Consider the following 57,671-nt stretch of genomic DNA (forward strand, 5'->3'; position numbering starts at 1 on the left):
GTTACTTTAGGTCTTGATTTCGACAAATTAGGTCAAAAAGCTAAGGAAACTGGAGAAATGCCAAATCCGCCGCAGCTCGATGCAAAAGAAACAGATCAATTAGCGAAGTCCAAGTATGTAAAAGATTATAATTACATAGCTAACACTTTCGGTATTTCTGAAGGGCTTAAACAAGTAGGAGCTTCAGAAGGAGAAGAAGAAGGAAAAGGTAAAGTGGGAATGGCGGCTGCGCGAGGCGGTTCAAGCTCTGGTACAGAAATAGATATGAATGCTTCTTTTATGATTGAGGGAGTTCGCAAGACTGCATTACAAGAAAGCTTTAAAAACGGAAAAAGTAAAATCATTGATGGAAAACCAATAACAGAGCAAATGAAGGATCAGAATGTAGCTTTAATGGAAAAACGATTAGCGGAATTAAACAATTTGAAAGTAGGAGACAAAGTTAAAGTGCAATCAGGGGATAAGAAGGAAACCCTTGAGGTTGAAATTATTGGTATTTACGAAACAAATGAGCAAGCAATGGGTCAACAGGCTCCTCCTATTATGGATCCAGCTAATAAACTATATATGCCGCATTCAACTATGAAAAAATTAGAAGTAGACCAAGGTATAAGTAGTGTTCAAGTCGTGTATTTCTTGAATGATCCACAATATATTGATGCATTTAAAAAAGAAGCAAAAAAATCTAATATTGATTTTAATTATTATAAATTAGATGCGCATGATTCATTGTACAAGCAAATGATTGGTCCTATCGAAAATATCTCTTCGACTTCTCAAATGATTATTTATATTGTATCGATTGCAGGTGCGATTATTTTAGGATTAATCATTATGCTATCAATTAAAGGGCGTCGTAAAGAAATGGGAATTCTATTGTCTATTGGAGAGAAAAAGTGGAAACTGATGGCGCAATTCGTAGTAGAAGTAGTGTGTATCGCTATTTTAGCATTTGGATTATCCATAACAACAGGAGCTAAAGTTTCTCAATATATCGGGGATAATTTACTTTCGAATGAAATTGCTACTGCAAGCGAAGAAACAGATACCTCGCAACATGGTACTGTAATGATGGCTGGACCCGGTGGTACTCTACAAAATCAAAAAGAAGATCCAATTGATAAAATTGATGTAAGTGTAACAGGAGAAGATGTAGGAAAAATGGGTGGAATTGGACTAGCTATTGCTATAATAGCAACGCTTCTTCCAGCATTATCTATTCTACGTTTAAACCCAAAACAAATTCTTTTAAAAGATGAATGAGGAGGCTCGATATGGAGACGATTTTACAGTTTAAAAATTTGGATTATTATTATGAAAGTAACGGAAAAAATGTAGCGATACTAGATAATGTTAACTTTTCTTTTCAAAAAGGACATTTCTACACGATTTTAGGACCATCTGGATCTGGTAAAACTACAACTCTAAGCTTAGGTTGTGGACTAGATGTCCCTAAAAATGGTTATGTACTGTATAATGGCAAAGATATTAGAAAAATTGGCTTGGATCGATACCGTAATCAAAATGTATCTGTAATTTTCCAATCTTATAACTTAATTACCTATATGACCGCTCTTCAAAACGTCTTAACAGCAATGGAAATTACAGGTGTTAAAGTGCAAAATAAAACAGCAAGAGCATTAGAATTATTAGAGAGGGTAGGACTCTCAGAAGCTGAAGCGAAACGAAACGTCCTGCAACTAAGTGGCGGGCAACAACAGCGTGTAGCAATCGCTCGAGCACTATCTTGTAATGTTGATTTACTAATTGCAGATGAGCCGACAGGAAACCTCGACGAGGAAACCGCAATGGATATAATAGAACTGTTTCAAGAACTTGCACATAAAGAGAATAAATGCATTATTGTTGTGACGCACTCACAGGAGGTTGCTAAAAAATCAGATCGTGCAGTGTATTTAAGTAAGAAGAAGTTAATCATAAATGAAATCTAATATAAACATCGTAGCTGTTTAATTCACATATTTTTCAAAAACTAGACCTTTCAAAAGCTTATATTTGATTTATAATAAAATCAAGCCATAATCAAAATGGTCTCCCTGTACTGAATGTTAAAATAGTCTGTTATTCCCGTTTTAATAATATTTTTAAAAGAACTTGTAGTATATTCTACAAGTTCTTTTTATTATAATTGGTTACCTATATCATGGGATAATCACACATAGTTATTGCAGAATTAAACCTACAATCATAATTAAACTAAATACTATTATCCAATCAAACGTACAATAGCCAAAAATTCTAATCCATTTAGGTAATTGATTCATGTTAATTTTATTTGAGGGAACTCCCTGCATAAAAAACATCATTTTTTGATCTCTATCTCTATTATTTTGTTGTTCATACATAATATCATCACCTTTCCAGATATATTGAGTTTGTAGTATATCAACCTAAAGAAAATTATGTACAGAATAAGAGGGGATAGCATATATATTATGTGGTGGACTTTATAAATAAATGCATTTAATTGCCATAGTTCTAAGCACTAATCCGTTATAAATACTGAAAAAGAGCACTACATAAATAGGACTCATTTTCTTCAAATGTTAAGTTGCTGGATATAAATCAGAACCAAGGTAATGTTCTTTTATAATTTGAAGATGATGAAGCTCATGACCAGCAATGATGTATGCTAATGCACGAACTGTAACTTCAGAATTATTCGCATTTCCTCTTTGTGACCAAGCTTCTTTATCTAAGCTTCTAAGTAAATACAGGGTAGATTGGCGAACAACTATTAAATTCTCAAGAAGATCTTGCATAGATTGCTTATCAAAAGCAGCTCTAAGAACATACATATCATCATTATAGCCTGGAAGTTCTGCTGTCTCGCCTCGAGCGATAGATAGCAATCGATACGCCATAATCCGTTCTGTATCTGCTATATGACCGATTACTTCTTTTATACTCCATTTAGTAGGAGCATACCGGAAAAGTCCCTCACTATTAGAAATTCCCTTTAATAAAAGATTCGTTTCCTTCATTTGTTGTTCTAGAATATGTATGATATTTCCGTCTGATACTAAGTTGGTATACGTTGCATAATAGGAGTTATATTCACTTACCTTTGGTCTTATTTGCATACGAATCATCCTTTATCTTTAATCTTTACATATAGCTTATTATAAAAGAATTCCAAATTAATCTGAAAAGTAGAAGATAAATATGTAAATTGAATACAGTTTGTCACTACTTATGATAATCGCCATTTAAGAAGCAGCATTTGTCCATTAAGTGAAAAACCTGTTAATAAGTTTATACTTACTACAAAAACAAACAAACTCGTCCTATTTAAAGGAGAGTTTGTTTGTTTTTATGTTTAGATAATGGAATACTCATGTAAAATTGCACACTATGTTCCATATTTTTTATTGAATACTTTATATCTAGCGTTTCAAGAATTTGCTTAACAATATATAGCCCTAAACCATTTCCTCCAGTATTTCGATTTCTTGATTTTTCAATTCGATAAAATGGTTTGAAAATTTGTTGTAAATCTTCATCTTTAATATTGACACCTGTATTTATAATTTGCATTTCGATTTGACCTTGTTTCGAATCCTCACTTAACTTTATATAGACTTTTTCATTATGTGGTGAATACATAACCGCATTGTGAATAATATTTTTACATGCTTTTTCTAAAAGGGCACAATCGGTATAAATAGAAAGGTCAGAATCAATTTCTTTTATTATTTCGATGCTTTTTTGAGAAGCAAAAAATTCGAGATCTTTTGTGATTGCACCTATTAACTTTGAAGGATTAACTTCCTCTACTTTTAGTTTGAAGGTGTGTTGTTCTAATTTCGATACGCTTAAAATTTCACGAACTAATTGTTCCATACTTTCAATAATTTGATGATTTTTCTTTAAATATTGATCGCGATTTTGATAAGGGCCAATATTGTATATCATTCCTTCTAAGTATCCTTTCATTACAGTAAGAGGGGACTTTAATTCATGTGCTACAATCGCAAAAAACTCTCTGCGTTTTGTTTCTATTTCTCTTTCTTTTTCAATATCATTTTTTAATTGTTCATTTGCTTTTTTCAAATCAAACATAGCTTGTTGCAAGTTAATAGACATGTCATTTAAACTATTAGATAATTCTCCTAACTCATCTGTAGAGCGAACCTCAATTTTTTCGGAGAAATCTAAATTTGCCATCTTTTGTGCACCTTCATTAATATAAATAAGTGGCTTTGTAATAAACCTGGAATAAAAATAAGCACTTCCTATACCAATAACGAGCACAATGATACTAATATAGGGGAGAAAGCGTACTAAAACCTGTGAAGCTTCATCAATCGGTTGAAATGTAGCAAACACTATAAGCGTTAAACTACCATCTTGAAATTGAATTGGTTTCGTAACGTTATATGAATTGCTAAGGGTACTTGCATTCTCGAATCGTGTTGCTTTAGTAACTACTGTTTTTTGCGTACCACTTTGAATAAAAGAAAATGAAGGAGAGTAAATAATTACTCCTTCTTTATTTTGGAGATAAAGCATCGCATTATTTTTTTTGGCGTATTCATCAAAAAGTGGTATCGCATCTTGAAACGTAAGATTTTTAGATTTATCAATGATTTCGTTTATCCCTGTTTGAAGTTGATCTGTTTTATATTGCTCATAAAACGTCGGAAGAAAGAAGTATAAAGTTAAATAAATCAATACTGCAAAGGATAATAAAATGAGAGATGTAGTCATAAAGAGTTTATAAGTAATTTGCTTCATTTTCATGAGTTTCACAATACTATTCATCAATTTTATATCCAATACCCTTTATTGTTTTAATATAAGGGATAGCTAATTTTTTGCGTAGGTTTTTAATATGTGTATCAATTATTCGTGTTTCTCCAAAATAATCGTAACCCCAAACCTTTTCAACGATATTTTCTCTTGGGAGTACTTTTCTCTCATTTTGAAATAGTAGTTGTAGAATTTCAAACTCTTTTGTCGTTAATATAATTTCAACGTCATTTACATATACTCTATATGCATCCACATCAATACGCACTTCTTTAAATATCAAATGATTATTTACATTTTTATCATAACTTCTTCTTAGTACAGCTTCGACTCGTCTAATCAAAACATGAAATGAAAAGGGCTTTGTTATATAGTCATCGATCCCAAGGTCGAATCCTTTCATTTGATCTTCCTCTTCTTCCAACGCAGTTAGCATAATAATTGGTACGTTTGACTGACTTCGAATCATTTTAGAAACTTCAAATCCATTAAGATTGGGCATCATGACATCTAGAAGAATTAAATCAAATGATTGCTTATTAAATTGTGTCATACCCTCTAGTCCATCTGAAGCGACTACCACTGTATAATGCTGTGTCATTAAAAATTGTTTAATTAATTCCTGAATTTCTTGATCGTCCTCAACCACGAGGATATGATAATTTTTCATAATATCACCTCTGGTAGTCATTATAGCCGTACAATCTGGAGTTTATGTGGAGATACAGTAGTAAACTTCATAGGACGTTTACTACCAAAAAGTATTATTAGCTATATTCCTTTTTTATGGAGAAATAATTGCTTAAAAAAACTTATCGTATGAATTGATGTACGATTAATATTTACGAAAAACTAATGTATAATAACGTGAATTGTATGTAGTTTCTTAAAATTCTCGAAAATATACTTTTGCTTCTTTACCAAAAGAGGAAAAGGAATTTCAATATAGAAGAAGCTACTGTAATACTAGAGTGTGTGCCAAGAACTATGAATTTCTTTCATCTAGTTTTTATTTAATCGTTAATCACTACATAACAATGTTCTTGCTAAACCAAAAGTTTAAAGGTACAAACTTGGAGAGATTTATATAATGCTAGAAAGGTTGTGAAATGATTTGATGGGTTATAAAGCGATGCTGTTTGATTTAGATGATACATTACTTGATAGGGATAAAGCAGTAGAGGCATTATTTTTAATTGTTTTAGAAAAGTGTTATGAAAATGTAGATGGTGCGGCTAAAAGCAACATGTTACAGAAATTCAAAGAATACGATAAAAGAGAATATGGCATAAGTAATAAAACGACAGTTTTAGAATCATTGTTTGATGAATTCAGGCCGAAGTATAGATTGCCACGCAATTACATCCAAGATTTTTGGAATAATAATTTCCCTAGATGTTTTTCAATAGACCAAAATACTATTCATTTCTTAAATCAAATAAAGAAGCACTTTAAAGTTGGAATTATAACAAATGGCTCAACTCAGAGGCAAAAAGCTAAAATATTTAACACGAATTTAAATAAGTATTTTGAAACAATCATTATTTCTGAAGAAGTGGGATTTAGTAAACCTGATAAACGTATATTCGAACTAGCATTAAATAAGCTAAATTTACAGCCGGAAAATACTTTATTTGTTGGAGATGACTTAGAAAAGGATATTGCTGGTCCTCAAAATGTAAATATAAAAGGTGTGTGGTTTAACCCTCAGAAGATCAAGAATACTACCAAAATACAACCGTATGCCGAGATTAACACTTTGGATAGTTTGTTAAGTTATGTTACTCCACAATATTTTTATAACAAGTAAAAGTAATCTCATATGTATTCAAAAATATAAAAAAGAGAAACTATCATTAATTTCATTGACCGTATTAGCAATAAAAAATAGGGGCGATTTTAATAGCTTTGGCTAATTTAATCTATGATTAATACAAAGTTTTGTAAAACAATTTTACTCATACTGTGTAAATTATAAAGGGGTGGGACTATGGAAATAAAGAAAGTAGTAATCGATGGAATCAATATTGCGGTCATTAGAAACGATAAGGTATTAATATCGGATGTTCAGTCTGCATTAGATACTATGGCAACAGTTCAATATGAGGTAGATGCGAAACATATTATTATCCATAAATCTTTAATAAGTGAAGATTTCTTTGGCCTAAAAACACGGCTTGCGGGTGATATCCTTCAAAAGTTTATAAACTACAAGGTAAAGATTGCTATTGTTGGAGATTTCTCTATGTATACTAGTAAAAGCTTAAAGGATTTTATTTATGAATGTAATAAAGGGAATGACATTTTTTACTTAGCAACTGAACAACAAGCAATTGAAAAACTAAGTACATTAAAGTAATAATTATATCCTGCTAAATTCCCCCATTTCTCTTAGTTCATAATTATATACGATATAGAAGAACTGATGTTTGTGGTAAACTAAGAGATGAATAAAGGGGGAGTTTTTTTGAACAATTTGAACAATTTTAATAATATAATCCAAAATTTAAATAATATAGTTTACAAACCTAACAACTTAATTATTACGAATCTAAAAGAAGAAAAGCAAAACGCAGAATATGCCGGATGTTTATTCCACTTAAATAACAAAACCATTCGTTTTAGAAAATCAAAAGTTACTCCTAATAAAATTGGGCAATTTGTTTCTTTTTGGGAGAAAGATGAAAATATGCGAAATAGAGCTTTCTCTTATGAAGCTGCTCCTGATTTATTAGTAATCACTTGTATTGCTGATAATAAACTAGGGCAATTTATTTTTCCTAAAGAGATTCTTCTTAAAGAAAAAATATTGAGAACACCAAGTCAAACAGGGAAAATGGCAATGAGAATTTATCCTGTTTGGGATACCACTGTTAGCAATCAAGCTAAAAAGAGCCAAACGTGGCAACTTCAATATTTTGTTGATTTAAGTGATATTATTAATTTGCCTATAGATAAACTATTAAATTTATATTCGTAGCTTTTGATTTGCCCCAAAAAGAAGTAATTACAGAAAAGACATTTGTAATGACGCCTTCTATTAATTTACCTCGTGAATCGTAATTTTTGTACCGGTACAGTTAAATGAAATGTACATTGTTACAGTGCCCCTTAAAATTTACAATCAGCATATATTATTTTAACTTATAAATTTTTAAGGGGTGCTAAATATGACAAGTTTACAAGATCAGCTTTTCACAAGATTAAATCTTAAAAAACGTAATGATGTAACGTTTGAAGAATTACCTACCATACTCTTTTCGTTTGCGCATACTATACCATTTGAGAATTTAGATGTTATAGCACGAAATACGAATCAAATCTCTCCGGAAAACTTGCGAGAGAAAATTTTAACTAGTTCCCGTGGTGGACTTTGCTACGAATTAAACACTCTTTTTTACTATTTTTTAAGAGACTGTGGCTATGATGTACAACTGGCATTAGGTACGGTTTATAAAAACGATATAAATGCATGGGCACTTGAGGATGGCCATATAACAATTATTTTAACTTATAATAATGTACAGTATTTAATTGATGTAGGTATAGCTTCGTTAGTACCTCTTGTTCCTGTACCTTTTACTGGTGAATCTGTTTCTTCAAAAAATGGTTCGTACCGGGTGAGACAAAAAGCTACGAGTAGAGGAAATTATGTTTTAGAAAGAAAAGATGCTGCTGGAGAATGGAAAGTTTGTCATGCTTTTTATAAACATATTATTGATGAGATAGTAGTAAATGATGTTCAAAGAAGAGTGATAGAAGATGAGAAGTCTATTTTTAATAAGGGACCAATTGCAGTAAAGTTGACGAACTCTGGCCATATTTCATTAACGAATACAAGTTTAACCGAAATTATTCATGGGGAAAAAACTAAGCGTGAAATTACAGAAGATCAATATAAAGAGTTTTTATATACTTTATTTGCTATTAAGTTATGAATAATAAAGATAGCCGGTTCTTATTCAGAAGCGGCTATCTTTATTATTTTTGGTGTAAATGGTTTTCTTCTAATATGTTTCGGAAACTGCGGTATAGTTAATGTTTTTAATGTTTCCTCAGCTTCTTCATATGTATGAAAAATTGGTTCTTTTCAATCATCCCCTTGTAAAACTAGCCCTTCATCTCGGATTACATATGGCATAAAACCACCCCATCTAGTAAAGAATTATGTTCTTTTGCAGCAGAATAATACGATTTAAAGTTTGATTTTCTTAATACATATAATACACTAGAACAGTACGAAAAAGTATGTACAATGAACTTTGAATGTAAAGGAAGATTATTATGTCAGTTATTGATAAATTGAAACTTAATAAGTATACAAATATGGTCGTTATTAACGAACCAAGCGATTATGACATTTTTACAGGTAAAGAAACTGCATTCTCAAAAGAACACGATGCTATCTTTATATTTGTAGAAACGCTTGATGAAATGGTGAAACAAACGAATTTTATTATTAGTAATGAAGAATTACTAATTGAAAAAGGTTACGTATTCTTCGCATATCCGAAAAAAGGTAATGCTCGTTATAGTACGTTTATTCACCGTGATGAGATGTTTCCGGCATTAAACGTTGGAGAAGATGGTTATGTGGGAGAAAGCGATATTAAATTTGCACGAATGGTAAGTATGGATGAAGTCTTTACTGTTGTAGGTTTAAAACGTGAAAAGAAAAAAACAACGAAAACATCTGCTATGAGTCAATGTGTTGCCGATTATGCAGATCGAATTAAAGATGTTGAAGCATTATTAACAAATCACCCGAATGAACTTAAGTTTTATCAAAGTTTAACGCCTGGATATCAGAAAGATTGGGCACGTAATCTTTTTTCTGTAAAACAAGAAAAAACACGTGAAAAACGTCTAGAGAAAATGATAGAAATCCTTTCACAAGGCTATAAAACAATTGAATTATTCCGTAAGAAGAAAAAATAATGATTAAGAAAGTCACAATGCTGCAACAATTAATTGTGATGAGTACATTGAAAAAAGCATTCCTTCCATTATACTAAGGAATGTTCTTATATTTATATAATTAGCAAAAGAGAAAAGGTGTTTGAAATGAAATCGTATATTGTAGTTGGATCTGGAATTTTAGGAGCGTCTACTGCTTATCATCTTGCTAAGGCAGGTGCGAATGTTACTATCGTGGATCGCCAACAATTAGGGCAAGCAACTGATGCAGGAGCAGGTATTGTATGTCCATGGCTATCACAGCGTCGTAATAAAGCATGGTATAAAATCGTTAAAGGCGGTGCACGTTACTATTCTTCGTTAATTCAGCAATTAGAAGAAGACGGTGAAACTGACACAGGATATAATCGTGTAGGTGCAATTAGTTTACATACTGACGAGAAAAAGTTAGATCAAATGGAAGAGCGAGCTTATAAACGACGTGAAGATGCCCCAGAGATTGGTGAAATAACTCGCTTATCAGCTGAAGAAACAAAAAAATTATTCCCAGCATTATCAGACGAATATAGTTCTGTTCATATTAGTGGTGCTGCACGAGTAAATGGAAGATTATTACGCAATGCATTAATCAGTGCTGCGAAAAAACATGGTGCAACTTTTATAAAAGGCGATGCCATATTAGTCCGTGAAGGAAATCATATTACTGGAGTTACAGTAAACGATGAAACAATTTTAGCAGAAAAGGTTATTGTAACTGCAGGCGCATGGGCGAATGAAATCTTGAACCCATTAGGAGTTAATTTCTTAGTTACATTCCAAAAAGGACAAATTGTTCATCTGCAAATTGAAAATACAGCAACAGAAAATATGCCAGTTGTTATGCCACCGAACGATCAATATATTTTAACGTTTGACAATGGTCATGTCGTAATTGGTGCAACACATGAGAATGATACTGGTTTCGATCATCGTGTAACAGCAGGTGGTTTACATGAAGTATTCCATAAGGCATTAGCAGTTGCACCTGGCTTAGAAAATGCTACAATGCTTGAAACGAGAGTTGGATTCAGACCATTCACACCAGGATTCTTACCTGTTATCGGGCCACTACCTAACTTTGAAGGAATTCTCGTTGCGAATGGATTAGGGGCTTCGGGTTTAACAGCTGGTCCATACTTAGGAGCGGAACTTGCTAAACTAGCGCTCGGACAACCGATTGAATTAGATTTAAATGATTATGACGTTGCTGGCGCAATTGAATAATATGGAGTACTGCTAACATTTATGAAAAACCATGCTAAACAAATTCGACAGAGAATAAGTAGTTTTTCCTCTGTTAAGAGTAAGCCTGTTTATGAAAAATAAAATTATTTAAAAATAGAGGGCCGACATTATAAACCTGCATTAATAATGTAGAATTGTGATGTCGGCTCTTTATTCATATTGATTTAAAACTTATTTTCGAGAGGAGGTTAAGTAATGAGAGCGCCATATCAAGTATTGATATTTCCTTATATAAAAACTGCCGATTCTATTCAATATGCCATTTTTAACCGAAGTGATTATGGTTATTGGCAAGGAATAGCTGGTGGCGGAGAAGACGGCGAGATTCCTATTGAATCAGCAAAACGGGAAGCATTTGAAGAGGCTGGTATTACAAGAGAATGTCCATATATACAATTAGATTCTGTGTCTTCACTATCAGTAGAAGATGTAGTTGGAGGATTCCTTTGGGGAGAAGAGGTTTATGTAATAAAAGAATTTTCTTTTGGAGTTAAAGTCCCTACAAAAAACATATCATTATCTAAAGAACACTTCAATTATAAATGGTTATGCTTTGAGGAAGCAGTAACGTTTTTGAAATGGGATAGCAACAAAACAGCATTGTGGGAATTAAACAAAAGACTATTAAAACAATAAAAGTGTTAGCTAACAAGGATAGTATTGGAACAAGAATTGAACCATTAACAAACCTTTGCTACACTTCTAAACAATGTTTTAGATTATAAAATAGAGTAATATAGATTTTGTATAGGTAATTTACTAAGAGAACTTGTACTAAGAAAAGCCCTATACAGTTGACTCTGAAAAAATGAAAATAGTTAGAAATATTTTTATATCGTACGGTTTTTGGCTATGAATAACGGAATAAATATTAAGTATTCAACAGTTTAAATAAAATGAGTTAGCTTTTTATTTTAAGAAGAAAGATGACTCGTTTTATGCTAAAATTCGCTTAGTGTATATTTTCGTTAAAATGTGGGTGGGCCCCCTTTTAGCAAAACCGGAGTGGAAATGATGAGTATAAATAGTTTTGTGGGATTGATAAAGGACGAATTATTAAAAGAGGTAAGTATAAGAAGTGAGGATGAATTCGAGCCTGTAGTAGTTAAAGATATTCCTAGACTTTGGAAGTGTTTAGGAACAGGTAATTATGCCGCAGTATTCATGCACAAAGAATACAAAGATTGGGTAGTGAAAGTTTACGTGCGAGAAGGAGAAGGAATTGAAAAAGAGTCAGAAGTATACCGAAGAATTGGAGATCATCCTTCTTATTCAAAGCTTATATATAAAGGAGAAAATTTCATAGTATTGAAACGTTTAAAAGAAATTACCTTATACGATGCTATTCATAAGGGAATTAAAATTCCTAAGCAAGTAATACTTGATATCAATGAGGCTTTAGAGTATGCGAGGGAACAAGGGTTAACTCCTTGTGATGTTCACGGGAAAAATGTGATGATGGAAAAAGGAAGGGGATATGTAGTCGATGTATCTGATTTCTTAAAAACAAAAGAAGATAGTAAGTGGAGAGACCTAGAAAAGGCATATTTCACCTTTTATTTTCCTTTCATTTATAAATTGCCTTTCCCCGTTAAAATACCGTATTTTATGTTAAACATTGTTAGACGTTCGTACAGAAAATATAAGAAGCTTAAAAAGAAATTCAAATTATAAAAGGACCACATATGTTCCCAAAAACGAGTTGAATTCACATAAATTACTGTAGAAAAATTTAAATTTTTGTTTAGGGGCTACTTCAAGACCTTAGCTTGCTGGGTATGGGGTATTTAATTTCTTATCTTGATGAGTATGGGATACTGCCAGCATTTCTTCTATCTTCTATATTCTTGTTGTAGGGTGTTATAAAATTCTTAAGTTAATAGGCCTTGAGTGGCATACATAGCAGAATTAACGAGTAAATGTAATAATCTCATCAACAGCTTTGATATAACCACCTGCCTCACGGAATGATTGACTAATTTTTTTGGCATTCTCTTTGTAAATCGAATGCTGCAACACTTCATTAACGGCATGTTTTAAATCCTCGGCCGATAATTGCTGGATATTTAACATAAATCCTGCGCCAAGTTCGTATACTCGCTCAGCAATCGTATGCTGATCATTTATAAATGGGAGCATAACTAGAGGTACTTCAAAATAAAGTGATTCACTTGTGCTATTCATTCCACAATGACTAATAAATACATCCGCTTGACGCAGTATATCTAATTGTGGAAGATAGTTACCAACAATAAAATTATCAGGTATATCTCCTAGCTGCTCCACTGTTAATTGTTTGCCTATACTAAGTACTACTTTCGCATTGAGATCTTTTAAACCGACGAAACATTTTTGATAGAATTCAGGCTGATTATTAATTATGGTTCCCATAGAAATATAAATCACACGTTCTCCTTTTAATTCATCAACCGAAAAATCATTTAGAGTTTCATTTTCAGCAATGGAAGGACCGATAAAAATATAGTCATCCTTAAAATCCTTGCTGTTTCTTTGGAAATAGCGAGAAGTAAAGACAATATTCAAATCGCCTGAACCCGGACAAAGTAAAAAATTATCAGATAGGGATACTTCATATTTTCCTTCTAAATATTGTTTCCTTTTTGCTATTTCTTCTAATTGCAAAAATGCTTGTAGCATGGCTAAACGTTCCTGTTTTTGTTCTATGTTTCTTGTTCCTGTCAGGTTCATATTTTCTTTTAGTTCTTGTGAAAAAGCAAACGTGGTCCAAGTTGCAATAGATGCTAAACCTCTATGGTGAGCAACCCATTTTCCAGGTAAAGACTGTGCATCATAGAGGATATAATCGTATGTTTCTTTGGAGATTTCTTCAAAAATGGCATCAGTAATTCTTTCCATAGCATGAAGGAAGTGTAATAAGTACTCTTGAGGATGGGAAGTCATAAGATTCATAGTTTCCGAAAGCTCTCTTTGTGCCTCTTGATTGATGGGGCGGAATTGCGCACCTGCTTTTTTGATTTTTTCTTCAAAATCATTTGATGAATAATAGACAATGTTGTCTCCACGTTGTACTAAATCCTGTACTAATCCTAATGTTGGATTTAAGTGTCCTTCTCCACCTATATTGATGTAAAGTGCTTTTTTCATCTTTATCCCCTCCAGTAAATTTGATATCGTTAAATGTAAAATATAAACGATTTTTTATTTTGTTTGAATTATAACAAACGAAGTGAATAAATGTCTATTTTTACTTTTGAATATTCTTAATTTTTAGAGGGTATTTTATTTAGATAACTTGATGGATATGGCGAGACCCCACATCCATCAAGTTAAGAAAAAGAAACACCCCAAAAAACAAAAAAATGAGATGACTTCTCAAAGTAACTAACTGTAGAGAAAGAAAAATTTCATTTAGTGGGTACTTCAAAACCTTAGCTTAATGGCGATGGGTTCACCATATCAAAACAAGAAAATTGTGCGTATAGACATATTTTTCAACCGCTTCCTGTACGTTAAGGGAATCGTTATTTTTTTACAGTTTTTTTATTATGAAATTCAAAATAACTAATTATAATAGGTGAAAAAATAATCAATAGTTGGGTTACGGAAAGGATTCGAATTTACATTCTTTCTCAATACATATTATGGATAAATAAAGTAAAATATGGGTTAGGGTTATGTCTCATGTTGTGTTAATACTAACAATAACTAAGGGTACATAATATGCTTTCATACCTTTGAATAATTTTGTTATAGGAGGGATGGAGATTTAAATGGCTCAAATTGTTGGTATTGATAAATACCTTTGTACTGGGGCTTTAATCTATATGCATGAGGGTCTTTCCCTAAGTCTTGTCAGGAAGTAAGGAACAGTAAGCAAACACTTATACAATATGAATAGAGGAGAGGAATGCCTTATGAAAATATGTAGTCAAATTACATGTGCAAGTCTGGCCCTTTTAATAGCTGGAAGTTCCCTGTTATATACAACACCAACCTCAATTATAAAAGCAGAGCCCACTCAAAATGTATCTAGTTCGTTACAAACAAATACTCAACGAGATCGTACTTCCGTCAAGCAAGCAATGCGGGATACATTGCAACTTGGATACCCGGGGATACTTGCTAAAACTTCTGAGGGTGGAAAAACGTGGGGGTATGCCGCTGGAATAGCGGATCTGAGAACCAAGAAACCAATGAAAACAGATTTTCGCTTTCGCATTGGGAGTGTGACGAAGACGTTCACCGCAACAGTTGTACTTCAATTAGCTGGAGAGAATCGCCTGAATCTAGACGACTACATCGAAGACTGGTTGCCTGGTGTCATTCAAGGGAATGGATATGATGGTAACAAGATTACTATCCGACATATATTGAACCATACAAGTGGTATCGCTGAATATTCAAGGTCAAAAGACGCTGATTTTACGGATACAAAAAAATCGTATACGGCTGAAGAGTTAGTGAAGATGGGGGTTTCTTTCCCTCCAGACTTTGCTCCAGGAGAGGGCTGGTCTTATTCAAACACAGGATACGTATTACTGGGCATTCTTATTGAAAAAGTAACCAGAAACAGCTATGCGGAAGAGATTGAAAATCGGATTATTGAACCACTTGAATTGTCGAATACATTCCTACCAGGCAATTCAAGTGTTATTCCAGGCACTAACCATGCCCGTGGATATGTCCAACCAGACGGAGCAAGTGAGCTAAAAGACGTTACTTATTATAACCCAAGTGCAGGTAGCTCTGCTGGAGATATGATTTCTACTGCTGACGACTTAAACAAATTCTTCTCTTACTTGCTCGGTGGCAAATTACTGAAGGAACAGCAACTAAAACAAATGCTTACTACAGTTCCTACAGGAAAAGAAGGAATGGATGGATATGGTCTTGGAATCTATAAAACTAAGCTTCCAAGCGGTGTCTCGATATGGGGACACACAGGTGGCATTCTAGGGTTTACTACCTTTGCTGGAGGTAAACTTGGAGGCAAGCATACGTTGGTCGTCAATTGGAATAGTTTGGGTAGAACTGACAGTCCTAATCCTTTTAAAAAAATTTTACTTGCTGAATTTAGCAAGTAGGAAAAAAGGAGAAATTTATCGTAATTTTCATAGTTAAAAATATACTTTTCTGGTTCAAAAGCCCCAACTTATTTTCAAGAAAAATTTGGGGCTTTTTTTGTTTTGGTGGCATTTATTCTTAAGTTGATGGATGTGTGGTGCTACCCCAAAATAAAAAGATTAGGAGTGAATCCTAATCTTTTTATTTATACATATTTTTGTTATGAATATCACTATCAATTCCAAAACGGGATATTTTGAATAAATGAAACCGTCAAAATAAGTGTTGATACGGAACCAGCAGTTACTAAAGTTACTATTTTTCGTCCATTCTGTTCTTTTGAAGGTTTTATAAGTTCTGTAATTAACACAATCCATATTATGATAGAGATTATTGAAATAATATTTATAGACATATGTAACACATCCCTTCTTGTTTTCACATAAATATTTCTTCTTTTATAAAATAAAAGCAATTTAACAAGAAAATATGTAACGCATTACAAATCAATATTTTCCTGTTAAACCACCTTTTTTAAATAGAAATACGACTGATAAAACGATAACAACAGCCTTCAAACTTCCCCAATATGGATAAATAGCATGATCTGTTAGACTAGCATATTGAAAAATATTCTCTAAACCGAAAATTCCTATCATGACTGCTAAAATGAATGAAGCTGATCCATACGTCCCGTTATGATAGAGGGTAAATAAATAGACTGCGAAAATTAGTGGTAAGATGATTTGTAGTACGATTATCATAGTTCGTCCCCCATATTATTTATAATTATATTATATACAAAATTGTAATAAAAAGGAATACGACTTATTTGATACTAACAGAACTACTCTAATCATATTCTTCTATAAAAAGAAGAAAAAGGGGTGTACAGTTAATTGACAAAAGTTAAAGTTAGTTTACGACCCATTGTTCATAATATAAATTTACCAACCGTATTGAAAACAACAATACTTCCAGGCGAATCGACCGAAAGACTATTTATCGCAACCCAATTAGGAGAGATTTTTTACATAGGGAATGGAGTTATAAAGATATTTTTAGATATTCGTCACCTAATTATTAAATTAGGTATATTTGAAGAAGGTGTTTCTAGTAGCGGTTATGATGAACGCGGATTGCTAGGACTTGCGTTCCATCCACAATTTTATCAAAATAGGTTATTTTATCTACATTATTCAGTAGCCGGAACTCAAGGGCCAGGTGCACTTTCTGAACAATTTAAACCTAATCCTTGTGACCCTAAAACATTAAATTTAAAGTGGGTTAATAGAAATACGCAATATGATCACATTGATACTGTGGAAGAATGGACTTTACAACCTAATGGTCAAGCTCAAAAGCGACGAACATTACTGAATGTAAGAAGACCATTTTTTAATCATAACGGAGTCAATAGTTTAAACTTTTCACCTGAGACTGGAAAACTTGTTTTTACAAATGGAGATGGCGGATCAGGTTATGATCCATTTAACTTAAGCCAAGATGATTTAGAAATAGCAGGTAAAATAATTGAAATCGATGTAAGTAAAAATACATTTATAAATAACCCTCCTGTAGTTACACGCTTCGATGAACTTCCTTTATCTATACAAGAAACACTTACAGTAATTGCAAAAGGAGTACGTAATATAACCGGCATTTCATTTCAAAGGTTTTATAATCAATATATCAAATACGCCGGAAATGTCGGACAAGATGTTGTAGAGTCTATTTTTTCATTTGTTCAATATAAACCTATACCGGTTACAGAACTTGTTCAAATGCATTTTATGAGGTTAACTCCCAAACAAGATGGGTTTATCAATTTTGGGTGGCGAGGATGGGAAGGGGATTTACCTACTTCTTTTATACGACATTGTTCCGAAAATCAGACTTTGGATGAGAGAACAATGGTTTATTATGATGAAACAATACAAACTTCAGTGAAGCGTATTCTGCCTCTACTTAGTTATTTTCATAAAGATTCTAGAACAGATAAGTTTGGAGGAACTTCACTTACAGGAGTTCAGCCATATATGGGAAATGCAATTCCAAATTTAACAGGTAGCGTTGTTTTTACTGACCTTGCTAAGAAAGAAGATTCTCGACCGCCAGTTAAGGGTGTTTTAGCTTATACTAGAGCAGGTACAGACGGTAAACATGCTGAGTTTCATGCTATTGAAACCAATTATGATTTTGGTACGCAAGCAGCTTATTATATGAGTTTAGGAACAAATTTGAATCAAACTAAATTATATTTAGGAGTTTACGGTTCTATGAAAGTAACTGATTTTAATAAAGGTACCATTTTTGAAATTATTCCTTGATACGATACAAATTATCAGTCTAAAAATATAATATCAGGAATTCATTCTGTTCCCAAAACGCACGACTTAACTTATCCCCCTAAAAATCTTCAATGTATGAGCATCTATTAACTTGCAGAAAGTAACTCATAAACCGTATGTGTACGAATAATATAGAAAGTAATGAATGAGGTGTCTTTAGGGGGGATTTTAATGAATCGGTTTGTACGTTATTGGTATCAACTGATGATAGAGCATGATATAAGCTTTGTTCATAAAAGAAAATTGTCCCTTGCGAATAAGTTAGTACTTACAGCTTTGATGAGTGCATTAGCCACCATGTTTCAAGCAGCGGGTAACTTAGTTCCTGGTATAGGTTTGCTCATTAGTCCATTTTCGACATTACCGATTTTTTTTGCTATTTTCTATTCTATTCTATTCGTGAGGGAATACTTTCTTATATTCTTACTATTTTTCTATTATTTATTATTGAGCCAAGTGAACTAATTATCTTTCCTTTTACTACAGGCTTATTAGGTCTAGCCTTAGGACTAGCCTTTTTAAAATTTAAGAGGAGAATTTGGATAGTTTCTTTTTCAGCAACGTGTCTACTTATAGGGATTATGATCGTTCTCGATGTTTTCCGTTTTCCGGTACTTGGTCCTACTGTTCATACAACTATGGACATAAAAATTATTTTATTAATATTTATACTGAGCTTTCTATATTGCTGGATTTATGCAGGTTTTTGCAGAATAATGATGAATAGATTATGTAAAGTGTTGTATTGACAATGGCATAATGAAGATTGGAGAATGTATTCATGACTAACGTTGCAGTTAGAAGACCGAATTTGAATGATGTAGATGAACTATATTTATTTTTCCGTATCGTTATTACGAATACATACAAAAATGAAGGATTATCACAACTATTGGATGACATAGAAAATGAAATTAACATGAAAAAGCAATATTTGAAAACAGATTTTGATAGTAATGGAGAAAAACGTTACTTTTTATTAGCAATTGATACAAATAACAATAAAATCATTGGAACAATTGAAGTTGGTCCAGCAAGTACATTGATTAATAGTTGTACAGGTGGTGTACTTAAGAATTTGTATGAAATAGGAACTGTATTTATACTTCCAGAGTATCAAAGAAAGGGTATCGGGAGTTTACTGCTACATACAATGTTTCTTACGTTACTTAGCAGAGGAATAACAGAATTCTGTTTAGATAGTGGATACAGAAAAGCGCAAAGTATATGGACAAAGAAGTTTGGAGAGCCTAGTTATGTACTGAAAGATTATTGGGGAGAATCAAGTGATCATATGATTTGGAAGAAGAGTTTACATGATACACCTATAATATTTGAATTATAAAATGAAATATACCTATGAACGTAGCTTTTCTTACATATGTATGCTATTATTTATCTTTATAATAAAAGAGGACGTGAATGAACTTGATTAAAATTAGTATCCCTGAAGTTGATGTTACAATTACTGAACGTAAACAAGTTATTAAAGGAGACGAGCCAATCATTACTCCAATTAATGGATTTATTGATTTCCACTTGTTCCCTAGAGATAAAGGCGGCATTTTTATGTTTTACAATATTAATGACGAACTACTTTTCGTAGGTAAAGCTCGTAAAATTAGACAACGTATTAAGAAGCATTTTGAAGATAATGTTTCACCAATTAAAAATCACCGTGATGAAGTATACCGCATTGATGCATGTATCGTAGAAGATCCAACAGAAAGAGAAATTTACGAAACATATATCATTAATGAATACAAAGCGAAATATAACGTTGATAAAGTATTCTACAAATAATCAACATTAATAAAAAACAATCCTAGCTAATATTCCAGGATTGTTTTTTATTTAGATTTATTCTTCATATCTTTCTCCTTTTTTCAAATGATTAGCCACAATAAAACAGAATATCCCTATAAATATAAGTACAATACCAAGCGTTTTATGTTTTCCCTCAAAGAAAGGAATATCTGAAATAACATTTGTCATACATAGTCCTAAAAATACAAGGATAGGGCCCATCCAAAGTAATACATTACCGAATTTTGTGTGCTTCCACATAATAACCCTCCTTAATTCTCTTTACATATATATCCATAAAAGAAAAGTAAATTCATAGAGAAATATAGTTTTTTTCATATCGAAAATTTAACCCTCATATATTGGTACAAGCAAAAGAGAAAGGAGACCATCATGAATTGGTTAGAAGCTTTCATATTAGGTATAATTCAAGGTTTAACAGAATTTTTACCAATCAGTAGTACCGGACATCTTTATTTAGGAAGGCATTTATTTCAATTAGATGAAGCAGGCTTATTTTTAGATACGATGTTGCATATTGGGACTTTACTTGCAGTGTTTATTTATTACAAAAAAGAATTTATATATTTAATTAAAAACCCATTTTCAAAGCTCATGTTATTACTTATTGTTGGGACGATACCTGCAGTTGTTATTGGTTTATTGTTTAAAGACTTCTTTGAAGATATTTCAAAAACAGGAATCACGATCGGTTGGGAGTTTTTAGTGACTGGATTCTTTCTCTACATGGCAGATAAACAAAAAAATGGTCGTAAAAAAATGGATGACATAACATATAAAGACGCACTAATTATCGGGTCATTTCAAGCGGCTGCTATTTTTCCAGCCATTTCTCGTTCTGGAATGACAATTGTCGCTGCATTATGGAGAAAATTAGACCGTGAAACTGCTGCTTACTTTTCTTTTTTACTTTCGACACCAGCCATTGTTGGAGCTATCATTTTGCAATTTGTAGACGTTTTTCAAGGGAAAGCAGAATCTATTTCTAGTACATCTTTAATTGTCGGAACGTTATCAGCAGCGTTTTTTGGATACATAGCCGTTTCATGGATGATTCAATATTTAAAACGTCACTCCTTAAAAGTATTCGCGTATTACGTATGGGGATTAGGTATTTTAATTTTAACTTTGCAATTTACTGATGTATTTTAAGTATAATGATAAAGAAGTTAATTAGTTTAAGATCCTGTTTCATTCATACAAGGCAGGATCTCTTTTTATTAAGGGGGAAAATATGTTTAATAAGGCTATCGTTATTGGTGGAAGTATGGCAGGAAAGTTTGCAGCAAAAGCATTATCAACTTTTTTTAAAGAAGTAATCATTTTAGAAGTCGGTGAAAAATGGGATGGAAAAGCTTCAAGAAAAAGAGTTCCACAAAGTAATCATCCTCACGTGTTATTAAAAGGTGGAGAAAAAGCAATTGAAGAATTGTTTCCTACTATTACGAATGAATTAATAGAAGCGGGTAGTATTATAAACAACTTTACACGTGATTTGAAATGGCATCAATTCGGTCTATGGAAACAACCGTTCATAGGGGAAGTACATATGATTCAACAAAGTCGTCCTTTACTAGAATGGCATATTCAAAAACGAATACATCAAATTTCAAATATTACTATTAAATATGAAACATTGGTTAAAGGGTTATTGGTAGATGAAAAGCTTAACAAAGTGTGTGGAGTAAAAGTTAAATATTTAGAGACAGACATACAAGAAGAAGTTCATGCAGATCTTGTAGTTGATGCGAGTGGATTTGGCTCAAAAAGTATAGAGTGGTTACGAGAATACGAAATTGAAGTACAAGAAGAGAAAGTTCGTATTGATTTATTTTATGCAACGAAAATGTTCAAACTTAAAGAAAATGAGGAGTTAGACTGTTGCAATGTGCTAATGTCTCCGAGTTTCCCTGATAACCCTTATGGCGTTCTTATTCAAACGATAGAAGATAATCGTTATTTTGTTACTTTCAGTGGATACGCAAACGAGAAAGCACCACAAACAGATGATGAGTTTTATGATTTTGCTGAAAACCTATCAATTTCTAATGTTACAGACTTCCTAAACAAGGCTGAGGGAATTACTGATATAAAGACATACAAAATTCCCTATCAAGTACGCCGGCGATTTGATTTAGTGAATAATGTACCAGAAGGCTTATTAGTTGTTGGAGATGCGCAATGTCGTTTTGATCCCGTTTTCGGCCAAGGCGTATCAGTTGCTGCTATGGAGGCTCACCAGTTGCAATTACTTCTGCAAGGTAGAAAACAACTTGATAAAACATTTACACAACAATTTTATAAAAAGGCAGCTAATATAATAGAAACCCCATGGGATATGACAACAACGGAAATATCACGTCATCCGCAACTAAAGAGAGAATTAACTACAAAACAAAAATTTCAGCTATGGTATACGAAACAAATATATCGACTATCCGCAAGTAATTCTGATGTTTATATTCGGTTAGTACGAGTGATGAATTTAATTCGTAGTCCATTTCATCTTTTTCATCCGAAAGTGCTACTATCTGTATTACTTAATCGAAAGTAATAGCAGGAATATAATTGATTAAAAAAGAATGTATAACAGTTAGTAAATCTAGAAGGAGAATACGGGATGGAAATATACATAGAGCAACTAAAGAAACAAGATGCTAAGGATTTATTTACGTTTGAACTTACGAATAAATCTTTTTTTGAAACAATGGTACCAAATCGTGGCTCAAAATATTTTGAATTTGAATATTTCCAAAAACTACTAGACGATTTATTAATAGAACAAGCAGATGGAGATTCTTATTTTTATTTAATTCGTAATGAAGAAAAAGAAATTGTAGGGCGAATTAATTTAGTAGATATAGATACGGAAACTCGAATTAGTTCTCTAGGGTATCGGGTCGGAGAAAAATTTACTAAAAAAGGAGTTGCTACAGCAGCCGTAAAATTAATTTTAGATGTAGCGAAAAATAATGAAATTACTGAAGTTCATGCTAAAACAACTACTAATAATCTCGCATCACAAATTGTACTAGAAAAAAGCGGATTTTCTTCTTATCAAAACGAATCAGATATAACATCTGTAGAATTAAATGGAGAACATGTGAAGTTTGTACACTATATTTGGAGAAATACTTCGCGCTTATAATAAGGAGGACTTATTCATGAATGATTTACGTTATCCAATTGGCCAATTTACATACAAACGTCCTATAACTGAAGAAATGATTGATACATGGATTCAAGAAATTGAAGATTTACCTCATGAACTAACAAAGGCAATTAAAGATTTAGATCAGAAGCAGTTAGATACACCATATCGCGTTGGAGGGTGGACTGTCCGTCAAGTTGTTCATCACGTTGTTGATAGCCATATGAATAGCTACATACGCTTTAAATTAGCACTGACAGAAAAGAATCCAACTATTAAGCCGTATAAAGAAGAGAAGTGGGCAGAGTTACCCGATTCAAAATTACCGGTAGATGTTTCACTAGTAATGCTAGATTCATTACATAAAAGATGGGTTAACCTTTTATATTCTCTAGAAATTGAAGATTTAGAAAAGACATTTAACCATCCTGAAACTGGTGAAACAAAACTTGCTGTTGCAATAGGACTATACGCATGGCATGGTCGTCATCATACCGCTCATATTACCTCGTTAAGAAAGCGACTTAATTGGTAACATGGAGATTACATTAGAGAAGGCGACAGAAAGTGATGCAGAAGTTATATTTCAAATGCAAATAGACTCATTTAGCCCTTTATTACATAAATATAAAGACTATGAAACAAATCCAGCAAATGAAACTATCGAAAAAACTATTTGTAGAATAAATCATGTAGACGGTGGCTTCTATAAAATAATAGTGGCAATGAATCTTGTTGGAGCGATATGCATTTCACAAAAAGAAACACCCTCTAAATTTTGGATCAGTCCAATGTTTATTCACCCGAGTTATCAAGGAAAAGGAATTGCCCAAAAGGTACTTACATTAATTGAGGAAATGTTTCCTGAAGCAACGAGCTGGGAACTTGCTACTATTTTAGAAGAAGAGAAAAATTGTTTTTTGTATGAAAAGATGGAGTATAAAAGAACAGAAGTTATAAAGAAATTAAATGATGAAACTACACTTATTTATTACAAAAAAGAAAGGTAAAGCATATAAAATACGCTTTACCTTTTTATATTATTTTAGATTAAATATACAAAAATAATGTATGTTCTTCCAAAATACTCGGGTTAGTAATTTTAAAAATGAATAAAAATACAAAAACCACTACTTGGCCGTAAAGGTTACTAACGCTTTTTGAATGCTTAAAATACTATCGTCACCTTTAAATTCTTTCGTAATTGGATCCTCCATACTAGACACCCAAATTTTAAGTTCTGCATCTAAATCAAAATGCCCAGCCGTTTCGATGCTATATTGTGTAATACTTTTATAAGGAATAGAATGGTATTCTGTTTTTTTGCCAGTTACTCCTTGTTTATCTACTAAAATAAGACGACGATTTGTAAATACGATTAGATCACGAATTAATTTATAAGCATGCTCTACTTTTTCATCGTCTAGCATAATCTTCTCTAAATCACGTTCTACACTTTCAGAACTCGTATTTGATGCATTTCCTAAAATACCGCTAAATAAACCCATATTAAATTCCTCCTTTAATATATGTGGAATGAATTACTTATATTGTAACATGTTACTCACAAAGATATTATGACATTACTTTAGTAGTTTCTGGTTATTGTTGTAATTAGTTTATATAACCTCATCTTAAAATCTTATGCTAATATGAAATTAAGAAAAAAGAAGCAGAGGGATATAGCATGAAGAATATTGGTTTAGTATTAGAGGGTGGAGGAATGAAAGGTTTATATACTGCAGGTGTACTCGAATATTTCATGGAAAAGAACTTATTCTTTCCGTATGTAGTCGGCGTATCAGCTGGAGCCTGTATGGGAGCAACCTATTTGTCACGTCAAAAAGGTAGAAATAAGAAAGTAAATACAGAGCTAGTATCAGATTACAGGTATATATCTTATCGAAACTTAATTCGAAAACGTGAATTATTCGGAATGGATTTTTTATTTGATGAAGTACCTAATAAAATTGTACCATTTGATTTTCAAACTTTCTTAAACTGTAATGAACAGTTTGTTATAGGGACGACTGATTGCGAATCAGGACAAGCCATTTATTATAATAAAGCAGAACACGGAAATGATATTTTAAAAATCATTCGTGCATCTAGCTCTGTGCCGTTTATAGCACCTGCTGTAGAATATAATAATCGAAAATTATTAGATGGAGGGATTATAGACCCTATACCAGTTTTGAAAGCCCAAAAGGATGGTTATGGAAAGAACGTTGTCATTATGACAAAGCCAGAAGGATATGAGAAGCAGCGAAATAAATTTTCAGGCCTGGCTAAAATTTTATATAGAAAATATCCGAAAATCGCAGAGAATTTAGTAGACCATTATCGTTTTTATAATGAGACGATATCTTATATGAATCGAGAAGAACAAAAAGATAATTTTTATGTAATTCAACCAAGTGTACAGCTTCCTATAAGCGGAATAGAAAGAAATAAGGAAAAGCTCGTTAATCTATATAATCTTGGGTATATCGATGCTCAATATCATTATGAAAACTTATTAAATTGGATAGAGAAATAAAGGAGGAGAAAGTTGAAGTTAGGAAAATAAATTATTTTTAAGGAATTGCAGAAAATGCATATTCCACTTCATAAACCGTTTCCTTATCGTGTTACAGCAAAATTGCAGCGAGACTTAAAAAGTAAATTTACCGAAGATGACTGTATAAACGCTGATTTTAATCATTATTGGATGTATACAGCAGCTACTTTAAATTCTGTACTAAATGGAAACGAACAGAACATTACGTTTCAACAAATAAAGTGGTTAAGAAAATCGTTTTTCGAGTGGTTTCCGCAATATCGTTTTCTAGAAACAGAAATTGTGAATTATCCCATTTTGTATAGAGATTTCATAAGTTATGAGAAGACCAGGAAGCTATTACTTTATTACCTTACTGAATAAAAGCGAAAACGTACAGGTTACATTACTTGTACGTTTTTTTGTTCATAAAACATTCAATATTAACAACTAGTTTATATAGGAATTCTAATGAGAAGAAAGAAGAACATATAATAGAATGATGCAGGGGAGGAGAGAGGAATAGCTGTTTTACTTTAAGTTATTGTCCAACTCGAATACAGTTAGTTATTTATGTTAAAATATTTCGAGTGAAATCAAGCTTTTAAGGATTTCATTAAACATTAAACAAAACAAGTTAGCAACGTAGAAGGGATAACATTAACATGAAAAACGTATCAAATATAGATAAAGTAGAATCAATAAAATCTTTACAGTCAACAATTAGTAAACTTGAAAATGCCTTATCACAGATGACTCAAAAAGGATCAAATACTACTTTAGTGAAAAAAAGACTCAAAGCAGCTAGTATCGGCTTAGCTATGTTAGAAAGTGTTTGGAAGCAAGAAACTCATCATTATACTCAGGAAGATTTAGCAGAAGCTCGTAATGTTCTAATTGGTTTGCTTCCATCAATTGAAAAGATTTACGTTAAGTCAAAGCTTGGGAGTCCTCAAAGAACGCTTTTAGAAAGAAGAATAAAATCATTAGAACTTTCTATTCAGGCAATTGATTATTTTTCTAATAAATAACTTCGCTAAACAAATAACTTACGACTACTTTTATATAGGGATTCTAATGAAAAAAACTACATATAGAATACTACAAAGGATGAAGAGAGGTGACTACAATAATCAGTCCTAAGTTAGAGAAGCTTAAAAATCAATTAAAGAATGGAAACGAAAAAGCTCTTTATACTTTTTTGCATGAAATAAAGTCAAATCACACGCCACTAATAGAACAATGCCCTGCAGATAATCAGTATAAGCTTATAACGTATATATGGTTAGGGGATTAAAACACTGAAAACGTTTATGTATTCGGTAGTTTTCCTGGTTGGGATTTGTCTGTAAATCAATTACAACGATTGTTACAGACAGATATTTGGTATGTAACGTTTAGGACGGATAAGAGTTTTATTTCAACGTACTATTCTTCAAGAACTTCTCATTGTATTTGATGGGAATTCATTCATTAATGACCTTTCAATCACAAAAACACTTAATTATTTAATTTACGAAAAAGAAATCCCATCGTGTATTGCTGTTGCTATAGATCCTGTCGATCGATTAGAAGAGCTAACTTATAACGATAAAATGAATGCATTTTTAACGAAGGAATTACTTCCGTGGATTCAAGCTAAGTATCACGTTTATCAAGAAAAGAATCATACAACAATTGCTGGTTTCAGTCTTGGTGGCTTAGCAGCTTTTTATGCAGCACTTCAAAATCCACATATTTTCGGAAATGTGTTGTCACTGTCTGGATCCGTACATTGGAAAAAGGATAATTATGAAAATACAATTCCTTGGATTGAAAATCAAATTTCATTAATATATTCTAATGCGACTCATCTACATTCTTACATAGCAGTAGGTGAACTCGAAAACGAACCTCTTTTAACGGCTAATAGACGGCTATATAAAGCTTTAGAAGAAATGAAACGCCAAAACCACTTACGAAGAGTTTCAAGGCGGACATGATAGCGTATGGTGGCGAGAAAAGCTATTCGATGGATTAAGGGCATTAGAATTTACAAAAACGACATTAGAAAATAAAAAGGAGAGAGAATCTATGAATCAAGAAGAACTAGATAAAAAACTAAAAAAACAAGAGATTTTAGTAAAAGATGAGAAAGTTTGGTCTTATACGTATGAGGATCATATTAGTTCTATCGTTAAACAAGCAGAACAGAAAGGAGCTTTTGATAATTTACCTGGTAAAGGGAAACCTCTTAATCTTGATAAAGATCTTTCTTACAATCCTGAAAAGCAACTTTATAGAACTTTAGCAAATAATCATGTTTTACCTAGGTGGATTGAGCTTTCAAAAGAAATTGATGATTTAAAAGAAAAACTAAAAGAAAATACAAATACTGCAGAAGCAGCGGACTTAATTCGAACTATTAATAAAAAGGTTTTAGAACATAATCTACTTTGTCCACCAAGCGCGCAAAAAATGAGGGTGAAAATGGATTTTTAACGATTTTCAATTAAGCTATCGCTTACTATATAATTAAGTTAGGCATTTTCAATTCATTACTAAAGGGAGGCAAATATAGTGAAGAATACGTATCAACTTCAAATTCCGAAAGAACTAGAACAGTATCGTAGTATTTTAGAAGAAAGTGTGAAACCGTATGTTAAAGTGTCTGGAACATTAGCTGAAACAACGCTTTTTGAAAGTAAGTTTGGTGGATATCCGTATTTACCTATAGATCAAGAGCATCCTAAAGACTCAAACGGACAACCTATGATGCTACTTGCGCAGTTAAACCTTGAAGAAATACCAAACATTGAACATATGCCTCAACATGGAATGTTACAGTTTTTCATAAGTGCTGAAGAAGATCTTTTTGGAGCAGATTTTGATCATCCCACAAGCCAAAAAGACTTTCGAATTGTTTATCATTCTACAATCACAGCGGATTTAACTAAGGTGATTACTGATTTTAGTTATTTAAACACTTTAGATTTAGAGAATTTTATCATACCCGAAGCAGCAAAACTAAAGTTTGAGTTGGCATATCAACCAGTAACACCAAGAGATTATCGATTTGAAATGATTTTAAGTGATAACATTGATTGGGAAGAAATTGTTGATGAAGAAAATAATACAGAATTAGGCGAACTGTATGATGATTTATGTAAAGATCAAGGACATAAAATTGGTGGATATCCATTTTTCACACAGACAGATCCGAGAGAATGGGAAGAAAAATACCAGCAACATGACATATTATTGCTGCAAATCGATACAGACGATTCATTAAATATTATGTGGGGCGATTCTGGGGTTGCTAATTTCTTTATACGTAAGGAAGATTTGTTAAATCTAGATTTTTCCAATGTCATTTACAATTGGGATTGTTACTAGAAGATATAAATAAAATAATAGCAAACAAAAAATCTTCCTGAAGGTGAGGAGGATTTTTTTATGTTAAAAATAAGCGTTATGTTAACTAGAATAAAAAAACAATGATTGTAATGAAAGTCAAGTCTAAATAACAGAAATAACAACAAATAATGTAAAGTTGTAAAACATGTGCAAATAGCAATAAATTCATTAAGTAAAACATAAAATAAAATTACTAATTTATATTTTGTATAGAAATAATTTTTCTGTATAAAAATTTCTTGCCAATCAAAAATGTTTTTAATTCGTTAAATCTTAAGCGATTATTGATTAAGATTTGCTGTGATGAATTTATAACAAATAAAAACGATAAAAACTGAAGAAATTTGTTTAGATAAGATTTCATGTAAATCTCACTAAAAATCTCTGTTTCGTCTCATTAAGTATAGTTTACTTGGGTTTTGATACCTGATATTGCTTTGTTTCTATAACTGCCTATAATATATATTATGTTAACTAACTTTAAATAACAAACTTATTATATGTAAGTTTGTTTTTGTGATTAGCCTCCCCTCGTTCTTTTTAATCATTCTGTGTGATGGATTGTTTAGTTGTTTGTTTTATAAGTTGTTGATGAAAATGTCTCCAGATATAAATTATATTTAAGACAATAAAAAATGCAATTCGTTTTAACCGAACGCATTAACCGAATTGCATGGATATGATTCATAATAAGTTTTTAAAATTAGTTTGCTACAGCAATTGCTTCGATTTCAATTAAAAAGTTATCGTTAATTAACTTTCTAACTTCTACAGCTGAACTTGCTGGTGGATTTTTAGGATTTTATATTTAGTTATCGCTAGTGGACATTGTTAAATTAATCTTTTCATAATCTCTTTTAAATTGATTATCATTTTTTAGCCAACGTTTGAAAGCCGATTCGCTTATTTCTAAATTTGAACAAGTTGTAGTATTACATTTATTTTTCATATATTCTTCAAGGAAATTTTGTTTTCTTTGTTTAACGGCAGTTTGAGTTTGTTTTAATTTTCGATCTTGTAATTGATCTAAACTCAGACTTTCTTTCTGAAACACTTCATATTTTCTATGCAAATAAATATCTTTGTCTTTATAAATCCAATTTGAAAATAGTTGTATTGATTTTCTTCCAGCTAAAATAACGCGATAATGTTTGTTTTGATTTAGTAAATCGGCTCGTAAATTGCGATTTTGAAGAATTTGATGTAAAGAATTCATAAAGTTATATGATCCACCTACGAAATTAACTGTATAAGTTTCATACTTGACGTAACCATCCCCATCAAAATATCCACGAACAAAATGATGTAAATATTCTTCTTGTACTATAGGAAATTCAATGTTAAATGATTTACATGGCATAATTCCGTGTATGTTCATAAGGTCGTCTTTTATTGTTTTGCTATTAATATTTAGCATATATACGCCTGTTTTTTTGTTTTGATAAAGTGGCTGGTTTGTTTTTAGTTCTTTTTTTATATCTTCTAAAATATAACTTTCTTTTTGAGATATACTGACACATTGATTTTCTTTCTGTATAACACCATCTGCCGCTATAAACCCTAAAATATAAGCCATGTTATTTGACCACGTTTTAAAATAATCTTCTGTTATGTCATACTTTCTCTTCCAACTCCCTATAGCGCGCCTTGGTACGTTATTGTCTGATAAAACCATACGAATATACCTTGCAGACACATTAGCAAGCATAGCGATTTCCGAGGTGCTCTTCCCTTCAGTATACAAATGCATGATTTCAGATTTTGATAGTTTACATTTTGATTTCTTTTTTCGCTCTATGTGCACTTACATCCTCTCCTTCCTTTCTTTTATTAGAGACATATTTTCTTCTATAACATACAACGAAACATATGTTCTTTGTTGCGTATAAGAAGGAATTTACTAAATAAAAACAATTTACATGTACTTAATATTTGTCTTAGCTGCTGCTATGCGATTTGTACTTTATAGATACAAATAATGAATTTGACGGATTTATGAAATACAAGGCATTTTAGATGAAAGGTAAAATAATATAGTTTAAACTACAAATAGCTACAATAACAACATGCGTAAATTGTTAATCGTAAAAAGGAGAACGAATGAATAAGAAATATACAAATCAAATTCATACTGATATGAGTTTTAAACCGAAAGATATTATAAGTTTAATGACGGATTACTTTAAAATAAAATCAAATCTGCGTCCTATAAAGGGTTTGCCTATCGTTTTATCAAATAAAGATAATGAACCGTTAGAGAGTGTTACATGGTTTGGCCATTCTGCTTCTCTTTTGAAAATAGAAGGTAAAAAACTGTTATTAGACCCTATGTTTGGAGATGCCTCTTCCCCATTTCCTTTGTTTAATAGTAAACGCTATAGTGGTGCTTTTTCTTTAGAACGTGATGACCTTCAAGAAATTGATGCGATTATCATTTCTCATAATCACTATGATCATTTGAATTACAAAAGTATTATGCAATTAAAAGATCGCGCAAAGCACTTTTATGTTCTAACTGGAGTTGCACAATATCTTATTAAATGGGGTGTTTCGCCTAGTAAAATTAGTGAGCATAATTGGTGGGAAGAAATTACGTTTGATAATATTAAGTTAGTATGTGCGCCTGCAAGGCATTTCTCGGGACGTGGTATGACAGATAGAGATCGTTCATTATGGTGTTCATGGCTTATTCTTGGTCAAGAGACTAAAATTTTCTTTAGTGGTGATAGCGGTTATGCCCCTCACTTTAAGGAAATTGGTGATAAATACGGTCCATTCGATCTTACATTAATGGAATGCGGGCAATATGATTCGAGGTGGTCTGCTATTCATATGTTGCCTGAAGAAACTGTACAAGCTCATATTGATGTTAAAGGAGGATTACTTCTTCCAATTCACTGGGGTGCTTTTACGTTAGCATTACACGAATGGAGTGACCCGATAGAACGTGTTACGAAAGAAGCCAACCGTTTAGGTGTTAAAATTACAACGCCTCAAATTGGCGAATCTATTACGTTGAAATCTACAAATTATCCTTCGTCAGCTTGGTGGAAGGAAATTTAATTTTAAAATATAAAAAGAGCGAATTCTCTTATAAAGAATTCGCTCTTTTTTCTGTATTTAAACTTATTTCACAATATTGGATTTCCCACTATCTAAAACTCTATTTGCTGGTACACTGGACATTTCAACCACTGTATTCATACTCTTATCAGTCAGTTCAATGAGTTCGTTTTCATGTTTTATTTTATTTAAATCCCACACCATCCCATGAAATTCATTATGCTGACCACTTACCTGTATAATGCTTTTTGTTTTATTTGAAGGCTGTATTTGAAGATTGGCAAATTGATTCCCACTAATTTCATTTGGCGTAGTTACTTGACTATCCATATAAATCATATTTACACAGTCTTCTAAAGAAAAGTTCATAAAACGATTGGCATTTATCCAAGCTTGTCCGGTGCTCGGTTTTTTTGCTACTAATTTTAGTCCGGTTTCCATTCCTACAATTTTAATGTTTTCGAAGTTAATAAACGAAATTTCATTTTCTTTTCCAGCAGAGTATAAAGAAATTCCGGTACCTTTATTCGTTTCCGTCCAATTAATAATATTTATATCTTTTATTTGTGTTTTGTTCCAAGTGTTATAATATTTATTTTTACCGTCTAAATAAATAACTTCAGAGTTGAATTTAGGATCGTCAATAGCTATATACGCTCCTTCAATGGATGCGTTTTTCTCTAGTTCTAGAACTCTAAAGTTTCCCTCAACTACAAATTGTGATCCATAACCAAATAATAATTTCACACCTTTTTTAACAGTGATTGGTGACGTGATTTTATACTTTTTATCATCAAGCAATACGGTTTTTATTTTACTAGACGCTGCTTTATTAATAGCAGATTGTATTTTTATTGAATCATTTGCCCCTTTAAAGTCTTCTACATACAAGTTAGCACTTTTAGCTGCATAGTCTTTTTTGTTGTATTGATAAAAAGCAAAAATAATTAAAACTATACCAATGAGTAAAACAATTATTTTCTTCATCGTACTCACCCCATATCGATTAATCTATGGCTTTTATATTTAGGTTATTATTATTTTGCTTTGTATTTCAGATTACCATTGCTGCTTTGTCTATGAATTATATTATGTAGGAATTAGTAAACTGTTTGCTATACTAATACATCATTCTTATAATGTATTAATTTATGATTTCATAAAACAAAAGTCTGCTTGTACATAATGTAATCCCTTCCTCTATCCCTAATAAGCTCTTACTGGTGATATAAGATGTACTGCTGCAGATTGCTCTCCTGCTTCAATCAATATCGGTCTCATAGAACCGCCAAAGCTTAAAGTAATCGTTTCTTCTTTTATTGCTCTTAAAGCATCAACCATAAAACGCCCATCGAAAGATATATTTAATTGTTTTTCACCTTGAATCGCATCTATTTGTTGCGTTTCGGATATTTGCCCAATTTGAGAAGCGTTTGAAGAAATTTTAATTGTAGATTCGTTTATGATTTCTAAGTTAACATTGTTATTGGCCCATTCACTTGCTAATAAACTTGATCGGTCTACACCTTGTAATATCTTTTTTCTATCTATGTTAATAATAGTTTTAAAGTCATTTGGAATAAGGTTAGAAATATTAGGATATTTCCCTTCAATTAGTCTTGAATATAATGTAGTTGTTCCGAGCGTAAATATAATATGACTCTCTGAAAGGTAGATATATACGAATTCCGAATTGCTGTTCATTAATTTTAGAAGTTCACTAATGGTTGCGCTTGGTACAATACAATTTGCTTTTACATCTGAGGAAAGTCGCGCTTCACGTATCGCTAGTCTATGTGAGTCAGTTGCAGCACAAATAAACTTATTATTAGATAACTCTATATGCACCCCAGTAAGAACAGGTCTAGATTCATTTTTCGCTACCGCAAAGACTGTTTGTTTAAATACTTCAATCAATTGCTCTGTCTCTATCTTGATTTCTGCATGATTGTCTATAAGCGGTACATTCGGAAACTCATCTGCAGGAAATCCATTTAAACTTAATGTGATTTCTTCTGATTGTATCTTAATAATTTGCTCATTCTTACTTTTTATTGCTATATCACTTGGCATTTTCTTTATTATTTCAATGAAATACTTTGCAGGTACAACAATAGTTCCTGCCTTTAAAATAGTTGCAATCTTTTCGTCTTCAATTGAAACAGGAATGAATTTTTCGATAAAAATATTCGAGTTACTTGCAATTAAAGTAATTCCAGATTGATCTGCAGTTATTTTTATACCAGTTAATATAGGAATTAAAGATTTTGTTGATATCGCTTTGTTAACTTCTGAAAGTGCTTGAGTAAATTGTTTGTGATTAACGATGAACTCCATGTTTTCCCCACCTTACATGAGATAATATTTTTATGAAGATTGATGAACGATTGTTCCGTTAAAAAAGTACGGTACTGTTTCTTTCCTTTGTAATAAATCTAGTAAATGTTCTGGTATGCGTAAATATGGAGCTGCTATATGTAATTCCATCCAAGTAATCTCTTCGATTTCTTTTGGCCTTGATATATATGTCTCCCCGCCGATTATTTCGCCTAGAAAATTAAAGAAAATTGCATGATGATCTCTTTCCTCAAAAAAGGCTTCGCTGATAGAACAAATCCCGTTTACATTTATATGTAACCCTGTTTCTTCTTTTACTTCTCGAATTACTGCTTCTTCTAACGTTTCTCCTAATTTAACTGCGCCACCTGGTAATGTATAATAAGAACCATTTTCCCCTTTGTTTTTTACCATTAAGATCTTTTCGTTTGTTTTATCGTATAAAAGTGCATATGTAACATTTACTTTTTTCATCTAAGTCCACCTCTAATAATGGGAATTTTCTATCTTTGTTACATTCTACCATTTATTCGTTTTAAAATATAAAAAAGTTAATTGAGTATTTCATTTATCTGCTCTTAGCAAAGTTAATTAATCGATAGTCCTTCATTACAAAATAAAAAAGAGCGTGCATTGATTATTCAATGTACGCTCTTTATGCTCTAATTGATTCATTTTTGAATTCTATATACTTTATAACCTTTTTTCTAAATAGTATCGATTGTGTCCTTTCGGATGATCTTCACTTACTCCAATTACTTTATATCCATGTTTCTTATAAAAATCAGGAGCTTGGAAACTAAAAGTATCTAAATTAATTAACCTACACCCTTTTTCAATTGCAAATTCTTCAATAAGCTTTATTAACTTGCTTCCGTAACCTTCATGCCTATATTCTTCAGAAACCCATAGAAAGTCAACGTGGACATGGTGCCAAAAAGTTATTGCTGTTACCCCACCTACTATTTCTTCTTTTTCATTTCTTACTATGAAACTAACCTTCTCTGAAGGGGTTTTTTCTTCATCTGCAAGATATTTTTGATTGTATTCAATCACTCTCTCTCTTATGTAATCACTATCTTCTTGTACCCACTGCTGTACTATTTTCATTTTAAGTGTCACACTCCTTTTCGATAGCTATTCAATTTCATAATTCTAATCTCCTGTCTAAATAATAGTCGTAGATGACTAATACAATTGTTTCATTTCACTAAAATAAAAAAAGCCCTACTACATTTCATCTGTAATAAGACTTATATACGTTGTGTAGAATCTAATTAATCTCAATGAATATAATTGCTCAAAAAATATTAAAATTGTTCAATTCTTTTTTATGAAAACTTCCGTTATTTCAACACCTTAGGAGAATAGTCCAATTGTACCACTACGAAAAAGAATGAACATTCCTAAACCAATTAGAACAATTGGAACAATAATATGACAGTTTTCCTCAAGTACTTTAGCTAGTATAGGAGCTTTTATCAATTTGTAGCTAATAAAACACCATATCGCTATCATGGAAAAAAAGATAACTAATGTAACGATATTTGTTTCAAGAGTTTGACTAGCAAACATTGGTATATAAATCGAAATATTGTCAGCTCCATTAGCTAATGTAATTGAAGCTACTTTAAATAATGAAACAGTAACGTTATCGATAACTTCATTACTTTTATAAGAACGAAGTGACAATAGTCCTTTAACCCCCATATAAATTGGCACTAATCCTAATAACCCAATCCACGAAACAGGAATGAAAAAAGAGCTTAAAGACCCAATGATACTTAGAAAAATAATCATACTAAATCCTAAATATTGTCCAATAACAATATAAAGTTTTTTTCTCGTAGCTTTTTCGCGGACAGCTCTTCCTTCTTTCCTAATTACTTCTGTTCTTACTTGTGAAAATAAAACAAGTAGTATAAAAATGTCATCAATATTTGTTGTAGCGAATGCCACAACAGAAGAAATTATGGTTGTAATCAATAAAAGCCAACTACTTTCATTGTAAACTTATAAGAAAATAATGGTCTATGAATGAAGTGCACGTTCCATCACAAAGTTGGTTAACTGTAATTTTCTAAATGTTTTTAGCAACATGTTAGTTCCTTCATAAAACAATATGAATATTCTAAGTATCTGCTACTCATTTCATTTTAAATTAAATAACCCTATTCTCTCTACACAAAAAATGTTTTGTACTAAAAAGAGCCCTATATTAGGACTCTTTTTAGTATTACGCCACTTTCCGATGTAGATGTTTTAGTTCCTTTGTCTTCTCTGCAGTTGGTGGACGGATTAATATTGAAATAATGAAGGAAATAACACTTAAAACACCAATTATAATGAAAGTTGGTTGAAATCCTCCAAGTATCGCTCCAATGAATGATCCTGCAAGCGCACCAAATCCGAAACCTTGGTAGACAATCCCATAATTTGTACTATGGTTTTTTAATCCAAAGAAATCTCCGACAATAGCTGGGAATATAGTTATATTACCGCCGAAGCAAAAGGCGACACTTGCTACACAAGCAAAATAGATTCCGTAATTTAGCGGAATAAAACTTAAAGTAAAGACTGACAATCCTATAATAATAAACGTTGCAGAGACAATTTTGATTCGCCCGATTTTATCTGATAACGTCCCAAGAATGATTCTACCTACTGTATTAAAGATTGCAATCATAGCAACGGCGTTTGCAGCGGTTGCTGCGCTAAGTCCAACAAGTTGTACGCCGATATCTTTTACCATACTGATTAAATACAAACCACCCATACACGAGGTGAATAACATAAAAAATAGCAGATATACTTGTTTCGTTCGCATCATTTCACGCGGAGTATAGTCATTGTGTAATGTTTCAGTTACAGCATTACTTACAATTGCCTCACGTAAGAAGAACGATCCGATTAACACTAAAAGTAACACGATAATACCCCAATATAAGAATGCTTGTGATACACCAAGGTTATCGATAAGATTTCCGTTTATATATCTAAAGATTAAGCTGCCCATTCCATACGCTGATACAGATATACCTGAAATAAGCCCTTTCCGATTTGGAAACCATTTAATTAAATTAGATAGTGATGTAATATAAGCTGTTCCATCCGCATAACCAACAACGACACCAGCTAATAAATATAATAGTGGTAAGGAAGAAATTTGTGAACTAAGTATTAAGCCGAGTCCTAAAACAATTCCTGCAGTAGCAATAAGTTTCCGAAGGCCTAATTTTTTCTGCAACTTGGCTGCAAATAAAGTTGAGAATGATAAAGAAAAACTAGTTATGGAGAAAGTTATCGCTACTGAATTAAGATTCCATCCAAACTTACTTACAAGGGGTTGATTAAATAAACTCCATGTATAAATTGTTCCAAGGCCAATTTGAACAATGATTGTACCTAGAACAATTAGTAACGGATTTATAGAACTTTGTTTCATACTAACTGTCCCCTTCTTTTATCTTGACATGAATTTTCACAGTTAGTATATCCATCATAAATTACAAGATACTGTACGGAAAATGGTAATTAAGTTCATATACACAAAAAGACACTTCATAAAGAAGTGTCTTTTGCAGGTTATATCAGATATTTCTAAAGAAAGGTTTGTTAAGATAAGACATTTTCAAATGCTTATGTATATATGTTATCAAATAATTTCTTAAATGTTATGAGACTTAAGACGTATTTTTCATTCATCATATAGTCGGATGAAAAATTAATATTCGATTTCATCAAAATCTTTCGGCTGCGGTACAGTTTGCATATTAGCTGCATCTTTAGGATCGCTATAAATTGCATTTTGCTCTGTATTTACATCTTTTATATTTTGCTTTTTATTTTTGTTCACTTTATCTTTCATTTTCAATCACTCCTTTTTGTTATAGGAGTAATTATGCCCTATTACCGTTACTAAATGTATCAGCGACTAAATTACTAAATTCACGTAAATAATATAAGTAATTATCACCACCGTAGTTATATCTTTTATTATACATTTTTGCAACAACTACATTATATTCAGGTATTACTAAAATAGTCGGTCCAGTAATCCCTAATATTTGATACGACCCTTTTGGAATACGTTCACCAAGTTCGCTTAATTGTGCAGGCTCATTTTGGATGAACCAAAACACCCCATTTTGTGGTAGCTCTTTGTTTATGTAGCGATTTTTATAACTTCTTTTGGAACAATTTGTTTATCATCTATCATACCTTGATTTAAATGAAGATTGCCCCACTGCGCAAATTCTCTAGTTGAGACAAATAAATTTTTTTCAATACCGTCATCTACCGTACCAATTTCACTAATTGCGTCTTCATTTGGATCATTAACAACGTCAACTAAATTTTCATCTCGCTGAACTCTCCAACCTGTTTCTTGAAAATTAGCAGGTTTAAACACATGCTCCTTTAACAATTCAGGAAAACTTTTGTTATATAGCTGATAAATAAGACGTGTCATCATTCTTACATTAATATCTCTATACGCCCATGATTGTCCCGGTGCAAATTCACGAAAAATTGTCCTGTCATTCGTTTCTTCTAATCCGTGCGAATGTGTTACTAAATGTCTTATCGTCGTTTTACTAAGCAATGCAGGATCAAAGTCTTTAAAATATTTTATCGCTTCATCATCAATAGAGTTTATTTTCCCCTCATAAAGCGCATACGCTATTTTCTAGCAGAAGTAACGTTAAATTGTGAAGATGCTGTTACTTTCTTGCTTGTAGATGTATTTGAGTGATAACCACTATAATGCTCTAGTACGATTTTATTATCTTTTATAATACAAAGTGCTGTAGCAGAACTATGATTTTTTTCTTTTATATTCTCTATCCAAGAATTCAACTTATCATATGTATACAAATAAATCCCCCTTAATACGTTCGAAAATTACAACATGAAAGAAAAGTGCAAAATAGTTTTTACACCTTTCTTTCATATAAAATAACTTGGATTTTCTATACTTAAATAATCCACCAGTTCCAGCAATTAAAGCAACTGAAACATCCTGCGCATCCTATACATCCGCCGCAACGACCTGCACAACCACCACATCTACCGCCACATCCACCGCAACGTCCACCACAACCGCCACATCCGCCGCAACGACGTGCATCGTCTTGAATGTAATAGTATGGATATTGACTTTGTTGTTGATCCCAATACACAACATTGCCAGTTTGATAATCATTAAGGTTTAATGTTTGTAGTTCATGTTGAAACTGATTCATTACGAACCCCTCCATTTATAAATGTAAATTCCGTCCAAATATTAAAGTTAATAAATTCTTGTAAACAAAGTAGAAACAAGACTATAGACTAAATGCGTACATCAACAAAATATGAACTTACACTAGGTGATGTACCTTGTTTTTTAGCCTATTTTCTTTATATTCATTCGATGGACGTATTTACTATAAATAAAGTGATTTAAAAATTACTAATCCAACAATTTAGGAGTTCATCATTTAACTTACTTTCTAGTAATTCCTTTACTAAAGGCATTGGCATGATTTCATAATGATTTAAGGCTTCTTTATTATAAGCTATCCAGTGAAATGCTAAATGAGACTCGCTAGATTTCGGTGTTAAATCCGTATGTAAATCTTGTGACTCTACTTCAAAAATGTGGTTAATTTCATGATGAAGAACTTCTTTATCTTGCCATTGATTTTCTATGACGCCTAAAAATTGTTGTATACTACAGTTTACTCCAAGTTCTTCTCTTAACTCTCTTTTTAATGCATTCTCTGCTGATTCTCCAATTTCAACATGGCCACCAGGTAAAAAATAATGATGGCCGATATATTCAGCAACTAATAATTTTTCATCTTTTATCATGACTGCTCGTACAATATGATGAAATTTACTTTTCAATTGATATTCCTCCTAGTTATTTAATGTATAGTTTCTCAAAATAGTCATTTAGTATTGGTATAATATAAATCATAGGTGTTTCATACGGATGAATATCATTAATAACTTCAAGAGCATCTTTTACAAGTTCTCGTTTACACTTTATTTCAACTTTACATTCTTGTCCTTCGCATATTTGACCAATTTCTCCATTAAAAGGAGATGCCTCTTCTAAAGGTCTCCAATATCCTTTCACTGAACTATAGGAAAGACAATGGTCATATTCGCCCGTTTTACATGCTCCAATTTTATTTAATTCATCCCTTAATGTTTCAATATATTCTTCAGGAATGAACACTTCAATTTTCACTTCAGTAAATTGCATATTTCATTTCACACCTTTACTTCTTAATAGTTAAACAAATAAACGGTATACTTGCTCACCATCATACTCCTGTCCTAATGATATGAAACCATATCGTTCATATAATTTCTTTGCAGAGATATTATCTTTATGTACGGTTAATCTTATTTCTTTACACGATTTAAAAGTATTTTTTATTATATCAATACTTTCTTGTAATGCTGCTTTTCCATAACCATTACCTTGCTGCGATTGATCAATAATAAATCCGTTAATCCAATACATATCCGATGTCTCTATTACAACAGCATGCATAACAAAACCAACCATAAGGTCACCATCGTATATAGCGAATGGTATGTACTCTACATTGTCACCATCTGGTTTTATATATACTTTAGCAAGCGAAACTGCTACGGATGGAACAAATTTCAACTGATTTCCTTTAACTTGTAGCTTTAATGCCTCTTCCCAATTTTCTCTCGTAACAACCTTTAACTGGACATTCAATATTGTAAGCTCCCTTATATAGAGGATGTATGTTTATATTCAACGTAGTGAAATAATTCCCTTTTTCGACAGCAACTTATAACATGATTTTTATAAAATCTTGAATGAATTTTTGTTCATCTATTTCTAGTGCTATATGTGCTCCATCAGATATAGAGCTAGGGCGAAGATCAGCAAATGTTTGTCCTTTCGTATCTCCGTATGTATCTACATTTACTGTACGATGCACAAATTCAAAAAAACTTGGATTTACTAATCCACTTATTGCAACCACATCATGTAGCAAAGGTCCTTCGATAGATGGATTAAGCTTTTGGTATGCGGATAGATAGTAATCATACATGGGTTTCATTATCATATGAAATGGATTCTTTGTATTAGCTTGAATATAGTTAAATACATTTGGTGTTAACACAGCTTTGTTTGTTACATTTAAAGGGAATATTAATAAATTCTTTGCTTGATGGAAAACAATTTTACTTGCTATAGGATCTCCATACACGTTTGCCTCCGCTAATGGTGTTACATTTCCTACTTCTAAAAAGACACCACCCATGAAATAGATTCCTTTTACATTCAGCATTAAGTCACTCCATAAATTAAAAGCAATTGCTAACGAGGTAGATCTTCCTACATCAACAATCGTTAAATCTTTTCCGTACTTTATAAGAATCGCAGCAATACTGCCGAAATTATATATTGGAATAGATAATATATTTTCTGGAACATGGATGGGCCCTAATCCTTCTGCTCCGTGAATTTCAGGATAGTACGTAGTGATTTCTTCTGTAAGTGGTTTTGTTGCACCACTAATGACAGGAATGTCTTGTCTATTTGCTAACTGTAAAATATACGCTGCATTATGTGCAGCATGTATATGCTCAACATTTCCGTATCCGGTTACAATACCGACAATTTCAATTTCGGGATGCAGTAAACCATACATAATGGCAAATGAGTCATCAATACCTGGGTCTCCGAAAAATAATACTTTTTCCAAGAAATACTCTCCCTTCATAAAAACATAGAGTCATCAATAACTATGTATATGAAAAAAGCAAGTATATCTATGCGAATTTTAGAATGGATAATGTTTTACAAAACATTAAAAAGGAACTAGCGAATGCTAATTCCTTTCTTCAGTAACCATTCTCAAATTTAATTAATTATCGTATCCTTCATAAATTGCATCATTTATTAGATTTTGTGTTTTTTTATCATCAGGTACAGGCTTCCACCAATTTCCTGTAATAAATAACATAGTTAATAAATTATAACTATCACTAAAATAACTTTCTCTCTTATTCTTCATCCAATCCCAACCACTATTTACCCACTTTTGATTATTGCTACTCGTTATACTTGCAGCAATAAACGGTGAAACAAATACAGCAGTTGGATAACTACCAATATTGGATCCATTTAATTGATAACCATCCACAATTTTAGAAGGATTTCCATTCGTTTTATTTTGAATCCATGAAGAGACTTTATCAGAAATGACTTTACTTCGCTTCTCGCCGTACATCGCATAGTCCATTACAATTCTTAAAGGTACTCGACTAGCATTATAATAATATGCATTTGTATATTCTGACTCATCTAAGAAGTCTTTAGGTGCGGGTTGTGGTGGGTTTTTTACAACGAAATCTGAAATAAGTCCTGTATTTGGAGAGTACTTATTACTAAATTGCGTATAAACATCGTACAAATTATTAATAACAGTAAGCCAAGTTTTATCACCTGTAAATTCATAAAATGCTCTAAGGTGTGACATCATCCAATCAGATGGTCTCGTATCAAGTGAACTTTTAGAATCCCAATCTCCTAAATTTAGTCGGTTATTATTTGTAACATTACTAGCTTTAATACCTTTTGTAATCATGTCTTGTGCTTCTTTCAAATAATTAACTGTTCCATTAGATCCCCACTGCTTATGAGCAAGAAGAAGAGAATACGCAATATCTAAATCCCCATCAGTAGCAGAATCAAAATGACCTTGTGCTTTTTTACTATCTGCGACAACCCATCCCATTAAATTAGGATTTTGAGAGCTTTTAAAAGTTCTTGCTGTTTTAAATAAACCGTCATAGATTTTTTGAGCATTCGAATCATAACCAGCCATTAATACTGTAATTATCATCCCATACCCTTGACCTTCTGAAGTTCCAAGTGGCTTAAACCCATCCGCATCACCTGTAATCTCTCCTTTTACGTAATAACCACCAGGTAAAGAAGATAAATCATTTTTCAAATATTTCTTTTTCCAATTATCGTAGTAACTTCTTACAGAAGCATTTAAACTTTCCTGTGTAACATGATTCGGTTTTATAACACCTGCATAATTAACTTGCTGGGGAAATGGTTTCATTTCCTTTGCAGCAGCTACTTGTTGATTAACTACGGGAATAGAATTTTGTATTGAATTGTCCGTTACACTTGCTGCGAAACTAGAATTAGAAAAACTAGCTAGTCCGATTCCTACAATAGAAATACATGTGAAAATTTTTCTTTTTCCATTCATTATGTTGTCAGCTCCTTTTAAAATGCTTACTACATAAAATGTAACATACAATATTTAACTGAAATACAAAATATTATATTTATCAACATAAGAAAGAAACTATATAAAAAAGTATCATAAAATTATTATTGAATTACATTATACGGATTGATTATTTGCTAAATTCCTATGTTTTTCTTTTTTTAATACCGGTATATGAGCAATCACAATTCCAAGTATAGTAATTCCTCCGCCAATTATCGAAACTAAAGTTGGCACTTCTCCTAACCATATCCAAGCAATGAAACACGCAGTTATTGGCGTTAAATATAGAGAACTTGTTGCTTCAGAAGCACCAGCACGAGATATAATATAGGCCAATGCAATATACGGGAGTACTGTTGGAAAGACACCTAAATATATAACGCTCAAGTTAACTTCAAGAGGAGCTGCTAGTATTTCTTGATAAACTCCGGGTAAGAAAATAAGCATACATACAGTACTAGACAAAATTGTATATATGGTAAATGGTAAGAAGCCGTATTTTTTTAAGTAAGATGTTTGGAAAACGAAAAATAGACTTTCTGAAATCGCCGCTAATAATATAAATAATCCCCCGCTATTCAATTGAATAGCATCGCCCTGGCTAAATGAAATTAAGGCAATTCCTGCAAAACTAATTACACCACCAAGCCAACCATTTAATTTCATTTTGTCATTCAAAAAAACAGAAGCAAGAATTGCCGTCACTATTGGGGTGACTGAAATAATTAAACTTGCAGATCCAGCATTTACTGTTTTTTCGCCGTAATTTAATGCGATGTGATAAATAGTAAACCCTAAAGCACCAAATATAAAAATTGCTGGGATATCCTTTAAATCCGGTAGTCGTAGTTTGTATATAAATGAAAATAAAAAAAGTATAAATGAGGCGATTAATAAGCGTAGTAAAGTAAGGTGTTCAGGCGTATAAGATTCAAGCCCCAGACGAATTGCTGGAAAAGCAGTTCCCCATATAAGAATTGTAAAAGCATGAGCACATATAATGCGTAAATCCCATTTTTTATTATGCATGTTTTCTCTCCCTCCTTAATAAACCAACCATTTTTAAATTACCAATTATTTCTTTTCATCATATTTAATAGTTGATACAATGTCTTCAACCAGTTATTTATCGGAAAAACCAACCACTTTGAATCTTTTAAATTAACGAAGGAGTTTTTTATATGACAACCGATAAAAAAGTGCCCAAATATCGGCAGATAATAGACTATATGAAAGAAAAAATTGAAAACGGAGAATGGCCAATTGGAAGTAAAATCCCTAGTCAGCGGCAGTTAGCACAATTATTTCATGTAAATCGAAGTACTGTAATAAATGCGCTAGATGAACTTATGGCAGATGGTTTAATTCAAGGACAAATCGGAGCAGGAACAATTGTAACAAATAATACATGGTCATTATTAGCAACTAATCCCCCGCCCGATTGGAGTGAATATGTAAAGGCCGGTATTCATAAACCAAGTAAGTTAATGGTGCGAGAAATAAATGAAGCAGAAGCAAATAAAACGCTTATCCATCTTAGTAAAGGTGAACTTGCACCTCATCTTTTCCCGCTCGAAACTATGCAATCTATAATAAAAAACGTCAGTGAGGAATTAGATTATTTCGGATACGAAGAACAAAAAGGTTTTTATCCGTTACGTGAAGCAATAAGCAAATATGTAAAATCATTTGGAATACATGCATCACCGGATTCTATATTAATAGTCTCTGGTGCACTCCAAGCTTTACAATTAATATCGATTGGTCTTTTACATAGAAAATCAACTGTTTTACTTGAACAACCTTCTTACTTATATTCACTTCATGTTTTTCAATCAGCAAATATAAATTTATCCGGTATATCAATGGATCATCACGGTATTTTACCTAACGACTTATTAAAACGAATTAAATATAGTCAAAAGAATAATATTTTATATTCAATCCCTTGTTTTCAAAATCCAACGGGGATATTGATGTCCAAAGAGCGAAGAAAAGAAATATTAAAAATATGTGAAAAAGAGCAATTGCCTATCATCGAGGATGATATTTACCGAGAGTTATGGCTTGATGAATCACCTCCAGCTCCTTTAAAGTCGATGGATAAACATGGACATGTATTATATATTGGTAGTCTCTCTAAAACACTTAGCCCAGGACTTAGAATTGGATGGATAATCGGACCAGAACCTGTTATTGATAGATTGTCAGATATAAAAATGCAAACAGACTATGGATCCAGCTCTTTATCTCAAAGAGTAGCTGCTGAATGGATAAATGAAGGTTTTTATGAAGAACATGTAGCAAACGTAAGAAAGCACCTGAAAGAACGAAGACAAATAATGATACGAGCTTTAAATAAATATTGTGCAGATATTGCATCATGGGATATTCCTAGTGGTGGATTTTTTATATGGCTAAAGGTTGTACATAACATTCCGATGAAAAAACTATTTTCAGAGGCACTATCAAAAGGAATTCTTTTAAATCCGGGACGTATTTATGAAGAAGAATCAGATCAGTACATTCGTTTATCATATGGATATGCTACTCCAGAACAAATGACTAACGGAATTAAATTGCTCAGTGAATTAATTCGGAAGTTAACGGCATAAAAAAAATCCTCTTTTGTTTTTGGAGGATTTTTTTATGTATCTTATTTACCACAATTTCATTTCCTGCCCTAATAAAATAAGTTCTTCATAAGGATCTCCGTCAATATTTAATACTTGAGCAAAAGCAGGTTCTGTTTTTAAACCTTGTTCCTTTAAGCGAATAACTTCTTCCCTTATATGGGGATGCTGCATTAATAGCATGTGTTCCACTATCATGTGTCTATATGCATTTTGATTACGCACTGGCTTCGGTTGAGCAAATAATTCAAATTCAAAACCTTCGAATTCAAAATTCACCTTTATCGATTCAGTACCTTTAATTTTTTTCTTTTTTATGTTGAACCCTCCATAAGAACCATATAAAGATCTCATTTCCTGCTCAAAAACATCAAAGTTATATACTTCCATTACAATATCTAAGTCAGATTGAGGAGTATCAATTCTTATAGGGATTGTCCCGCAAAGAACGGGATTATATAAAGCTAAATCCTCCATTATGTTTAGGCTATTCAAAACATCATATATTTTTTGTTGTTTCTCATTGCCCGATTGTAAATATGTAATAGATGTAAACATAGAAGTCTCTCCTTCATTTAACATAATAATCATCTCACTAAATATTTAAATCATTGGGTTTTGTTCTAGGAGTACCTTTATTTCAATATATTAAGCCGAACTAACTATATTTTTCAACTTTTCTCCTATACTGCAATACTATAAAAATAAAAAAGGAGGAATTATTATGAGCATTTTTAACATTCTTTTAACCATACACATCCTATTTGGAACAATATGCTTAATCACTGGTATTGTAGCGATGGTTGCCCAAAAGAAGAAAGGAAAACATACCGAATGGGGCGAAATATATCATGCATCCTATGTTGTCATTACCCTTACGGCAATAATATTATCCATTATCAACTGGGATAAAATCGCATATTTATTTTATGTAGCAATCTTCTCTTATTCATTTGCGATTTATGGATACCTTGCACGAAAAAAACGTTGGAAAAATTGGCTCCATCACCACATTAGAGGTATGCTAGGTTCTTATATTGGTGCAGTCACCGCACTTTTAGTAAATATCGGCATCCATATTCCCATTTTAAATTTACTTCCGCCAATATGGTTTTGGTTTTTACCCACCTTAATTGGTATCCCCCTCGTAGCCAGTGTATCAAAAAAATATAAAAAACGTAGTTGAAATTAATTACATTTTGATTACTTTCTGATTATTAGAATGAAAAATTATACTCTATGTATTACAAATAATATTATGAATGCTCGTCCTATGAATATTTAAAATAAAATGCCGCCCAACAGGACGGCTCTTATTTTTACTTTACAAACGTAACATATTCACCAGAAACCCATTGATTTCCACCAACATTATACCAACCATCTTTATATCCAAACGATTGATATTTTTCACCTTGATACACGTTTTTCACAATGCCGTAATTTGTTCCAGGACCGTTACGAACACGCAATACATCAGCGATTATAGTAACTACACCTACACCATCGTTTGATGATTGTGAAGTTGCTGGTACATTTCCTCCCGTATAACGGATGTATGATGGATCGTTATAAACCCACTGATCGCCACCTAGATTTAACCAACCATTTGTTTGTCCAAATACTTTGTAGGACTCTCCTTTCCCTAATTGACGAATAACGCCATATCCAGTACCAGGTCCTTTTCGTAAATTTACATTACTACCGTTAATATAAGCAACCCCTACACTATCATTCGACGTGGGAGGAGTCACTACGTTTTGAGCACCTTTTCCAAAAGTATCCGTTCCATACCCTTTGTAGTTATATTGCAAATGCGGGCTATCCACAAATCCTTTCCAGTCACCGCCCCATTCAAAACCAATTTGTTTAGCATAACGAATTGCTGAAGCCCACGGTTCTTTATTATAGCCATTCCAATCTTCTGTACCATTCGACTGAATTGGAACAAAATCTAATGCCTGTCCTACTAAGTGATATGAGCGCATCGTTTGTGATGCTCCTTTACGAACATATTCACGTTGTTGCTCGACTGTACGGATTGTTTCATAAATTAATACTTCAATTCCATTGTCGATACAGTACTGATACCACTTAAAAGCTGCAGCTTTCGTATTATCCGCTAATTTATTCAGATTATTTACGTTTCTAGTTTGGTATTTCAATATGCAACATCTCCTTTTCTATTATCATATGCAAAACTCGTCTCATGGGTTGTACATATACCTAGAACGATCCGAAGTACAAATACATAAGAAGCCAATTCATCTAAATAGATTTACATTTCTAGCTTCAAACTTTGTAAACTGAAATCGAAGCAATAAAAAAACCGCAACCCAGGTCTTCTAGTTGCGGTTTTTGGTATTTTCTTTTTATATGCAACATGCCACCTTGCATTATTAATCCTAATATATAGGTTGTGTAAATTTTCCCTTTATGAATAACACTTCTTATTCATGACTTTTCAAATCCAATATTGAATGTAAACGATCCGGATAATTAGTAAACATCCCGTCGACTCCCCATGAAAGTAACTTTTTCATATCTTTTTCATTATTTACTGTAAATGGATGAACTTCTAATCCGTTTTTCTTTATTTTATTTACATAATCTGAATCAATATATTTGTAATTCATACCAAGACCTATACAGTACGTTTTATACTTTTCTATCTCTAATTCTTTTAATTGAACTGCTTTTTTATAAGGTAATAATTGTACTAAGGATATATTACTATTTAAGCTATGAATCTTTTGTAGACTTTCTTCACTAAACGATTGAATAATAACTTTATCCTGTATTTCGTAGTGATTAATAATTTCTAATAATTTTTCTTCCATTCCTGGATATTCATTAGGTGATTTTGTTTCAATATAATAGTTCGCATTTTGCCCAAACGTTTCAACAATTTCTGTTAATGTTGGGACTTTAGCATTTTCAAATTCTTTCTTTGCTAAGTTCGGATATTTTTCGTTGAAAAAAGAATCTGCATTTAGTTGCTTTATTTCTTCTAATGTATGCTCTTTCACTAGCCCAGTACCATTTGTTGTACGGTTTAAGGTTTCGTCATGCATTGCCACTAAATGCCCATCTTTTGTCATTTGGAGATCAATTTCTATATAATCTCCATTCATTTTTTGTCCTAATTTATATGCTGCTATTGTATGTTCTGGCGCATATGCAGAAGCACCTCTATGTGCGATATTTTTTATATGATTTGATTGATTAATAGCTTTAGTATACTTATGTTCATTTATTTTCTGAAAAACAAAGATACTTATTACTATAAAGGCACAAAATATTGTAACGAGATATATCTTTTTCATAACGATTTATAAGCTCCTATATAAAGACGATTTAACTTGAATGATTTACTCAATTAAATGTCGATTTTCCAATACAGTCATTTTGCCGATAGCTTGAAATCCCGATTTTTTATAAATATTGATTCCATCGGGTGAAGCTTGTAATACACAATACGTATTTTTAAATTTATGTGCTTCTTGCAGCAGGAAATTGAACATAGCAGATCCGAACCCTCGTCCTCTCATTCCTTCTTTCGTTGCTATGTCATAAATACCAATACTATCTTTTGAACATATCAATGAACCAACAGTTACGACTTCACCTTCATATAACCCTAAAAATAATTTCAGATTCTCACTGTTACATATATCAAGATTAGAAATTTGATTATAGAATGCTTGTACATGTATACCTTCTTCTGATGTGCCGAATAGATCAGCTAACGTTTCTCCAAATTTATTTATTTGTCCAGGTGAAGATGCTTGTTGAATAGTAAAACTTACTGGCATGTTTATTGTTGGGGAAATTGTTTTTAAGTCTGCTACCATCGCAATATTCTGTTCCACTTCTTTTAAACCGATTTTAATTAACTCACTTTTTATATCCCGCTCTTGCTCCTCATCCCATAACCAAACACTCATTGGAAAATTTCTTTGATAATAGTATTCTACCTCTTTATATAATTTCTCGATCCCTTCCGTTAAATTATTGTTTAGTAGAGTGATGATATTAAATGTATCGGCAGGTAATCCACAATCAACAGCAATATAATCTTTCGTTTTTTTTATACTCATTCCGGGCACAAATTGTGCAACATATGAAGTTTTAAATGCAAAGTTATCAAGTAGTAGTTGTTTATAATTCATCAATAGTTCTCCTTTTCATAAAAAGTAACACTCGAATTTTTCTATATTAAATATAACATATTAGAAATTTACCATTTTCTATAAAAAGTACCTCTTTAAATTGTGCTCTATAGTTTAAAATAATTAAAAATGATATAACGTTGTCGGAATGAAAAAAGTGGTATATAATAAATATTAACATTACTAGTAATTATTTTAGGTATTCCTAGAATAAAGGAGCGATACATATGAAAATTACTATTTATTTCGGAAGTCATGAAGATCAAGATGTTCGTACTATGGACTGTCATTTAGATGTAGAAGATACAGAAGAGATTGTTTCTGTATCATAATATAAATAGTTAGGGTAAACCCTATCCCTTACAGCGTTTAAGGCACCTTTTATAAGGTGTCTTTTTTGTTATATTTTCATCAAAAACCCTTTACTTTATAGCGTTTTAATAGTAAAATATAAATATACGAACAAACGTTCTTTTTTATTTTAAACGTACATGAAGGGATGATTTTAACAATGGCTCCATTAAAGCGCAGAGGAAGAAAAAAGCAATCACCTATTATTTCAAATACAGGCTTTATCGGCTCTGTCTTTATTGATACATTGGAGTTACAAAAGAAATCCTATTATTTCGCTCGTAAAAAACTTCAAATTGTTCATCACGTACTAGATGGTCTCTCTGGAGCAACAAGTGCTTTATTTAAAGAACATAACATTTCAGCATACATGTCATGTGTGTATTTACATAAACAAAAGAAAATTGGTTTTGTTCTTTCAACGAAACCATTTGAACAAAGTGATGGCGTTGCTTATTTTGTAAATTATTTAATCGAAAAGAATTTTTATGGCGGCCATGATGAAGATGTAGAATATCAAGAAGTATTTAATACAGGTTTTATCGGTGTAGTATTCGCTGATTTATCTAGTATAGATCGCTTTAATTTCGAGTTTGAAATGGGTATGCTAACGAAATTAATGAAAGATATGATTATTCCAGTTAAAGAACTCTTTTTACGCCATAATGTACCGGCTTACATCTCCACTTCTCACTTAGAAGAACAAAACAAATTAGGTTTCGTTCTCTCTGTAAAGCCATATGACGAACGCGCTGAAGCAGATTTATATTTTGAAGCATATTTAAAAGAACGCGGATTATTTATTGGTGATGAAGAAGATGATATTGATAAGATTGTCATTAGAAAAACCGCTGAATTACGATAGAAAAGCGCAGGATCAGCATCCTGCGCTTTTTATAATTTATGAAACTGATTTACCAAATAAACGGTATTAATTTTTTTGTTTTCTGTTTATAGACTGTAAATTGTTCTCCATACTTTTTCTGTAAGTAACCATCAGATTTTGGAATATATTCAAAAACGAATACAAAGAACAGACCTAGAGGTATAAATAAACTATAAATATTGCTAGCGATAAATGCTAAACCTAACACCCAAAGGCAATCCCCCAGATAATTAATATGAATCGCATATTTAAATAAACCACCTGTATATAGCTTACCTTGATTTACAGGATTGTCTTTAAAGGATTTTCTAAGCAGCTCTGAAACTGTGTTTAACATACTTCCTCCTAAAAACAATATCCAACCTATTGTAAGTAATATTAAATTAGGATCCTGATTACTAGTAATCATTAAGATTGGAAAACCTAAATAATAAATTCCAAAAGCAATGCTGTTCATAATGGCTTCTTGCCATGAAATCCCTCTAGGCAACCATATAAACATCATAGCCGTTAATCGTAAAGCGGTGATAATCAAAGCTATAAACAGCCCTATTGAAATGCCTGGTTTGAAATAAGTAATGAAAAGTAAGTAATACGCAATGATTAGATAGATAATCTCAGTAACTAAAATTAATATTTTTTCTTTTATTGTTGGCCGGTTTATACCATACATTGTGATACGCTCCTTCCTTTATTCATTTTATAGGAAAATAAACTTCTATGATATTATTCTCCTCCTGTGTGCTATAAGGATTCGTTTTATAAACTTCAAACGGAGCTCCATTCAGTTTATAGTTATTTTCTTCAATCCAAACGTGTAGCTTTGTATGAATAAAAGGTAATTCTTCGTAAGAACCAATAAGCGTAGCCATTGCGCAAAGACCGGGATTAAACACTTTTGTTTTATTTGTGGCTTCTGCAAGGGGAATCGCAATTTCCACATCATAATTTTCAGGTACATATTCTGAACTATGGAAAATAGCAAGTGGTTTTGCAATAGGTAATAAATTTTCAAATGAAATTTTACTAAACAACTCATTAAAGTGTGTTAGGAAATCAACGGTATTAATTTGTTTTCGCTGAGATGATATATTATAGGTTAAGTGATTTACAAGATTAATCTCAATATGATTTAAGTAACCTATGATACTTTCCTCTTCATCTAATTGTTGAATATCACGCTTTAATTTTTTTAATAAAGAAGAATAATATGTTATCTGCTGTGTTAGATTTTCTTGTTTGGTTTTCATTTTAGAGTTAAGCAATTCAGTTTTCTCCCGATTTTCTAAAATATCCTTAATTTCTTCCAGCGAAAATAAATAAGTTTTTAATCGAGTAATCAATAAAGCTATTTCTAATTGGAAAATATCATAGTAGCGATATCCATTCTTAGGGTCTATGAAAGCTGGTTTTAAAAGCCCAATTTCATCATAATAGCGCAGCGTCTTCATTGTAAGATGAGATATTTTTGAAAACTCTCCAATTGAAAGCATAACACTCACCTCCTGTAATTAATTATTTTAAATATACTGCTTCCTGTAAGGGGAAGGTCAATCAACAAAGTTAAATTTTCTTATTGTATTTAGAACGATATTCATCCCCCTCAACCTACAATTTTAAAGTAGTCTCCAAAACGAATATGTAATCTTTTCAAAATTGTTCATGGGAAATCAGCCGATTTTTTCATTTTATAGTATTTGCATTTCTTATCTTGAAAAATGTAGCAGTATCCTTTATATAAATAATCTAAGATCTACTAAGCGCTATAATCTTTCGAATGAACTTCTAATATGAAACAATTCGATGAAACTTTAATTACTATTAAATATAAGATTCCCCCTACAATTGTAATCATGTAGGCTGGAATATAATTTAATAATAGACCGGATAGCGCCATTGCTATAGGAAGCATCATTTTACTTATACTTAATCCAATGCTGAGAACCCTCCCTCTATATTCATCAGGAATCTCTTTTTGCATGAAATAAGCTATAGGTATATCAATAAGCACTATAATTAGTCCTAAAAAGAACATAACAACACAATAGGTAATAACGTATACAAAATCATTTACCTCAAAACTTTTGAATAAAACTGGAATTCCTGAAATAATCATAAAAACCGCCAACATAAAGCTTAACTTTTTCAAAAGATAAGCGTAAGAAAAACGATCGGTTATCTTTTTTACTAAAATCGCACCAATTATCATGCCTACTGGAAAAGTCCCTTGAATCATACCAAATTGTTTAGAACCAAGATCGAGAACTGTATTAATAATGTATGGCAATGGAACAGTTACAGCAAACCCTAAGAAGAAATTAAGTGAAATTAAAATACTGAACGTATTTTTTAAGCTTTTCCGCTCCATTAAGTAAGAGTATCCCTCCTTTATATCTTCAATAAAATTAATTTTTCTAATTGAACATTCCTCATTTATGTTTTGCTCAAACAATTTAAAGTTAATAAATAATATGGAAATAGCCGAAAGGATAAATGAAATACTGTTTATAATTATAAAAATTTTAATATCAAAGACTGCAAAAACAATACCACCTAACATAGGACCTAGAATTAAAGATATAGAATCGATAATTTTACTTATAGAGTTAATACTCATTAGCCTCTCTTTGGAGACGATATTTGGTTTTGCAGCTTCTAATCCTATTCCAAAAAATGTTGTAAATACCGTTATAAGAAAGGTAGTAGCATAAATGGTGAATAAGTCTAATCCATAATTACTGCTAAATATATAAACAGTAATTAATAAGCTTCCACTTAGTAAATCCATACAAATGACCAATTTCTTTTTATCAACTTTATCTGCAATTACACCAGCAAATGGATTCATAACAATCATCGGAATAGTTCCTAAAATAAGCGTAATGGCAAAATTTAATGCTGATCCGGTTATATGTAAAACATATAATCCTAATGCAAAACTATAAATAGAGCTACCAAATATTGATACTGTTTTCCCGAATGAATAGAGACACATATTTCTTAGTTCTTGGTTTCTTTTTTTATTTTCTATATGTAATCGTAAACTTCCCATCACTTTTCCCCCTACCTAACTTTGTGTTACGTACATTGTAAGTTCTTGGGTCAACCCAATAGCAATATGTACTATTTGAAAAGTTTTAAGGGGAAATAAATAAAAGATGGGGTTAACCCCATCTTTTTCCGAAAAATGAATATGTATAAATTTCTTCTCCTTGAACAAAGAAATCCTCGTACCTTCCCCCTCGTATCAAATAATTTGAAGTACTTTCATCAATAGATTGAAACTGTAAATTTTCGATTTCTTTTGTTACTTTTGCAGATGTAAAATTCTCTCTGAGTCTAGGTGCAATTTGGCTATTTATGCTGAATTTATTAAATAAAATAAATGAACTTAATAAATAACAATTGTGTTTAAAAAGGGAATTTAATTCACACAATAAGAACTCCTCATATTCAAAACTATAATTACTTGTACCTGATTGATCGATTACAATATCAACAGAATTATTCTGAATAGGTATGTTTAGAAAGTCGGCACAGATAAATACAATATTTCTTTTCACATTTCTTCTCTCAATTACATCTTTTAAAAGTAAAAGTTTATTCAAATCTCGATCAACAGCAATATATAAACACTCTTCCGGTAGTTCTTCATAAATATTTCGTAAAAAGAACCCAATACCAGACCCTAAATCAAGTAGTATTTTTTCATTTAAATCTAATTGCATTAGTTTCTTTTTCGCCCATTCTCCTCCTCTTTGAACATTTTCCAAAAAAGCAGTATCCGTTTCATGGATATAATCTGAAATAGAATCTTCAAGTGATTTCCTCTTATACACCTCAAATAATTTTCCAGCTGTTAAAACTCCGGAAGTAATCGCGTATTCTTCACCACAATTACAAATTAATTTCCCCTCAACAATTTGATTTTTATTAATAATGCCATCTTCAAGAATTAAATTTCCGTTACACTTAACACATTTAAATAAATGAAGTACTTTTAAATCTACCCCTAAAATTGAACTCGAAATTTCAGTTTCTATAGATAAATTATTTAACGTTTTCTTTAATTTATCTTTTCGTTCCTTTAAGGTTTTTATCTCTTGTTCAATCTTTTCATATTTTACTTTAAATAAAGATTGATAAAAAATATCCTTTTCATAGTCTAAGGATTTCCCTAAATTTTTATAAAGAAACAGTTCTTTAATTTCATGCAAGCTAAACCCTATCCATTTGTACTCTAATATAAGTTCTATATCCTTTTGACAATACTCGTCAAAAAAATAGTGACTTCCTTTTTTCTCAGGAATAACGAGTCCGAGATCCATATAATGTCTAATCGTATCTACACTTACATTATTTACTTCTGCAAACTTACTGATTTTCATCCTAATCACTACCATTTATATATTTGTTTATACATACTTCTTTATTATTTTAAAAAATCCTTTCATCTCCCTATATAAAATTGTTTATATTATGAAAAAGATGTAATTAATTTTAGAGTTCCGCCACATATCCATCAAGCTAAGCTTATTTAAGTTTAGCTACTCTTTTTAATCTTGAATTTTAAAAAAGAGTAGCAGGTAGTACGGTTATGTCTATATATCTAAAAAACTTAAAATTAAACTATGAGTTCATGGATAAATTAAAAACTGCGGCGTAAGTACTACAGTTTCTTCCTTCTTCATTGAGTTGAAATATGTAAAGTTACGTACTTTAACTGTAGCGGACTTGTACTACGCGTTCATATTAATTTTATAGACGTTTAAGGATTTTGTTTTATGGTAAGTATTTTTGCTGTGAAATCAGGATTGTAAATATAGATGAACATGATTCAAATCAAAAAAAGGTACTCCTAGAAGTACCTTTTTTACTATTCTACATGTGCGAACGCTTTCAAGATTATTGGATATAAATTGATGTACGCATTGTATTAAATGGTGAATTTATAGATGTCTTTTGGTACTCAAACGTTCCTTGTTGGTGTCCAGAAGCATCCCATTTATAATACCAGCCAACGATTGGTCTTCCGCCAATTATAGTGGAATCAATACTTTTTACATTAGAACCATTCATTTTAGCAAATGGGTTTTGGCCATAGCCCATTTCTTTCGTTGTAATATATAAATATTTTCCCCCGTGGTTACGCGATGTGCTGAAGCTGTTCTGATTAATTGTTTCTACCCCGCCTAGCTCAGACTCTACTTGTACGACGTTTAGTGAAGTAAGTGGTGCTGCTGGTCCAGCTGAAGCTTCTGTTGCCATTCCTAATCCGACGAACGCTGTAATTGCTAACGATGAAATCCCTAGTGCTGCTTTTTTAAACATAAAAAACATCCCCTTCCATCTATTGTTTTCTCTTTCATTTTCAATATAATCCTAATAACCTTATATGTAAATAGATTGTAGCTGTATAAATATTAGTGCGAATATTCTATTATATATTTCTACAATTCTATTACTCAATATGAATGATTTACAGTGCAAAACGAAATACACACATGTCAAGTTTGTAGTGTTGACATAAAAATTGTAAACTGGCTTATGCCTCGTATTTATCATATTTTATATCCAATATTCCTAAGCTTCTGTATTCTAGAATGTTTTTACTACAACTATTCATTTTTTCTTTGCAGGAACAACTGTGATAAC

At 31.9% G+C, this 57,671-nt stretch carries 61 protein-coding genes and 5 pseudogenes; 30 read left to right on the forward strand and 36 right to left on the reverse strand.

Going from position 1 to position 57,671, the window contains the following annotated elements; genetic code table 11:
- Together DN400_RS16660 and DN400_RS16665 are read left to right on the forward strand one after the other, a co-directional pair.
- A partial coding sequence (locus tag DN400_RS16660) for an ABC transporter permease (RefSeq protein ID WP_147801763.1) occupies window positions 1-1,263 on the forward strand: 1,263 nt, incomplete at its 5' end.
- An 11-nt stretch (window positions 1,264-1,274) separates the two neighbouring features.
- Window positions 1,275-1,952, forward strand: a complete 678-nt coding sequence (locus DN400_RS16665; protein ID WP_072938658.1) for an ABC transporter ATP-binding protein — start codon at window positions 1,275-1,277, stop codon at window positions 1,950-1,952.
- A gap of 231 nt (window positions 1,953-2,183) precedes the next feature.
- Here DN400_RS16665 and DN400_RS16670 read toward each other — a convergent pair whose 3' ends face one another.
- From DN400_RS16670 to DN400_RS16685, 4 genes are all read right to left on the reverse strand, one after another.
- A complete protein-coding gene (locus DN400_RS16670; RefSeq protein WP_098256169.1) occupies window positions 2,184-2,366 on the reverse strand; it encodes a hypothetical protein in 183 nt (60 codons plus the stop codon).
- A 201-nt stretch (window positions 2,367-2,567) separates the two neighbouring features.
- Window positions 2,568-3,104, reverse strand: coding sequence for a DinB family protein (locus DN400_RS16675; RefSeq protein ID WP_098256170.1), 537 nt, complete (start codon window positions 3,102-3,104; stop codon window positions 2,568-2,570).
- A gap of 208 nt (window positions 3,105-3,312) precedes the next feature.
- Window positions 3,313-4,785 (reverse strand): sensor histidine kinase, encoded by a 1,473-nt coding sequence (locus tag DN400_RS16680; protein WP_240523006.1) that lies wholly within the window; start codon window positions 4,783-4,785, stop codon window positions 3,313-3,315.
- Window positions 4,778-5,443: a response regulator transcription factor gene (locus tag DN400_RS16685; RefSeq protein ID WP_098211301.1), complete on the reverse strand. Its 666-nt coding sequence runs from the start codon at window positions 5,441-5,443 to the stop codon at window positions 4,778-4,780. The genes DN400_RS16680 and DN400_RS16685 overlap by 8 nt, the downstream gene beginning before the upstream one ends.
- Window positions 5,444-5,890: 447 nt before the next feature.
- Between DN400_RS16685 and DN400_RS16690 the strand changes: the two genes are divergently transcribed.
- The 4 genes from DN400_RS16690 to DN400_RS16710 all read left to right on the forward strand — a co-directional run bounded on the left by DN400_RS16690 (window position 5,891) and on the right by DN400_RS16710 (window position 8,711).
- Entirely contained in the window at window positions 5,891-6,583 is a 693-nt protein-coding gene (locus DN400_RS16690; protein ID WP_141534634.1) for an HAD family hydrolase, read from the forward strand.
- Between the two features lie 180 nt (window positions 6,584-6,763).
- Entirely contained in the window at window positions 6,764-7,132 is a 369-nt protein-coding gene (locus DN400_RS16700) for a DUF4180 domain-containing protein (RefSeq protein WP_147801764.1), read from the forward strand.
- Between the two features lie 117 nt (window positions 7,133-7,249).
- Window positions 7,250-7,753: a MepB family protein gene (locus DN400_RS16705; RefSeq protein ID WP_001058859.1), complete on the forward strand. Its 504-nt coding sequence runs from the start codon at window positions 7,250-7,252 to the stop codon at window positions 7,751-7,753.
- A 190-nt stretch (window positions 7,754-7,943) separates the two neighbouring features.
- Window positions 7,944-8,711, forward strand: coding sequence for an arylamine N-acetyltransferase family protein (locus DN400_RS16710; protein ID WP_097821825.1), 768 nt, complete (start codon window positions 7,944-7,946; stop codon window positions 8,709-8,711).
- Between the two features lie 20 nt (window positions 8,712-8,731).
- Here the strand turns inward: DN400_RS16710 and DN400_RS16715 are convergent.
- Window positions 8,732-8,914: pseudogene (locus DN400_RS16715) on the reverse strand (hypothetical protein).
- Between the two features lie 143 nt (window positions 8,915-9,057).
- Between DN400_RS16715 and DN400_RS16720 the strand changes: the two are divergent.
- From DN400_RS16720 to DN400_RS16735, 4 genes are all read left to right on the forward strand, one after another.
- Window positions 9,058-9,711 carry a YdeI/OmpD-associated family protein gene (locus DN400_RS16720; RefSeq protein ID WP_000110846.1) on the forward strand — a complete coding sequence of 218 codons (654 nt, stop codon included), beginning with the start codon at window positions 9,058-9,060 and terminating at the stop codon, window positions 9,709-9,711.
- 126 nt (window positions 9,712-9,837) lie between these two features.
- On the forward strand, window positions 9,838-10,953 hold the full coding sequence (locus DN400_RS16725; protein ID WP_097821824.1) for an NAD(P)/FAD-dependent oxidoreductase: 1,116 nt from the start codon (window positions 9,838-9,840) through the stop codon (window positions 10,951-10,953).
- Between the two features lie 216 nt (window positions 10,954-11,169).
- Window positions 11,170-11,610, forward strand: coding sequence for an NUDIX hydrolase (locus DN400_RS16730; protein ID WP_001202588.1), 441 nt, complete (start codon window positions 11,170-11,172; stop codon window positions 11,608-11,610).
- A 378-nt stretch (window positions 11,611-11,988) separates the two neighbouring features.
- Window positions 11,989-12,648, forward strand: coding sequence for a protein kinase family protein (locus tag DN400_RS16735; protein ID WP_097846080.1), 660 nt, complete (start codon window positions 11,989-11,991; stop codon window positions 12,646-12,648).
- Between the two features lie 234 nt (window positions 12,649-12,882).
- On the opposite strand, the gene DN400_RS16740 is transcribed toward DN400_RS16735, so the two are convergent.
- Window positions 12,883-14,100 (reverse strand): macrolide family glycosyltransferase, encoded by a 1,218-nt coding sequence (locus tag DN400_RS16740; protein WP_065228935.1) that lies wholly within the window; start codon window positions 14,098-14,100, stop codon window positions 12,883-12,885.
- Window positions 14,101-14,870: 770 nt separating this feature from the next.
- Here DN400_RS16740 and DN400_RS16745 point away from each other — a divergent pair.
- Complete coding sequence (locus tag DN400_RS16745) at window positions 14,871-16,040, forward strand: serine hydrolase domain-containing protein (protein ID WP_016512714.1); 1,170 nt, start codon at window positions 14,871-14,873, stop codon at window positions 16,038-16,040.
- A gap of 215 nt (window positions 16,041-16,255) precedes the next feature.
- Here the strand turns inward: DN400_RS16745 and DN400_RS16750 are convergent, their stop codons facing one another.
- Together DN400_RS16750 and DN400_RS16755 are read right to left on the reverse strand one after the other, a co-directional pair.
- Window positions 16,256-16,435, reverse strand: coding sequence for a hypothetical protein (locus DN400_RS16750; RefSeq protein WP_000026312.1), 180 nt, complete (start codon window positions 16,433-16,435; stop codon window positions 16,256-16,258).
- Window positions 16,436-16,526: 91 nt separating this feature from the next.
- Window positions 16,527-16,784: a hypothetical protein gene (locus DN400_RS16755; protein ID WP_000587696.1), complete on the reverse strand. Its 258-nt coding sequence runs from the start codon at window positions 16,782-16,784 to the stop codon at window positions 16,527-16,529.
- A 135-nt stretch (window positions 16,785-16,919) separates the two neighbouring features.
- Here DN400_RS16755 and DN400_RS16760 point away from each other — a divergent pair, with 135 nt between their 5' ends.
- The 4 genes and pseudogenes from DN400_RS16760 to DN400_RS16775 all read left to right on the forward strand — a co-directional run bounded on the left by DN400_RS16760 (window position 16,920) and on the right by DN400_RS16775 (window position 20,174).
- Complete coding sequence (locus tag DN400_RS16760) at window positions 16,920-18,350, forward strand: PQQ-dependent sugar dehydrogenase (protein ID WP_098256174.1); 1,431 nt, start codon at window positions 16,920-16,922, stop codon at window positions 18,348-18,350.
- A 192-nt stretch (window positions 18,351-18,542) separates the two neighbouring features.
- Window positions 18,543-19,120: pseudogene (locus DN400_RS16765) on the forward strand (hypothetical protein).
- Window positions 19,121-19,152: 32 nt separating this feature from the next.
- Entirely contained in the window at window positions 19,153-19,716 is a 564-nt protein-coding gene (locus tag DN400_RS16770; RefSeq protein WP_098256175.1) for a GNAT family N-acetyltransferase, read from the forward strand.
- A 77-nt stretch (window positions 19,717-19,793) separates the two neighbouring features.
- A complete protein-coding gene (locus tag DN400_RS16775; protein ID WP_001048947.1) occupies window positions 19,794-20,174 on the forward strand; it encodes a nucleotide excision repair endonuclease in 381 nt (126 codons plus the stop codon).
- A gap of 57 nt (window positions 20,175-20,231) precedes the next feature.
- Here DN400_RS16775 and DN400_RS16780 read toward each other — a convergent pair whose 3' ends face one another.
- Entirely contained in the window at window positions 20,232-20,438 is a 207-nt protein-coding gene (locus tag DN400_RS16780) for a hypothetical protein (protein ID WP_000265470.1), read from the reverse strand.
- A gap of 132 nt (window positions 20,439-20,570) precedes the next feature.
- Here DN400_RS16780 and DN400_RS16785 point away from each other — a divergent pair, with 132 nt between their 5' ends.
- The 5 genes from DN400_RS16785 to DN400_RS16805 all read left to right on the forward strand — a co-directional run bounded on the left by DN400_RS16785 (window position 20,571) and on the right by DN400_RS16805 (window position 24,359).
- The gene (locus DN400_RS16785) at window positions 20,571-21,350 is read left to right on the forward strand and encodes an undecaprenyl-diphosphate phosphatase (protein WP_001104274.1); all 780 of its coding nucleotides are present in this window, start codon (window positions 20,571-20,573) and stop codon (window positions 21,348-21,350) included.
- An 82-nt stretch (window positions 21,351-21,432) separates the two neighbouring features.
- Complete coding sequence (locus tag DN400_RS16790) at window positions 21,433-22,752, forward strand: FAD-dependent monooxygenase (protein WP_016512717.1); 1,320 nt, start codon at window positions 21,433-21,435, stop codon at window positions 22,750-22,752.
- A gap of 66 nt (window positions 22,753-22,818) precedes the next feature.
- A complete protein-coding gene (locus DN400_RS16795) occupies window positions 22,819-23,346 on the forward strand; it encodes a GNAT family N-acetyltransferase (RefSeq protein WP_000409243.1) in 528 nt (175 codons plus the stop codon).
- Between the two features lie 16 nt (window positions 23,347-23,362).
- Window positions 23,363-23,884: a YfiT family bacillithiol transferase gene (locus tag DN400_RS16800; RefSeq protein WP_000999062.1), complete on the forward strand. Its 522-nt coding sequence runs from the start codon at window positions 23,363-23,365 to the stop codon at window positions 23,882-23,884.
- 1 nt (window position 23,885) lies between these two features.
- Window positions 23,886-24,359 (forward strand): GNAT family N-acetyltransferase, encoded by a 474-nt coding sequence (locus DN400_RS16805; protein WP_000406643.1) that lies wholly within the window; start codon window positions 23,886-23,888, stop codon window positions 24,357-24,359.
- 120 nt (window positions 24,360-24,479) lie between these two features.
- Here the strand turns inward: DN400_RS16805 and DN400_RS16810 are convergent, their stop codons facing one another.
- Window positions 24,480-24,857 (reverse strand): PH domain-containing protein, encoded by a 378-nt coding sequence (locus tag DN400_RS16810; RefSeq protein ID WP_043938415.1) that lies wholly within the window; start codon window positions 24,855-24,857, stop codon window positions 24,480-24,482.
- Window positions 24,858-25,036: 179 nt separating this feature from the next.
- Between DN400_RS16810 and DN400_RS16815 the strand changes: the two genes are divergently transcribed.
- The 6 genes and pseudogenes from DN400_RS16815 to DN400_RS16840 all read left to right on the forward strand — a co-directional run bounded on the left by DN400_RS16815 (window position 25,037) and on the right by DN400_RS16840 (window position 29,263).
- Entirely contained in the window at window positions 25,037-25,888 is an 852-nt protein-coding gene (locus DN400_RS16815) for a patatin-like phospholipase family protein (protein WP_098256176.1), read from the forward strand.
- A 30-nt stretch (window positions 25,889-25,918) separates the two neighbouring features.
- Window positions 25,919-26,272, forward strand: a complete 354-nt coding sequence (locus tag DN400_RS16820) for a YxiJ-like family protein (protein WP_255290416.1) — start codon at window positions 25,919-25,921, stop codon at window positions 26,270-26,272.
- 281 nt (window positions 26,273-26,553) lie between these two features.
- Window positions 26,554-26,919: a hypothetical protein gene (locus DN400_RS16825; RefSeq protein ID WP_000800305.1), complete on the forward strand. Its 366-nt coding sequence runs from the start codon at window positions 26,554-26,556 to the stop codon at window positions 26,917-26,919.
- 89 nt (window positions 26,920-27,008) lie between these two features.
- Window positions 27,009-27,937, forward strand: a pseudogene (locus tag DN400_RS29900) (alpha/beta hydrolase); the annotation flags it as partial.
- Between the two features lie 24 nt (window positions 27,938-27,961).
- Window positions 27,962-28,369 carry a DnaJ family domain-containing protein gene (locus DN400_RS29905; protein WP_001987779.1) on the forward strand — a complete coding sequence of 136 codons (408 nt, stop codon included), beginning with the start codon at window positions 27,962-27,964 and terminating at the stop codon, window positions 28,367-28,369.
- Between the two features lie 78 nt (window positions 28,370-28,447).
- Window positions 28,448-29,263 (forward strand): YwqG family protein, encoded by an 816-nt coding sequence (locus DN400_RS16840; protein ID WP_098236990.1) that lies wholly within the window; start codon window positions 28,448-28,450, stop codon window positions 29,261-29,263.
- A gap of 724 nt (window positions 29,264-29,987) precedes the next feature.
- Here the strand turns inward: DN400_RS16840 and DN400_RS30295 are convergent.
- Both DN400_RS30295 and DN400_RS16845 read right to left on the reverse strand, forming a co-directional pair.
- Window positions 29,988-30,080: pseudogene (locus DN400_RS30295) on the reverse strand (RidA family protein); the annotation flags it as partial.
- A 12-nt stretch (window positions 30,081-30,092) separates the two neighbouring features.
- On the reverse strand, window positions 30,093-31,088 hold the full coding sequence (locus tag DN400_RS16845) for an LAGLIDADG family homing endonuclease (RefSeq protein ID WP_097997485.1): 996 nt from the start codon (window positions 31,086-31,088) through the stop codon (window positions 30,093-30,095).
- 296 nt (window positions 31,089-31,384) lie between these two features.
- On the opposite strand from DN400_RS16845, the gene DN400_RS16850 reads away from it, so the two are divergent.
- Window positions 31,385-32,347 (forward strand): MBL fold metallo-hydrolase, encoded by a 963-nt coding sequence (locus DN400_RS16850; RefSeq protein WP_147801765.1) that lies wholly within the window; start codon window positions 31,385-31,387, stop codon window positions 32,345-32,347.
- Window positions 32,348-32,410: 63 nt separating this feature from the next.
- Here DN400_RS16850 and DN400_RS16855 read toward each other — a convergent pair whose 3' ends face one another.
- From DN400_RS16855 to DN400_RS16920, 15 genes and pseudogenes are all read right to left on the reverse strand, one after another.
- A complete protein-coding gene (locus DN400_RS16855; protein ID WP_098014939.1) occupies window positions 32,411-33,334 on the reverse strand; it encodes a hypothetical protein in 924 nt (307 codons plus the stop codon).
- A 219-nt stretch (window positions 33,335-33,553) separates the two neighbouring features.
- Entirely contained in the window at window positions 33,554-34,684 is a 1,131-nt protein-coding gene (dnaN, locus tag DN400_RS16860) for a DNA polymerase III subunit beta (protein ID WP_147801766.1), read from the reverse strand.
- Window positions 34,685-34,714: 30 nt separating this feature from the next.
- Window positions 34,715-35,158: an NUDIX hydrolase gene (locus tag DN400_RS16865; RefSeq protein ID WP_029442479.1), complete on the reverse strand. Its 444-nt coding sequence runs from the start codon at window positions 35,156-35,158 to the stop codon at window positions 34,715-34,717.
- 219 nt (window positions 35,159-35,377) lie between these two features.
- A complete protein-coding gene (locus DN400_RS16870) occupies window positions 35,378-35,794 on the reverse strand; it encodes a GNAT family N-acetyltransferase (RefSeq protein ID WP_097853357.1) in 417 nt (138 codons plus the stop codon).
- Between the two features lie 249 nt (window positions 35,795-36,043).
- Window positions 36,044-36,670: a cadmium resistance transporter gene (locus DN400_RS16875; protein WP_000633410.1), complete on the reverse strand. Its 627-nt coding sequence runs from the start codon at window positions 36,668-36,670 to the stop codon at window positions 36,044-36,046.
- A 250-nt stretch (window positions 36,671-36,920) separates the two neighbouring features.
- Window positions 36,921-38,129, reverse strand: coding sequence for an L-lactate MFS transporter (locus DN400_RS16880; protein ID WP_097912731.1), 1,209 nt, complete (start codon window positions 38,127-38,129; stop codon window positions 36,921-36,923).
- A gap of 279 nt (window positions 38,130-38,408) precedes the next feature.
- Window positions 38,409-38,552 (reverse strand): hypothetical protein, encoded by a 144-nt coding sequence (locus DN400_RS29520; protein ID WP_000653680.1) that lies wholly within the window; start codon window positions 38,550-38,552, stop codon window positions 38,409-38,411.
- A 31-nt stretch (window positions 38,553-38,583) separates the two neighbouring features.
- Window positions 38,584-39,559, reverse strand: a pseudogene (locus DN400_RS16885) (serine hydrolase domain-containing protein).
- 101 nt (window positions 39,560-39,660) lie between these two features.
- Window positions 39,661-39,927: a heterocycloanthracin/sonorensin family bacteriocin gene (locus tag DN400_RS16890; RefSeq protein WP_147801767.1), complete on the reverse strand. Its 267-nt coding sequence runs from the start codon at window positions 39,925-39,927 to the stop codon at window positions 39,661-39,663.
- A 199-nt stretch (window positions 39,928-40,126) separates the two neighbouring features.
- A complete protein-coding gene (locus tag DN400_RS16895) occupies window positions 40,127-40,573 on the reverse strand; it encodes an NUDIX domain-containing protein (protein ID WP_000836831.1) in 447 nt (148 codons plus the stop codon).
- A gap of 16 nt (window positions 40,574-40,589) precedes the next feature.
- Window positions 40,590-40,937, reverse strand: coding sequence for a divalent cation tolerance protein CutA (gene cutA / locus DN400_RS16900; RefSeq protein WP_001160791.1), 348 nt, complete (start codon window positions 40,935-40,937; stop codon window positions 40,590-40,592).
- Window positions 40,938-40,967: 30 nt separating this feature from the next.
- Window positions 40,968-41,426 carry a GNAT family N-acetyltransferase gene (locus tag DN400_RS16905; RefSeq protein ID WP_001102684.1) on the reverse strand — a complete coding sequence of 153 codons (459 nt, stop codon included), beginning with the start codon at window positions 41,424-41,426 and terminating at the stop codon, window positions 40,968-40,970.
- A 76-nt stretch (window positions 41,427-41,502) separates the two neighbouring features.
- Window positions 41,503-42,426: a nucleoside hydrolase gene (locus tag DN400_RS16910; RefSeq protein ID WP_147801768.1), complete on the reverse strand. Its 924-nt coding sequence runs from the start codon at window positions 42,424-42,426 to the stop codon at window positions 41,503-41,505.
- Between the two features lie 162 nt (window positions 42,427-42,588).
- Window positions 42,589-43,950, reverse strand: coding sequence for a family 8 glycosyl hydrolase (locus DN400_RS16915; protein WP_016122599.1), 1,362 nt, complete (start codon window positions 43,948-43,950; stop codon window positions 42,589-42,591).
- A gap of 138 nt (window positions 43,951-44,088) precedes the next feature.
- Entirely contained in the window at window positions 44,089-45,003 is a 915-nt protein-coding gene (locus DN400_RS16920; RefSeq protein ID WP_147801769.1) for a DMT family transporter, read from the reverse strand.
- A 152-nt stretch (window positions 45,004-45,155) separates the two neighbouring features.
- Between DN400_RS16920 and norG the strand changes: the two genes are divergently transcribed.
- On the forward strand, window positions 45,156-46,589 hold the full coding sequence (norG, locus tag DN400_RS16925) for an efflux pump transcription regulator NorG (RefSeq protein ID WP_000205601.1): 1,434 nt from the start codon (window positions 45,156-45,158) through the stop codon (window positions 46,587-46,589).
- Window positions 46,590-46,634: 45 nt separating this feature from the next.
- Here norG and DN400_RS16930 read toward each other — a convergent pair whose 3' ends face one another.
- A complete protein-coding gene (locus tag DN400_RS16930; protein WP_000495197.1) occupies window positions 46,635-47,165 on the reverse strand; it encodes a DUF4269 domain-containing protein in 531 nt (176 codons plus the stop codon).
- A gap of 166 nt (window positions 47,166-47,331) precedes the next feature.
- Between DN400_RS16930 and DN400_RS16935 the strand changes: the two genes are divergently transcribed.
- Window positions 47,332-47,793 carry a DUF2306 domain-containing protein gene (locus DN400_RS16935; RefSeq protein WP_053564312.1) on the forward strand — a complete coding sequence of 154 codons (462 nt, stop codon included), beginning with the start codon at window positions 47,332-47,334 and terminating at the stop codon, window positions 47,791-47,793.
- A gap of 133 nt (window positions 47,794-47,926) precedes the next feature.
- Here DN400_RS16935 and DN400_RS16940 read toward each other — a convergent pair whose 3' ends face one another.
- From DN400_RS16940 to DN400_RS16950, 3 genes are all read right to left on the reverse strand, one after another.
- Window positions 47,927-48,772 (reverse strand): M15 family metallopeptidase, encoded by an 846-nt coding sequence (locus DN400_RS16940; protein ID WP_098211320.1) that lies wholly within the window; start codon window positions 48,770-48,772, stop codon window positions 47,927-47,929.
- A 285-nt stretch (window positions 48,773-49,057) separates the two neighbouring features.
- On the reverse strand, window positions 49,058-49,933 hold the full coding sequence (locus DN400_RS16945; protein ID WP_000725643.1) for a glycerophosphodiester phosphodiesterase: 876 nt from the start codon (window positions 49,931-49,933) through the stop codon (window positions 49,058-49,060).
- A 45-nt stretch (window positions 49,934-49,978) separates the two neighbouring features.
- Window positions 49,979-50,779, reverse strand: coding sequence for a GNAT family N-acetyltransferase (locus tag DN400_RS16950; RefSeq protein ID WP_001107086.1), 801 nt, complete (start codon window positions 50,777-50,779; stop codon window positions 49,979-49,981).
- 511 nt (window positions 50,780-51,290) lie between these two features.
- On the opposite strand from DN400_RS16950, the gene DN400_RS16955 reads away from it, so the two are divergent.
- The gene (locus DN400_RS16955) at window positions 51,291-51,995 is read left to right on the forward strand and encodes a hypothetical protein (RefSeq protein WP_000035361.1); all 705 of its coding nucleotides are present in this window, start codon (window positions 51,291-51,293) and stop codon (window positions 51,993-51,995) included.
- Between the two features lie 49 nt (window positions 51,996-52,044).
- On the opposite strand, the gene DN400_RS16960 is transcribed toward DN400_RS16955, so the two are convergent.
- From DN400_RS16960 to DN400_RS16980, 5 genes are all read right to left on the reverse strand, one after another.
- Window positions 52,045-52,689: a methyltransferase family protein gene (locus DN400_RS16960; RefSeq protein ID WP_000274258.1), complete on the reverse strand. Its 645-nt coding sequence runs from the start codon at window positions 52,687-52,689 to the stop codon at window positions 52,045-52,047.
- Between the two features lie 22 nt (window positions 52,690-52,711).
- Window positions 52,712-53,509 (reverse strand): MerR family transcriptional regulator, encoded by a 798-nt coding sequence (locus tag DN400_RS16965; RefSeq protein ID WP_000948769.1) that lies wholly within the window; start codon window positions 53,507-53,509, stop codon window positions 52,712-52,714.
- Between the two features lie 263 nt (window positions 53,510-53,772).
- Window positions 53,773-55,068: an MFS transporter gene (locus DN400_RS16970; RefSeq protein WP_098256183.1), complete on the reverse strand. Its 1,296-nt coding sequence runs from the start codon at window positions 55,066-55,068 to the stop codon at window positions 53,773-53,775.
- 112 nt (window positions 55,069-55,180) lie between these two features.
- Window positions 55,181-56,404: a MerR family transcriptional regulator gene (locus tag DN400_RS16975; RefSeq protein ID WP_098256184.1), complete on the reverse strand. Its 1,224-nt coding sequence runs from the start codon at window positions 56,402-56,404 to the stop codon at window positions 55,181-55,183.
- Between the two features lie 517 nt (window positions 56,405-56,921).
- Window positions 56,922-57,347 (reverse strand): DUF4879 domain-containing protein, encoded by a 426-nt coding sequence (locus DN400_RS16980; RefSeq protein ID WP_000472917.1) that lies wholly within the window; start codon window positions 57,345-57,347, stop codon window positions 56,922-56,924.
- Between the last annotated feature and the right edge of the window lie 324 nt (window positions 57,348-57,671).

This window comes from Bacillus sp. AR8-1, from assembly GCF_008042345.1.
Taxonomy (GTDB): Bacteria; Bacillota; Bacilli; order Bacillales; family Bacillaceae_G; genus Bacillus_A; species Bacillus_A cereus.

What these genes read in the sequence shown, in the direction of transcription:
- DN400_RS16665 (WP_072938658.1), top strand. Translation starts at nt 1,275, where the DNA reads ATGGAGACGATTTTACAGTTTAAAAATTTGGATTATTATTATGAAAGT.
- DN400_RS16670 (WP_098256169.1), bottom strand. Translation starts at nt 2,366, where the DNA reads ATGTATGAACAACAAAATAATAGAGATAGAGATCAAAAAATGATGTTT.
- DN400_RS16675 (WP_098256170.1), bottom strand. Translation starts at nt 3,104, where the DNA reads ATGCAAATAAGACCAAAGGTAAGTGAATATAACTCCTATTATGCAACG.
- DN400_RS16680 (WP_240523006.1), bottom strand. Translation starts at nt 4,785, where the DNA reads ATGAATAGTATTGTGAAACTCATGAAAATGAAGCAAATTACTTATAAA.
- DN400_RS16685 (WP_098211301.1), bottom strand. Translation starts at nt 5,443, where the DNA reads ATGAAAAATTATCATATCCTCGTGGTTGAGGACGATCAAGAAATTCAG.
- DN400_RS16690 (WP_141534634.1), top strand. Translation starts at nt 5,891, where the DNA reads ATGGGTTATAAAGCGATGCTGTTTGATTTAGATGATACATTACTTGAT.
- DN400_RS16700 (WP_147801764.1), top strand. Translation starts at nt 6,764, where the DNA reads ATGGAAATAAAGAAAGTAGTAATCGATGGAATCAATATTGCGGTCATT.
- DN400_RS16710 (WP_097821825.1), top strand. Translation starts at nt 7,944, where the DNA reads ATGACAAGTTTACAAGATCAGCTTTTCACAAGATTAAATCTTAAAAAA.
- DN400_RS16720 (WP_000110846.1), top strand. Translation starts at nt 9,058, where the DNA reads ATGTCAGTTATTGATAAATTGAAACTTAATAAGTATACAAATATGGTC.
- DN400_RS16725 (WP_097821824.1), top strand. Translation starts at nt 9,838, where the DNA reads ATGAAATCGTATATTGTAGTTGGATCTGGAATTTTAGGAGCGTCTACT.
- DN400_RS16730 (WP_001202588.1), top strand. Translation starts at nt 11,170, where the DNA reads ATGAGAGCGCCATATCAAGTATTGATATTTCCTTATATAAAAACTGCC.
- DN400_RS16735 (WP_097846080.1), top strand. Translation starts at nt 11,989, where the DNA reads ATGAGTATAAATAGTTTTGTGGGATTGATAAAGGACGAATTATTAAAA.
- DN400_RS16740 (WP_065228935.1), bottom strand. Translation starts at nt 14,100, where the DNA reads ATGAAAAAAGCACTTTACATCAATATAGGTGGAGAAGGACACTTAAAT.
- DN400_RS16745 (WP_016512714.1), top strand. Translation starts at nt 14,871, where the DNA reads ATGAAAATATGTAGTCAAATTACATGTGCAAGTCTGGCCCTTTTAATA.
- DN400_RS16750 (WP_000026312.1), bottom strand. Translation starts at nt 16,435, where the DNA reads ATGTCTATAAATATTATTTCAATAATCTCTATCATAATATGGATTGTG.
- DN400_RS16755 (WP_000587696.1), bottom strand. Translation starts at nt 16,784, where the DNA reads ATGATAATCGTACTACAAATCATCTTACCACTAATTTTCGCAGTCTAT.
- DN400_RS16770 (WP_098256175.1), top strand. Translation starts at nt 19,153, where the DNA reads ATGACTAACGTTGCAGTTAGAAGACCGAATTTGAATGATGTAGATGAA.
- DN400_RS16775 (WP_001048947.1), top strand. Translation starts at nt 19,794, where the DNA reads ATGAACTTGATTAAAATTAGTATCCCTGAAGTTGATGTTACAATTACT.
- DN400_RS16780 (WP_000265470.1), bottom strand. Translation starts at nt 20,438, where the DNA reads ATGTGGAAGCACACAAAATTCGGTAATGTATTACTTTGGATGGGCCCT.
- DN400_RS16785 (WP_001104274.1), top strand. Translation starts at nt 20,571, where the DNA reads ATGAATTGGTTAGAAGCTTTCATATTAGGTATAATTCAAGGTTTAACA.
- DN400_RS16790 (WP_016512717.1), top strand. Translation starts at nt 21,433, where the DNA reads ATGTTTAATAAGGCTATCGTTATTGGTGGAAGTATGGCAGGAAAGTTT.
- DN400_RS16795 (WP_000409243.1), top strand. Translation starts at nt 22,819, where the DNA reads ATGGAAATATACATAGAGCAACTAAAGAAACAAGATGCTAAGGATTTA.
- DN400_RS16800 (WP_000999062.1), top strand. Translation starts at nt 23,363, where the DNA reads ATGAATGATTTACGTTATCCAATTGGCCAATTTACATACAAACGTCCT.
- DN400_RS16805 (WP_000406643.1), top strand. Translation starts at nt 23,886, where the DNA reads ATGGAGATTACATTAGAGAAGGCGACAGAAAGTGATGCAGAAGTTATA.
- DN400_RS16810 (WP_043938415.1), bottom strand. Translation starts at nt 24,857, where the DNA reads ATGGGTTTATTTAGCGGTATTTTAGGAAATGCATCAAATACGAGTTCT.
- DN400_RS16815 (WP_098256176.1), top strand. Translation starts at nt 25,037, where the DNA reads ATGAAGAATATTGGTTTAGTATTAGAGGGTGGAGGAATGAAAGGTTTA.
- DN400_RS16825 (WP_000800305.1), top strand. Translation starts at nt 26,554, where the DNA reads ATGAAAAACGTATCAAATATAGATAAAGTAGAATCAATAAAATCTTTA.
- DN400_RS29905 (WP_001987779.1), top strand. Translation starts at nt 27,962, where the DNA reads ATGAATCAAGAAGAACTAGATAAAAAACTAAAAAAACAAGAGATTTTA.
- DN400_RS16850 (WP_147801765.1), top strand. Translation starts at nt 31,385, where the DNA reads ATGAATAAGAAATATACAAATCAAATTCATACTGATATGAGTTTTAAA.
- DN400_RS16855 (WP_098014939.1), bottom strand. Translation starts at nt 33,334, where the DNA reads ATGAAGAAAATAATTGTTTTACTCATTGGTATAGTTTTAATTATTTTT.
- dnaN (WP_147801766.1), bottom strand. Translation starts at nt 34,684, where the DNA reads ATGGAGTTCATCGTTAATCACAAACAATTTACTCAAGCACTTTCAGAA.
- DN400_RS16865 (WP_029442479.1), bottom strand. Translation starts at nt 35,158, where the DNA reads ATGAAAAAAGTAAATGTTACATATGCACTTTTATACGATAAAACAAAC.
- DN400_RS16870 (WP_097853357.1), bottom strand. Translation starts at nt 35,794, where the DNA reads ATGAAAATAGTACAGCAGTGGGTACAAGAAGATAGTGATTACATAAGA.
- DN400_RS16880 (WP_097912731.1), bottom strand. Translation starts at nt 38,129, where the DNA reads ATGAAACAAAGTTCTATAAATCCGTTACTAATTGTTCTAGGTACAATC.
- DN400_RS29520 (WP_000653680.1), bottom strand. Translation starts at nt 38,552, where the DNA reads ATGAAAGATAAAGTGAACAAAAATAAAAAGCAAAATATAAAAGATGTA.
- DN400_RS16890 (WP_147801767.1), bottom strand. Translation starts at nt 39,927, where the DNA reads ATGAATCAGTTTCAACATGAACTACAAACATTAAACCTTAATGATTAT.
- cutA (WP_001160791.1), bottom strand. Translation starts at nt 40,937, where the DNA reads ATGCAATTTACTGAAGTGAAAATTGAAGTGTTCATTCCTGAAGAATAT.
- DN400_RS16915 (WP_016122599.1), bottom strand. Translation starts at nt 43,950, where the DNA reads ATGAATGGAAAAAGAAAAATTTTCACATGTATTTCTATTGTAGGAATC.
- DN400_RS16920 (WP_147801769.1), bottom strand. Translation starts at nt 45,003, where the DNA reads ATGCATAATAAAAAATGGGATTTACGCATTATATGTGCTCATGCTTTT.
- norG (WP_000205601.1), top strand. Translation starts at nt 45,156, where the DNA reads ATGACAACCGATAAAAAAGTGCCCAAATATCGGCAGATAATAGACTAT.
- DN400_RS16930 (WP_000495197.1), bottom strand. Translation starts at nt 47,165, where the DNA reads ATGTTTACATCTATTACATATTTACAATCGGGCAATGAGAAACAACAA.
- DN400_RS16935 (WP_053564312.1), top strand. Translation starts at nt 47,332, where the DNA reads ATGAGCATTTTTAACATTCTTTTAACCATACACATCCTATTTGGAACA.
- DN400_RS16945 (WP_000725643.1), bottom strand. Translation starts at nt 49,933, where the DNA reads ATGAAAAAGATATATCTCGTTACAATATTTTGTGCCTTTATAGTAATA.
- DN400_RS16950 (WP_001107086.1), bottom strand. Translation starts at nt 50,779, where the DNA reads ATGAATTATAAACAACTACTACTTGATAACTTTGCATTTAAAACTTCA.
- DN400_RS16955 (WP_000035361.1), top strand. Translation starts at nt 51,291, where the DNA reads ATGGCTCCATTAAAGCGCAGAGGAAGAAAAAAGCAATCACCTATTATT.
- DN400_RS16960 (WP_000274258.1), bottom strand. Translation starts at nt 52,689, where the DNA reads ATGTATGGTATAAACCGGCCAACAATAAAAGAAAAAATATTAATTTTA.
- DN400_RS16965 (WP_000948769.1), bottom strand. Translation starts at nt 53,509, where the DNA reads ATGCTTTCAATTGGAGAGTTTTCAAAAATATCTCATCTTACAATGAAG.
- DN400_RS16970 (WP_098256183.1), bottom strand. Translation starts at nt 55,068, where the DNA reads ATGGGAAGTTTACGATTACATATAGAAAATAAAAAAAGAAACCAAGAA.
- DN400_RS16975 (WP_098256184.1), bottom strand. Translation starts at nt 56,404, where the DNA reads ATGAAAATCAGTAAGTTTGCAGAAGTAAATAATGTAAGTGTAGATACG.
- DN400_RS16980 (WP_000472917.1), bottom strand. Translation starts at nt 57,347, where the DNA reads ATGTTTAAAAAAGCAGCACTAGGGATTTCATCGTTAGCAATTACAGCG.